This window comes from Mycobacterium sp. NGS39, from assembly GCF_059812765.1.
Genome location: NZ_JCALDH010000006.1, coordinates 1 through 54,960 on the forward strand (window position 1 = coordinate 1; position 54,960 = coordinate 54,960).

The window sequence follows — 54,960 nt, forward strand, 5'->3', positions numbered from 1 at the left end:
GAGCGTGTAAAGAGCACCCTTGTCGCGGGGGTCCGTGGTGCAGCGCGCTGCGCCCGGTAATCCGTCGATGACGACTGCCTGTCCATAAGCGGCTCGCATGTTGAACGCCGTTGCTGCGTCTATTGGGAAGCTGGCGGGAAGGTTCAGCTGGGATGTGACGAAATGAGGGCCGGTGTCGTACGTACAGAAAGGTGCGGTGGCGCCCGGCTCATCTCCTGCGGGCATGAGTGTTGCTGAGGTGTCACCGAGGAATCTCTCGGCCTCTTCCTTGGTAACCCAATCGCATGGGTGGTACGCCGGAGGGGTTGCTTGGAGATCAACGGGCACAACTCGAATCGTCAGCCAGTCGTTGCGGCTAGTCGGTGTGCCTTGTGGCGGGGAAATTTCGGCTATGCGGTATTCGGTGTTCTTGTCATTATCGGCGGGTTCATTGTTTATGTCGTGTCCGTCAGGCGCTATCGCTTTGATGTTGTCCCAGCATGCAAGCGAGCCACCGACCGCGTCAGCGGCGATCAGACCAACAACTTCGGGGACGGGCCGTGGCCACTTCTGCATCTCGCACGCCTGCCGAACGGTCGACGGTGCGAGCACTGACTGAGGTGGCGACTTGATCGCATTTGACGATTCATCCAGCCTTCTCGAAGTCGTACTGCTGCAAGCGGCGAGTATCACTGCGACGATTACCGGCAGTACCAGCAAGAACCCTCGTGACATAGACAGAACTATGCCAGCGGGTATCCCTCGATCGGTACACCGCAGTTGGCGTCGACGAGATTGGCGCGGCGATGATCGCCGCTAGCAAAGCTTGATAATGATGAGCGGAGCTCGCACGACCGATCGATCGGTACGTTTCGTGCAGCGTGCTAGTCGAGTGCAAACAGAGCGAAACACCTTATTGCGAAATACGTCGAGGCATGCTCGATATCTTGACTCAATGCGCTGTGCTTCGCCGATATTTCTGAGACGAGCGACAAATATGCAGGTTAGTAACTGCTCGTAGTGTCGCTCAGTCCAGGTAGTCGCGCAATACCTGAGAACGGCTGGGATGGCGCAACTTTGACATCGTCTTCGACTCGATCTGGCGTATGCGCTCGCGCGTAACGCCGTAGACCTGACCGATCTCGTCGAGCGTGCGCGGCTGTCCGTCGGTGAGTCCGAACCGCAGCCGCACCACGCCGGCCTCGCGCTCCGACAGCGTCTCCAGCACCGACTGGAGCTGATCCTGCAACAGCGTGAAGCTCACCGCGTCGACGGCCACCACGGCCTCGGAGTCTTCGATGAAATCGCCCAGCTGCGAGTCGCCTTCGTCGCCGATGGTCTGATCCAGGCTGATCGGTTCACGCGCGTACTGCTGAATCTCCAGCACCTTCTCGGGCGTGATGTCCATTTCCTTGGCCAGCTCTTCGGGCGTCGGCTCGCGGCCCAAGTCCTGCAACAGTTCGCGCTGAATGCGGCCGAGCTTGTTGATCACCTCGACCATGTGCACCGGAATACGGATCGTGCGCGCCTGATCGGCCATCGCGCGGGTGATCGCTTGGCGAATCCACCAGGTGGCGTAGGTCGAGAACTTGTAACCCTTTGTGTAGTCGAACTTCTCGACTGCGCGGATCAAACCGAGGTTGCCCTCTTGGATGAGGTCCAAGAACGCCATGCCGCGGCCGGTGTAACGCTTGGCCAGCGACACCACGAGTCGCAGATTCGCTTCGAGGAGATGGTTTTTCGCGCGGTCGCCGTCACGGCAGATCCACATCATGTCGCGACGTTGAGCGGGGGGCAGCTTCTCGCCGCGCTCGGCCATCTCGGCCATCAGCTGCGTGGCGTACAGGCCGGCCTCGATCCGCTTCGCCAGCTCCACTTCCTCCTCGGCGTTGAGCAGCGCTACCTTGCCGATCTGCTTGAGGTAGGCACGTACCGAGTCGGCCGATGCGGTAAGTTCGGCGTCCTTGCGTGCCTGGCGCAGAGCTTCGGATTCCTCTTCGTCCCAGACGAAGTCGCCCGACGCCTTGTCCTTCTCGCTCGGTTCGGCGATCTCGTCGTCTTCGGCCGCCGGCAGCTCCTCGCTCGCCTCGGCGGTCTCGCTCTCGCCCTCGGCCACCTCGACCGCGTCCTCGACGTCCTCGTCCGCTTCCTCTTCGAGGTCGTCGAGTTCCAGATCCGCATCGTCGACGACGATGTCGTCGACCGGCTCCTCGAGTTCGAGATCGGTGTCGAGTTCTTCGGCGGCTTCTTCGACGCCGGCGCCCTTGGTGTCGACGGACTCCGGCGACGTCGCCTTCTTCGACCGGCTGCGCGACGGAGCTTTGGCCGCTTGGGCCTCAACCGCCTCTTCGCGGGCAGTCCGCGGCTTGGTGGTTGTCTTCGCGGCTGCCTTGTCGGGCGCCTTGGCCGTCGTCGACTTCGATTGAGCCGTCTTCGTCGCCTTCGTCGCGCGCTTGGCCGGCGCGGACGCCTTGGCCGCTGTCCGCTTGGCGGGGGTCTTGGTAGCGGTGCGCTTCGCCGGCTCTTCGGTGGCCTGGCTTGCCTTCGTCGCTGCCACGTACTCCCTTTCGCGTCTGCCGACATCGCCAGCGTTGCGCAGGGGCCTCACCTGGAGCGGCCCAGTTGCGGCTGCCTTGCGCTGTGTCGAATGTCGGCGTGTTGTTTCAGTCTTGGATTTTCGCCGCTGTCTTCGATTTGCGGCCGCCGACGACCATTGTAACGACAGCGCCCGCTCAAACCCCGCTGAGCGGGCTGATTGTGCTGGTCACATCGACCTCTGCGGCCATTGCCGCGCCGACGATTCCCGCGGTGTTCTGCAGCGCTGCTGCAACCACCGGGGTGCGGCACTTGAGCAACGGGACCCATTTGTCGGCTTTGCGGCTGATACCGCCGCCGGCGATGAACAGATCCGGCCATATCGCGTTCTCGATCGCCACCAGCACCTTGGTCACTTCGGGCGCCCAGCGCTTGTAGCTCCAGCCGTGCTTTTCCTTCACCGACGACGCAGCCCGGTGCTCGGCTTCCATTCCGCCCACTTCGATGTGGCCGAATTCGGTGTTGGGCAGCAGCACGCCGTTGTGGATCACCGCCGAGCCGATACCGGTACCGAACGTCAGCAGCACGATGACGCCGGTCTGATCCTTGCCCGCCCCGAACCTTTCTTCGGCCAGGCCCGCCGCGTCGGCGTCGTTGAGCACGGTCACCGGCTGCCCGTCTAGCGCCGCGCCGATCACTTTGGTGGCCTCGGTGCCGATCCACGCCTTGTCGACATTGGCAGCCGTGCGGATCACCCCGTTGGTGACCACGCCGGGATACGTCACACCCAGCGGCTCGGTCCAGCCGAACTCCCTGACGACGGCCGCGATCGTCTTGGCCACCGCCTCGGGGGTGGCCGGCTGCGGTGTCGGCAGCTTGAACCGGTCGCCGATCAACTGGCCGGTCTGCAGGTCCACGATTCCGCCTTTGATGCCGCTTCCGCCGACGTCCACGCCGAATCCGCGACGACGCACGCCGGCGCGGCTTGCGTTTTCGGTGATCGGGGTGTCGGTGGCGGTCATGGGCACTCCTGGGCGAGGCGGCGGCAGTCGACGCGACCCCAACCCTACTGGCTGCCGCTGGCGCGAGTCGGGATTCGCGTGCTGCGATGTTGCGGTGACCGTACGCGACGACGACGCGGCCGAACTGCGCTCGGTGGCTGAGAAACTGGCGGCGGAGGCGGCCGAGTACGTGCGCGCTCGTCGCGCCGACGTCTTCGGCGGCGGCCGGGAAGATTGCGACGACGTGGTGCAGTCGAAGAGCACGCGCACCGATCCGGTGACCGTGGTGGACACCGAGACTGAACGGCGGCTACGCGACCGGTTGGCCCGGCTGCGTCCCGGCGAACCGGTGCTCGGGGAAGAAGGCGGCGGATCGGGCGTCGACGCCGACGGCGACGCGGTCACCTGGGTGCTCGACCCGATCGACGGCACGGTCAACTTCGTGTACGGGATACCCGCCTATGCGGTGTCTGTGGCGGCCCAGCGCGGCGGGGTGTCGGTGGCAGGCGCGGTTGCCGACGTGACGCGCTACCAGCTGTACTCCGCGGCCAAGGGGCTGGGGGCTCGCATGGTCGACGGACGCGGACAGTCAAAGGCTCTGCACTGCAACGATATTCACGACTTGTCGATGGCACTGGTCGGCACCGGCTTCGGGTATTCACCGCATCGGCGCGCCGCTCAGGCCCAGGTGCTGACCGGCGTGCTGCCCCGCGTACGCGACATTCGCCGGGCAGGCTCGGCCGCGTTGGATCTGTGCATGGTGGCCAGCGGTCTGCTGGACGGCCACTACGAGCATGGGCTCAACCGCTGGGATTGGGCAGCCGCTGCACTGATCGCCGCCGAAGCCGGCGCTCACGTTCAGCTACCGCAAGCCGACGGGCCCGACCTGACGCTGGTGGCGGCACCCGGTATCGCTGCCGAACTTCACGAACTGCTCGAGCGCCTAGGCGCTCACGATCGGCTGCCCGACGGCTAGCACGAGTTGTCGTGAATCTTCGGCAACAGCGAAAGATCCGGCGGTGCGGCGGCTTCAGGTCGCAGGCTGGCCAGCATCGCGTCGATGTCGTCGCTGTGGCTCAGCGCCTTGAATTCCGTGCCCAGCGCCAAATCAACCGTGTCGTCGGGCCGTTGGTCCTGATACAGCTCGACGCACGGCGCGACCAGCCAGACCGCCGCCGCGGCCGCCTGACCGGCCTTGCCGAATCTGATCTGGCCTTGACACACCAGCCTGGTGTTGGCGTAGACGGCGTCGTTGTCGGCGCTGGGCTGACCGAACCCCAGATCGCGAAGGCCGTCGGCCACCGTAGCGGCCTGTCCGCCCTGCCCGCTGGCGTTAAGCACCCTGACTTTCACGTCGGCCAGCTTGGCCGGCGCCACGTCGGTCATATTGGCGCGCGAGACTTCCTCGCCCAGCGTCGGCTGCGACGGGTCGCTCGGGCCCGGTGGGGGATTGCAGGCGGTGGCCTGATGCACATCGGAGGGACGGGTCAGGGCGATCGCCCAGATGACGGTGGTGGCGATCAGCAGTACCACCCCGACGATGATGGCCGGCGTGTAGTTTCGTCGCCGAAACGGCCGTCCGTGCCGGTCGTACGCGGTTCCTTCGGTGATGAGCGCGACCACCCCTGCACTGTAGAGGCAGGCGTCGACGTGATCCGCAACACTCCCGCGAAGAGTGTGATGTAAATCACAGTTGAACAGTTCGGAATCCGGGCACGAATCGTTTGGCGGATGCGTTCGAGGCTGGTACAAAGCTCTGCTGCAATAAGTAGATAAGGGGGCAAGGGGATGGCCACGGACTACGACGCCCCGCGGCGTACCGAGACCGACGACGTGTCGGAGGACTCACTCGAGGAGCTCAAGGCGCGCCGCAACGAGGCGCAGTCGGCGGTGGTTGACGTCGACGAGTCGGAGTCGGCCGAGTCCTTCGAGCTGCCCGGTGCGGATCTGTCGGGGGAAGAGCTGTCGGTACGCGTCATTCCGAAGCAAGCCGACGAGTTCACGTGTTCCAGTTGTTTTTTGGTGCACCATCGCAGCCGGCTGGCCAGTGAGAAGGACGGCCGGATGATCTGTACCGACTGCGCGGCCTAGAGCGCTCAAGGCGCAGGCGACTTCTGTAGCGCAGTCAACACGCGCTCCGGGCGGCGACTGCTCACCAGCCAGTAGGGCGTCGGGTCATCGGGATCGTCGAGAACGAGCAACACCATGGGTCCGACCCACGGTCGATGCAGGACGTAGGCCGCAGGATCGAGTTGGCGACCCAGCGCCGCCGATTTCGCCGATTTCGGAACCTCTGCGAAGCGGCTGACCACTGCGGCCGGCAGATGTGCCGGACCGGCCCACAGCTCGGGGCCCTCGGCTCCGTCGACCACGCGAATCTCCACGCGGCCGAACCAGATCAACACGCCCGCGGCGACGGCGCCGAGAAATGCGAACGACACCCAGCCGGGAAGCTGGCGCGCCGCCTGGTTGACTTCCAACGCCACCAGCGCAGCCAGCCCGAACGCCGGCGGCCACCACCACCACGGCACCGTCAACCGCTCGCGATAGCGCACCGATTGCGACGTTGCGGGGCTTGCCGACACGCGGCCAAGGGTAGTCTTTGGGGTCGTGTCCACCCGTCTGGCGGTCGTGCGCTTGGACCGCGACTTGCCGATGCCCAACCGAGCCCACGACGGCGACGCCGGTGTCGACCTCTACAGCGCACAAGACGTCGAGCTCGGTCCCGGCGAGCGGGCGCTGGTGTCCACCGGCATCGCGGTGGCCATCCCGTACGGGATGGTGGGGCTGGTGCATCCCCGCTCGGGATTGGCTGCCCGCGTTGGACTTTCGATTGTCAACAGTCCCGGCACCATCGACGCCGGCTATCGCGGCGAGATCAAGGTGGCGCTGATCAACCTCGATCCCCACACGCCGATCGTCGTGCACCGCGGTGACCGGATCGCCCAGCTGCTGGTGCAGCGGGTCGAACTGCCGGAATTGATCGAGGTGTCGTCGTTCGACGAAGCCGGCCTGGCGCAGACGACGCGCGGTGAAGGCGGACACGGCTCCTCCGGAGGACATGCGAGTTTGTGATGGCAGAAGGCAACCAATCCATCGACCCTGACGTCGACGGGCCGTTCGACATCGAAGACTTCGACGACCCCGCGCAGGCCGAAGTCGCCCGGCTGGACCTGGGCTCGGTTCTGATACCGGTGCCTGAAACGGGCCAGCTTCAAGTCGACGTCACCGAAATGGGCGTGCCGAGCGCGGTGTGGGTGGTCACGCCCAACGGGCGGTTCACGATCGCGGCCTACGCCGCGCCGAAGAGCACCGGGTTGTGGCGTGAGGTCGCCAGGGAGCTGGCTGAGGCGCTGCGCAAAGACGGCGCGAAAGTGTCGATCGAGTCCGGCCCGTGGGGCCGCGAAGTGGTAGGCGTCGGAAACGGCACCGTGCGGTTCATCGGGGTGGACGGCTACCGGTGGATGGTCCGCTGCGTGGTCAACGGACCGGACCAGACCATCGACGCGCTTGCGGCCGAGGCCCGCAATGCCTTGGCCGACACGGTGGTTCGCCGAGGCGACACTCCGCTGCCGGTGCGCACGCCGCTGCCGGTGCAGTTGCCCGAGGCGATGGCAGCTCAATTGCGTGCCGCGGCCGAGCAACAGGCCGCCGCCCAGCATGCTCAGCAGCAACCTCAGCATCAGCAAGGCGAACCGCCGCAGCCCACGGCGCGCCGCACCGCGCCCGGCTCGGCGATGCAGCAGCTGCGTACCTCGATGGGCGGCGCTTAGCGCGCTGAGGCCTCGTCGAGCGCGGCCACGCAGGCCGCGCCGAGGGCTGAGGGGTCGGCACCGAATTGGTCCAGGGTCACTGTGCGCAGGGCTCCCCGCGGCGCCGCAGTCGCCCACTCGACAGCCACGTCCACCGGATGCACCGGGTCGTCGACGGCGCCGACGACACCCAACGGGACAGTCAGCGCTTCGAGCTGCGCGCGGGTGGGTGCCACGTAGCCGGCCGCCTCCTCCATCGCGTCGGGCAGTGCCGGCCACTGCGCTGCCCAGGAGCGGGCGAGTTCGTCGGCAAGCCATCGTGGGCTCGACGCGCGCATCTGAGCTGTCGCGGCGGCCAGGCCTTCACGTCGCAGCACCAGTGCGGATTGACGGGCGGCCAGGGCGGCGGGCGCGGTCGCCGGCGAGCCGGTCCACGCCGGTAAGGCAGCCATCACGGCCACCGCGCGCTGCGGGTGGGCAAGCGCCCACGCCACCGCGACCGCTGCGCCGATCGACACGCCGCCCACGGCTATCGGACCGTCGCCCGCCGCGTCATCGAGTGCGGCGAGGTAGCCGGCGACCAGGCCGCCCGGCCGCGGTGCCACCGGCACGACCCGTGCGCCGGCCTGGTGCAACGACGGGGAAAAGGCCCGGTAGACGTAGTCGTCGTCGGAACCAGTGCCGGGCAGTAACACCGTGCTCACTCCGCGCAGGTCGACCGCCACCGTTCGATCCTGCCTGCCTTGCTGCGCGACACGCACAGCAACTCCTGGGTCACATGGCAGATCGACTCCAAGAGGTCTACCGTTGCGGGGGCAGGATGCAAACACACAGACGTGTCAGGAGCGGGTCATGGCTGTGGCCGATGGCAGGGCCGACGGGTTACTGCGGCGGCTCACTCGTCGGCTGACCGAAGACCCCGAGCAACTCGACGCCGAAGAGCTCACCGACGAAGCGGCGAGTACCGGCGCCCAGCGGGCGATCGACTGTCAGCGCGGTCAGGAAGTCACCATGGTCGGCACGCTGCGCAGCGTGGAAACCAATGCGAAGGGCTGCGCCAGCGGGGTCAAAGCCGAGCTGTTCGACGGCACCGACGTGGTGACGCTGGTGTGGCTGGGTCAGCGGCGGATCGCGGGCATCGAACCCGGGCGCACTCTGCGAGTGCACGGTCGGCTGGGCAAGCTCGAGAACGGATCCAAGGCCATTTACAACCCGCACTACGAAATCCAGCGTTGAGCGACCTCGACCGCGAAAGCCGCGTGGAAGAAAAGCGCGACGTTCCGCGGCAGCTGCTCGCCCAGATGGGCGGCGTCAGCGGGCTCGTCTACTCCTCGCTGCCGGTGGTGGTTTTCGTCCCGGTGTCAACGGCGTTCGGCCTGATGCCGGCGATCATCTCCGCGCTTGCGGTTGCGGCGTTGATCCTGGTGTGGAGGCTGTACCGGCGGGAAAGCGTGCAGCCCGCGGTGCAAGGGTTCCTCGGCGTAGCCATCTGCGCGGTGATCGCCTATGTGATGGGGGAGAGCAAAAGCTATTTCCTGCTGGGCATTTGGAGCTCGTTGTTCTGGGCGGCGGTGTTCGCGGTTTCGGTCGTGGTGCGCCGGCCGATCGTGGGTTACATCTGGAGCGTCATCAAGGAGCATGACTCCAGCTGGCGCCAGGTGCGAAAAGCGGTGTGGGCCTACGACATTGCGACACTGATCTGGGTGGGCGTGTTCTTGTCGCGGTTCCTGGTGCAGCATTACCTGTACGACTTGGGCCAGACCAACTGGCTCGGCGTAGCGCGGATCGCGATGGGGTGGCCGCTGACGATCCTCGCCGCGCTGTCGATGTACTTCCCGATCCGGATCGCCCAGCGCGCGGTGCACGACGCCGAGTTGCGCGAGAGTGACGTTGTGCAGGAAAAGGTCGAGTAGCAACAAGCAAAACGTCGCTCTCGACGACTACACCTCTGGCAGCAGCAGCTTGCGCAGTTCGTCTTCGACCTCTGTCGTCGCCACGAACAGCAGCTCGTCACCGCCTTCCAGCGGCTCGTCGGCCTCGGGCACGATCACCCGCGGACCGCGCAGGATGGTCACCAGCGCGGCGTCGCGAGGCAGCTCCAGCTTGCGCACCGGCCTGCCGCCCCACGGGGTGTTGTCGGGCAGTGTGATCTCCACCAGGTTGGCTTGGCCCTGCCGGAACTCCATGAGCCGCACCAGATCTCCGACCGCAACCGCTTCCTCGACGAGGGAGGCCAGCATTCGCGGCGTGGACACCGCGACGTCGACGCCCCACGCGTCGTCGAACAGCCACTCGTTGCGGGGATCGTTGACCCGCGCGACAACTCGCGGCACCGCGAACTCGGTCTTGGCCAGCAGGCTCACCACCACGTTGGCCTTGTCGTCACCGGTCGCAGCGACGACGACGTCGTACTCCTCCAAGTGCACCGACTCCAGCAGCGACAATTCGCAGGCGTCTCCGAGATGCCAGCGGGCCGCCGGGATTGCGTCGACGTCGATGTGCTCGGGATTGCGCTCCAGCAGCATGATCTCGTGGTCGTTTTCGATGAGCTCGCGAGCGATCGAGCGCCCGACCGCGCCGGCCCCGGCGATGGCGACTTTCATGGGACTCTAATCCCTTCCACCCCTTCTCACCCGCGCACATCCTCACTGGGAGGAAGCGCCGCGATGGCCATCGCCTCGGCGATGCGTCCTGCGATCGCCGCGATGTACACCTGATCGCCGGCCTGGATCACGGTTTTCGGCTCGGGCAGCAGACCGCCGCCGAACCGGATCATGAACGCCACCCGCGCGCCCGTCGCCGCCTCCAGGTCGGTGACGCGGTGGCCCACCCAGTCCTCGTGCAGCGCAATCTCGGCCACGCCGACGTTGCCCGACGGGTCGCGCCACTTGGTGGTTTCGGTCTCGCGGGTGAGCACATTCAGCAGCCGGTCGGTGGTCCACGGCACCGTCGCCACCGTGGGAATGCCCAGCCGCTCGTACACCGCGGCACGCTTGGCGTCGTAGATGCGGGCGACCACCCGCTGCACGCCGAAGGTTTCGCGCGCCACCCGTGCCGAGATGATGTTCGAGTTGTCGCCGGAGGACACCGCCGCAAACGCGCCGGCCTCTTCGATGCCGGACCGCAGCAACACGTCGCGGTCGAACCCCATGCCCAGTACCCGCTCGCCGGGGAATTCCGGCGACAGCCGGTGGAACGCCGTGCTGTCGCGGTCGATGATCGCGACGTCGTGGCCGATCCTGGCCAACCCGTCGGCCAGCGAGGCGCCGACGCGGCCGCATCCCATCACCACGACGCGCAACTTCCGTCCTTTCCGGTGGCTGGGAGCCCCTCCCGCGGCGCGCACAACTGTGGGCACAACGCTACAGCCACCTGCCCGGTGCGAATAGTGTTGGTCCTCGTGTCCAAGCTTTCGACCGCGGCCCGGCGGCTGGTTCTGGGACGGCCGTTCCGCAGTGACAAACTGGCGCACACGCTGCTGCCCAAGCGGATCGCGCTGCCGGTGTTCGCTTCCGACGCGTTGTCGTCGGTGGCGTACGCGCCGGAGGAAATCTTTTTGGTGCTGTCGGTGGCCGGGCTGGCCGCCTACTCGATGGCTCCGTGGATCGGTGTGGCCGTCGCCGCGGTGATGCTCGTGGTGATCGCCAGCTACCGCCAGAATGTGCACGCCTACCCGTCCGGCGGCGGTGACTACGAGGTGGTGACCACCAACCTCGGGCGCACCGCGGGCTTGACCGTCGCGAGTGCACTGCTAGTCGACTACGTGCTGACCGTCGCGGTGTCGATGTCGTCGGCGATGAGCAACATCGGCTCGGCGCTGCCGTTCGTCGCGCAGCACAAGACAGCGTTCGCCGTGGCCGCGATCCTGATCCTGGCCTCGGCGAACCTCCGCGGAATACGGGAATCCGGCACGGCGTTCGCGATCCCCACCTACGCGTTCATGATCGGCATGTACCTGATGCTGGGCTGGGGCTTCTTCCAGCTGTACGTCTTGCAGACGCCGCTGCGTGCCGAGTCGGCCGGCTTCGAGCTGCACGCCGAACACACCGACATCATGGGCTTTGCATTGACGTTCCTTGTGGCAAGGGCGTTTTCGTCCGGCTGCGCCGCGCTGACCGGTGTGGAGGCGATCAGCAACGGCGTGCCGGCGTTCCGAAAACCCAAGTCCCGCAACGCCGCAACTACGCTACTGATGCTCGGGCTGATCGCGGTCACTTTGTTCTTGGGGATCATCCTGCTGGCCAAGGCCACCGGCGCCAAGATCGCCGAGCGGCCGCACGAACAGCTGATCGGCGCGCCGGCCGACTACCACCAAAAGACACTGATCGCCCAGCTCGCGGAGTCGGTGTTCCGCGACTTCCCGCCAGGACTGTTCTTGATCGCCGGCGTCACCGCACTGATTTTGGTCCTGGCCGCCAACACCGCGTTCAACGGTTTCCCGGTGCTGGGTTCGATTCTGGCGCAGGACCGCTTCCTTCCGCGCCAACTGCACACCCGCGGCGACCGCCTGGCGTTCTCCAACGGCATCCTGTTTCTGGCGTTCGCCGCGATCGCGTTCGTCGTCGCGTTCCGCGCCGAGGTGACCGCGCTGATCCAGCTCTACATCGTCGGGGTGTTCGTTTCGTTCACGCTGAGCCAGATCGGGATGGTGTTGCATTGGACCCGCCTGTTGCGCGCGGAAGAGGACGCCGCCGAGCGCCGGCGGATGCAGCGCTCCCGGGTGATCAACACCATCGGGTTCTTGTGCACGGGCACGGTTTTGATCATCGTGGTGCTGACGAAGTTCGTGGCGGGCGCGTGGATCGCGATCCTTGCGATGTCGGGACTGTTCGTACTGATGAAGATGATTCACCGCCATTACGACTCGGTGAGTCGCGAACTGGCCGATCAGTTGGAGCAGCAGGGCGACGTGGTGCTGCCCAGCCGCAACCATGCGGTGGTGCTGGTGTCGAATCTGCACTTGCCGACGCTGCGTGCGCTGGCCTACGCGCGGGCCACCCGGCCCGACACGCTGGAGGCCATCACGGTCAACGTCGACGACGACGAGACCCGCGACCTGGTGCACAAGTGGGAAGAAAGCGATATCACGGTGCCGCTCAAGGTGATTGCGTCGCCGTACCGCGAGATCACCCGGCCGGTGATCGAATACGTCAAGCGGCTCAGGCAGGAGTCGCCGCGCACGGTGGTGACCGTGTTCATTCCCGAGTACGTCGTGGGCCACTGGTGGGAACACGTGCTGCACAACCAGAGCGCGCTGCGGCTGAAAGGCCGGTTGCTGTTCGAACCGGGCGTCATGGTGACATCGGTGCCGTGGCAGCTCAGCTCCTCCGAGCGCCTCAAGACGCTGCAGCCGCACAGCGCGCCCGGTGACGCCCGCCGCGGAATCCTCGATTGACCGAACTCACGCTCACTGTCGGCGCGCCCGCCAACGGCGGCAGCTGCGTGGCCCGCCACGAGGGCCGCGTGGTGTTCGTCCGCTACGCGCTGCCCGGCGAGACCGTGCGGGTGCGGGTCACCGCCGACAAGGACGCGTACTGGCACGCCGAGGCCGTCGAGATCGTGGACCCGTCGCCGCACCGGATCGAGTCGCTGTGCCCGGTTGCCGGGCCGCAGGGTGCCGGGTGCTGCGACCTGGCGTTCGCCGATCCCGACGCTGCCCGCGTCCTCAAGGGTCAGGTGGTGGCGAACCAGCTCGAGCACCTCGCCGGCTTCGACCCCGGCCAGCTCGTCGCCGAGCGCGTGGGGATCGGCGAGGCGACGGGCTGGCGCACCCGCGCGCGGCTGGCCGTCGGCATGCACGGCCGGGTCGGCTATCACCGCTACCACTCCAATGACCTGGTGACCGCGCCCGATTGCGGACAATTGCCGCCGGGCATGCTCGACGGCGTCGTCGACCGCACGTTCGAGCCGCGCGCCGAGGTGCACGTGGTGCTCGACGACGACGGGCAGCGGCACGTGGTCAGCGCAGGTCCGTGGAAAGGGCGGGGGCCGCGCGGCCGGGGGTCTCCGCGACCCGACTTCCGCGTGGTGCAGGGCAGCCGCGAATCGGTGCAGCGGGTGGGCGAACGGACCTGGCTTGTTCCGGTGACCGGCTTTTGGCAGGCCCACCGCGACGCGGCGCGGGTGTACAGCGAACTGCTCGCCGACTGGGCCGACCTGGCTGCGGGGATGACGGCATGGGATCTGTACGGCGGCGTCGGGCTGTTCGCGGCGGTGCTTGCCGACGGTGTCGGCGAGATCGGCCAGGTGCTGTCCGTCGACATGTCGCGCTCGGCGTCGTCGGCAGCTGCCCGGGCGCTGGCCGACCTGCCGCAGGTGCAGGTGGTCAACGGGTCGGTGCGCAAGGTGCTGTCCGGACTGCGTGAGCGGCCCGACGTCGCAGTGCTCGACCCACCGCGCGCCGGGGCCGCCAAGGAGGTGATCAAGCTGCTGGCCGACGCCGGGGTGCCGCGGGTGATTCACTTCGGCTGTGAGGTCGCCTCGTTCGCCCGCGACGTCGGCCTTTACCGTCAGCACGGGTTTGCTGTGGAGCAGCTGCGGGTGTTCGACTCGTTCCCGCTGACCCACCATGTGGAATGCGTCGCAATCCTTACGGCCGCCTCGTCATAGCAGACTTGCGGCCAGCGTCCGTGCGTACACTGGCGGAATGCTGGAACAGATCCGCGGTCCTGCAGATCTGCAACGTCTCTCGCAAAAGCAGCTCACCGACCTTGCCGACGAAATCCGGCAGTTTTTGATCCACAAAGTCGCTGCCACCGGCGGGCACCTGGGGCCGAACCTCGGGGTGGTGGAGCTGACGCTGGCCCTGCACCGCGTCTTCGATTCGCCGCACGACCCGATCATCTTCGACACCGGCCACCAGGCGTACGTCCACAAGATGCTGACCGGTCGCGCACACCGGTTCGACACCCTGCGCAAGAAGGACGGCCTGTCGGGCTATCCGAGCCGGGCCGAAAGCGACCACGACTGGGTGGAATCCAGCCACGCGTCGGCGGCGCTGTCGTACGCCGACGGGCTGGCCAAGGCCTTTCAGCTGACCGGCCACCGCAACCGCCATGTGGTCGCCGTGGTCGGGGATGGCGCACTGACCGGCGGCATGTGCTGGGAGGCGTTGAACAACATTGCGGCGGGCGGGCGCCCGATCGTGATCGTGGTCAACGACAACGGGCGCAGCTACGCCCCGACGATCGGCGGGTTCGCCGAGCACCTGGCGCGGCTGCGACTGCAACCCGGCTACGAGCGGATGCTCGAAGGCGGCCGGCGCGCTGTGCGCGGCATGCCGGTGATCGGCGAACTTTGCTACCAGGCGCTGCACAGCATGAAGGTGGGCATCAAGGACGCGCTGGCTCCGCAAGTGATGTTCACCGACCTCGGGCTGAAGTACGTCGGGCCGGTCGACGGGCACGACGAACACGCCGTCGAGACCGCGTTGCGCAGCGCCCGCGGCTACGGCGGGCCGGTGATCGTGCACGTGGTCACCCGCAAGGGCATGGGATACGCGCCGGCCGAGAATGACGAAGCCGAGCAAATGCACTCCTGCGGGGTCATCGACGTGCACACGGGACTGTCCACCGCGGTGGCCGCGCCGGGCTGGACGTCGACGTTCGCCGACGCGCTGGTGGCCTACGGCGCCCAGCGCCGCGACATCGTCGCGATCACCGCCGCGATGCCCGGACCCACCGGATTGTCCAAGTTCGGCGAGCGCTTCCCGGACCGGCTGTTCGACGTCGGGATCGCCGAGCAACACGCCCTGACCTCCGCCGCGGGGCTGGCGATGGGCGGCCTGCATCCCGTGGTGGCCGTTTACTCCACATTCCTCAACCGGGCGTTCGACCAGATCATGATGGACGTCGCGCTGCACAAGCTGCCTGTGACCATGGTGCTCGACCGGGCCGGCATCACCGGCAACGACGGCGCCAGCCACAACGGCACCTGGGATCTGTCGATTCTGGGCATTGTCCCCGGCATGCGTGTGGCCGCGCCCCGTGACGCCGCGCGGCTGCGCGAGGAGCTCGGTGAGGCGTTGGACGTCGACGACGGTCCCACCGCACTGCGCTTCCCCAAAGGCGATGTGGGAGAGGACATTCCAGCGCTACGTCGGGTCGGCGGCGTCGATGTGCTCGCCGAGCCCGCGGCTGGGTTGTCCGCGGACGTGCTGCTGGTGGCGGTCGGCGCGTTCGCCCCGACGGCGCTGTCGGTGGCCGAGCGGCTGCGCAACCAGGGCATCGGCGTCACGGTGGTGGACCCGCGATGGGTCCTGCCGGTACCCGACGCGATCCGCGAGCTGGCGGTCGGTCACAAGCTCGTGGTCACGATCGAAGACCACGGCGTGTCCGGTGGTGTCGGCTCCGCGGTGTCGGCGGCGCTGCGGCGCGCCGAGGTCGACGTGCCGTGCCGCGATGTCGGTGTGCCGCAACAGTTCCTGGCGCACGCCTCGCGCAAGGAGGTGCTCGCCGAGGTGGGGCTCACCGATCAGGACATCGCCCGGCAGATCACCGGCTGGGTGGCCGCGCTGGGGGCGAGCGACGTCGAGCGCGCCGAAAACCGCAGTGGTGCAGACAAGTTCGAGTAGGGATCTCGCCACGGTCAGGTGATGTCCAGCGGTCAGTGCGGCAAGAGGTCCTGCCACGTCTTCGGCGGCGGGGCAGTCGTCAAGTGGGCTTGCCTGAGTGGCATTACCATTTCAACGATGTCTGGGGCCGAGGGAAAAGCTGTCGAGCGCTCAGGCGCCGTGCAAAACTCCCGCGACCGCATCGCCGGTCAAGTCAGGTCGATGCTGGACGCGGCGCGCCGCCTCATCGCGGCCAAGGGTGACGAGTTCACCACCCAGGACCTGGTGAAAGAAGCCGGCGTCGCCCTGCAAACCTTTTACCGCTATTTCGCCAGCAAGGATGAATTGCTGCTGGCGGTGGTCGCAGGTGCGGTGCGAGAGGCATGTGCCCGCTGGGCTGGGGCGGCCGCGGAGATGCCCGGCCCGTTGGATCGCCTGCACTTTTACATCACGACGGTTCTATCGCTGCTTGCGGAGGACGGTCACGAAAACACCACCGCACGGTTCATCGTCGCCACGCGCTGGCGGCTACATCGAATTTTCCCGAAAGAGCTTGCGCAGGCGGAGAAGCCATTCGTCGACCTGTTGCTGACAGAGGTGAACGCGGCGGCGAAGGCCGGACTCATCCGGCCACCTGACCTTGAACGGGACACGTGGTTTATCGCCGCACTGATCGGATCGGTGTTCTACCACTACGCATACGTCGGCAAGATGGAAGGAGATGTGGTTGAACAATTTTGGCGCTTCTGCCTGACCGCGTTGGGTGGTGAACCGCGTAGGCAATAGCGGGCCGCCAGCCATACCGGCTCACGATTCCTCCGGAGCTGAAGGGCCGAAATTGAAGAAGCCCAGCGCTGCGATTACCGCGGTTGGCACAACGTAGGTATCTATTTCGTTGAGGTCAGGTCAACGCGGCCGCGAGCACCGGGCCGACGAGCTCTCGCTGCCATGGCCGCGCACCGCCGTCGCGCAAAAACGTGTCGATATCGGCCGCGGTGCCGCCGGGCCAGTCCCAGCACAGCCGCTTCAGCAGATCAGGCGACAGCAGGTTCTCGGTCGGCACACCGACCCGCTCGGACAGGGCGGTCAGGCCTTCGCGTGCCGCCTGCAGCCGGGCCGCCGCTTCCGGCTTGCGGCGATGCCAGCGAGATACCGGGGGAGGGCCGTTCGGCGGTTCGGAATTCGTCAGCTGCTCTGGGTTTTCGCGGGCCCGGGCCAGCGCCGCGAGCCACACCGATGCGTTGCGCCGTTGACGCGGGCCGCGGAAGACCGGCAGCGAAGTCAGCTCCGCGACGGTCTTCGGGTCGGCGACCGCGGCCTCGATGATCGCCGAGTCGGGCAGGATCCGGCCGGGGGCGATGTCTCGGCGACGGGCGATCTCGTCGCGCACGGTCCACAGCTCTCGAACCGCCGTCAGCGCCCTCGCATCCCGCACCTTGTGGATGCCCGATGTCCGGCGCCACCGGTCCCGCCGCGGCGGGGCAGGCTCCATCGTCAGCAGGTACTCGAATTCCTGCTGCGCCCACTGCGTCTTGTCTTGCTCGGCCAGCACCTGCTCGACGGCGTTCTTCAGGTCCAGCAGCACCTCGACGTCCAGGGCCGCGTAGTTCAGCAGCGCCGGCGGGAGCGGCCGTTTGGACCAGTCGGCGGCGCCGTGGCCTTTCGCCAGCCCGAGCCCCAGCAGTCGGCTCACCATGGCGGCAAGGTTCACCCGGTCGTATCCGGCGAGCCGGCCCGCCAGCTCGGTGTCGTAGAGGGCGGGGGGCCGCATGCCCAGCTCGGCCAGACAGGGCAGGTCCTGATCTGCGGCGTGCAGGACCCAGGTGTCGGTGCTCAGCACCTCCGCGATTGGGCGCAGATTTTCGGTGGGGTCGCCGTCGGCTGCGACCGGATCCAAAAGCACTGTGCCCGCACCAGCGCGCCGAATCTGGATCAGATAGGCGCGGTTGCTGTAGCGGAATCCCGACGCACGTTCTGCGTCGACGGCGAATGGGCCATGCCCAGACGCCAAAAGCTCGGCGGCAGAGGCGATTTCGTCGGCAGACGCGGACAGCGTCGGCACGCCGTCCGATGGGTGAAGCAATGGCGTCGGTTCGGGCTCTTCGATGTCCGAGCCCACCCGCTCGGGTTCCGCGACACTCACGCCCGCGAACGCGACCCCAGGTCGGTGACGCCCACCGGCGGCAGCCCCGCCGCATGCTCGAGCACCTCACAGAACGCCTGCACATGCACGTCGAGCTCCGGCGTGATGGCCGTCCACGAGGCTCGCAGCTCCAGCTGGTGTGCCCGCGGAGGACCCGAGATGTCGCCGTAGCGCACCGACGTCGTGGCGGTGACCGTGCCGCCCAGCGCGGTGGAGGCTCCGGCCCGCGCCTCCAGCGCATCCACCAGCCAACTCCATGCGACCTCTGGTAACAGGGGGTCGACGGCTTCGCTGGAGTCCAAATCGGCCTGGATGTAGGCCACTAGGCGCATGGTGCCGTCCCACGCTTCCGCGCCCTCGGGGTCGTAGAGCAGGATCAGCCGCCCGAACGCGTCACCTTCGGACCGCTCCGGCACGATGTCGGTCTCCGGATGCCGGACCTCCGCGCCCAGGGCGTAGCTGAACGGTGCGAGCCGCTGCGGCGGCCGGATGGGGCCGAGCTCGATCTCCCGGCGCACCTGGGCGGCGTTCATCGCCGCGACCGCCGCCTGGAACGGAGCCGGTTCGGCAGAGCTCATGACCCTCGACGCTAGTCCATCGCAGGCCGCGGGGTGGCAGGCGCGCCGGATTGCCCATGGCAGCATGGGTGGTGATGAGTACCCGCCGTGACCTGCCCAAGGCGCCGTACCTGGCGGCCGCGACCGGCCGCAAGCCGAGCCGCATCCCGGTGTGGTTCATGCGCCAGGCGGGCCGGTCGCTGCCGGAGTACCGTGCAGTGCGGGCCAAGCGCAGCATGCTGGAGGCCTGCTTCGACGCCGAACTGGTCTGCGAGATCACGCTGCAGCCCGTGCGCCGGCACGGGGTGGATGCCGCGATTCTGTTCTCCGACATCGTGGTGCCGCTGCGTGCGGCGGGTATCGCATTGGACATCGTGCCCGACGTCGGGCCGGTGATCGAACATCCCGTTCGGACCGCTGCTGATGTCAAGGCACTGAAACCGCTTGAGCCAGAACGTGTTTTGTCTGTCTCGCGAGCGGTGGGGCTGTTGGTCGACGCGCTGGGTGACGTCCCGCTGATCGGCTTCGCCGGCGCCCCGTTCACGCTGGCCTCCTATCTCGTGGAGGGCGGCCCGAGCCGGCACCACGAGCGCACCAAGGCGATGATGCTCGGCGATCCGCAGAGCTGGCATGCGCTGATGGCGGCATTGACCGACCTGACCATCGCGTTCCTGCGCGTCCAGGTCGACGCGGGCGTCGACGCGATCCAGGTGTTCGACTCCTGGGTCGGGGCGCTGTCGCTGGCCGACTACACCGAGTATGTATTACCGCACAGCACAAGGGTTTTCAGCGCACTGGCCGCCGCGGGGATTCCGATGACGCACTTCGGCGTGGGCACCGCCGAGCTGCTCGGTGCGATGTCGGCGGCGGGCGCGTCGGTAATCGGGGTGGACTGGCGCACGTCGCTCACCGACGCCGCGTCCCGTGTGCAACCCGGGACCGCACTGCAGGGCAACCTCGACCCGGTGGTGCTGCTGGCCGGCTGGCCGGTGGTCGAGGCGCAGGCTCGCCGCGTGGTCGACGACGGGCGCCGCGCGGTGGACGCCGGGGCGGCGGGGCACATCTTCAACCTCGGCCACGGGGTGCTGCCGGGTACCGATCCGGGTGTCGTCACCGAACTGGTCACGCTGGTGCACTCTCTGTGACCGTCTCGTATTGCGTTGTGGGAGGCGGTATTTCGGGCCTGTCCGCGGCGTGGACGCTGCGGCGCCTGCTCGGTGAGGACGCCGAGATCACGCTGTTCGAGCCGGCCGACGCGCTGGGCGGAACGCTGCGCACGGTGCCGTTCGCGGGCCACGCGCTCGACGTGGGGGCCGAGGCGTTCGTCGCGCGGCGTCCGGAAGTGCCCGCGCTGCTGGCCGAGCTGGGGATGGCCGACGCACAGGTCGACACCACAGGGGTTCGCCCGCTGATCTACGCCGGCGGCGGCCTGCACCCGCTACCGGAACGCACCGTCAACGGCATCCCCACGTCGGCGGAGTCAATGGCCGGCCTCGTCGATGACGCCACCGTCGCGCAGATCAGGGCCGAGGCGTCGCGGCCATGGCGGTGGACAGCCGGCGCCGACGTCTCCGTCGCCGACGTGGTGGCCGATCGGTTCGGCCCGCAGGTGGTGGCCAGGTCGGTCGACCCGCTGCTCGCCGGCGTCTATGCCGGCTCGGCGGCGAGCATCGGTCTGCGGTCGGCCGCGCCTGGGGTGGCGTCGGCGCTGGACAACGGCGCAGCCAGCCTCACGGCAGCCGCGCGCGCGGCGCTGCCCCCGCCGTCGGGGAGCCCCGTCTTCCGCGCCGTCGAGGGGGGATATCGGCGGCTCGTCGACGAGCTGCGCCGCCGAAGCGGCGCACGGGTGGTCCAGAGCGCCGTGACGTCGCTGCGCTGGGACGCCGACGGCTGGCACGTCGGCGGCGCGCATGCGGACGCGGTGGTACTGGCGGCGCCCGCGCCGCAGGCGGCGGCCCTGCTCGCCGACGTCGCCCCCGACTCCGCGTCGACCGCTGCCCGCATCCCGGTCGCGTCATCGGTCGTGCTCGCGTTGGCCCTGCCCGCCGGCACGGACCTCCCGCAGCGCTCCGGAGTGCTCGTGGCCAGTGGAGAACCGTTGCACGCCAAGGCCATAACGCTGTCGAGCCGAAAGTGGGGGAGACCCGGCGACGTCGAGCTGCTGCGGCTGAGCTTCGGGCGCTTCGGCGACGACGTCGCCCGCACGGCCAGCGACGATCAACTGGTGTCGTGGGCGCTCGACGACCTGTCGGCGTTGTTCGGGATCGAGGTCGACCCCGTCGACGCGCACGTGGCGCGCTGGCTGGACGCGATGCCGCAGTACGGACCCGGCCACCGCGGTCTGGTCGAGCGGATACGGGCCGGCTTGCCCGACACGCTGGCGGTGGCGGGCAACTATCTCGACGGCATCGGAGTCCCCGCATGCATCGCCTCGGGCGCCGCGGCGGCCAACCGGCTCGTCAGGGCGTCCGTGGCACGATAGAGCCATGGCCCGGCTCGACTACGACGAACTCAACAGCACCATCCGCTACCTGATGTTCTCCGCGTTCGCGGTGCGCCCGGGCGCCTTGGGTGACGACCGCACGTCCGTCGTCGACGAAACCGCCACGTTCCTCAAGCAGCAGGAGGACAACGGCGTCGTGGTCCGTGGGATCTACGACGTCGCGGGCATGCGGGCCGATGCGGACTTCATGTTCTGGATCCACGCCGACCGGGTCGAGGCGTTGCAGGCGACCTATTCCGACTTCCGGCGCACCACGGCGCTGGGCCGGGCCAGCAGCCCGGTGTGGAGCAGCGTGGCGCTGCACCGGCCGGCCGAGTTCAACAAGAGCCACATCCCGGCGTTCCTGGCCGGCGAGGAACCCGGGGCGTACGTGTGCGTGTACCCGTTCGTGCGCTCGCTCGAGTGGTATCTGCTGCCCGACGAGGAACGCCGCCGCATGCTCGCCGAGCACGGCATGGCGGCGCGGGCCTACAAAGACGTGCGCGCCAACACTGTTCCGGCGTTCGCGCTGGGCGACTACGAGTGGATTCTCGCGTTCGAGGCGCCGGAGTTGCACCGCATCGTCGACCTGATGCGCGAACTGCGGGCTACCGACGCGCGTCGGCATACGCGTCTGGAGACGCCGTTCTTCACCGGCCCACGGGTCTCGGTGGAACAGCTCGTCGAGCGCCTGCCTTAGGCGATTTCGGTGCGCTAACCGGCGCTGACCGCCCGTTAGCGCACCGAAATCACGAAGCGGGCTTGAGGCGCAGCGCGATCGAGTTGATGCAGTAGCGCTGATCGGTCGGGGTGGGGTAGCCCTCACCGGCGAACACGTGACCTAGATGGCTGTGGCAGTTGGCGCACAGCACCTCGGTGCGCGTCATGCCCAGTGAGGTGTCCGGCCGCAGCACCACCGCGTCGGATCGGGCTGGGTCGAAGAACGACGGCCAGCCGCAATGGGATTCGAACTTCTCGGTGCTGCGGAACAACTCGGCTCCGCAGGCCCGGCATTCGTAGACACCCTCGGTTTTGGTGTCGGTGTACTCGCCGGTGAACGGCGGCTCGGTGCCTGCTCGCCGCAGCACCTCAAACTCCTCGGGCGTGAGCCGCTCACGCCATTCCGCGTCTGACAGTTCGAGTTTCGGGCGAGACGTCATGCGTTCACGCTAGCGCGCCGCTCGTCGGCCGTCATCCAAGGCGGGTCGATTCCGAACTGCAGCCGGTTTTCCGCCTTGGCGTCCAGATAGCGGAAGTACAGCACGCTGAACACCACCACCAGCATCAGCGACCAGCCCCAGGTGACGCGCAGATACTCCAGCGCCCGGCCGGTGCTGGGCCAGTACTGAAGCAGCCACCTGTCGGCGGACAAGAAGCCGTAGACCGCAAGCCATGCCGGCCAATTGCGGATCACCGAGTTGCGCAACACCACCGTCATCAAGAACGGGAACAGCGTCATCGAGTAGTAGGCCTGACCAAGCGAACCCAGCAGCCATGACGCGATCAGCAGCACACCCGACGAAGTGCAGAACCAGAACAACGGATCGCGGGTGCGGTAGTACTTGTACAGCAGCCACAGCGAAACAACCACCAAGACGCCGAAGATCAACCGCAGCAACAGAATCAGCCATGACGGCAAGCCGTAGTAGATGCCGTTGCCCGCAATCGAGCTGTTGAAGTAGTCCCGAGTGGTGAACAGGATGTACGGCAGGGTGCGGCGGTAGAAGTTCATCGGGTCGGCGACCAACGGGAAGGCCGCGACGTTGAACACCAGCGGCACGGCGATCCCGGTCACCAATGCGCGCCACTGGCGGTTGAGCAGTGGCAACAGCAGCAGCGGCGCCAGCAGCGGCTTGACCACCAGCGACAGCCCGACCGCCACACCGGCCCACCACTGGTGGCTCACTTTTCCGTCCAGCAGCCATCGGAAGAACAGCACCTCGAGCAGCAGGATGATTCCGTTGATATTCGCGAAAACCAGTGTGTTGATGACGGCTTCGCTGCAGAACATCGCCGCCAGCAACGCCGGGAACGCGACCGAGGTGACGGAAAACTTGAACAGCCGTACCAGTAGGTATGCCGCCAGCACCATCGCGACGGTGTTGAAGAAGATGAACCAGTAGCGCGAGGCGTCCACCGGCAGAAAACCGAACGGCGCCATCAGCAGTGTGCCGCCGGGCGGATACAGATAGTGCGGGTCGACGTAGTCGAAATGCTCGTTGTAGATGTCGAGTCCGCGCCGAAAGTTCGATACGGCGCGATAGACCGGCCCGTAGTCGTCGGTGATGTAGCCGTTGGTGGCCAGCACGTAGCTGCGGTGGATCACGAACAGAATTGCCAGCGGCCACAAGATCGTGCGCAACACCGCGGAGGCAGGAGGCGGGGTGGTGCGGGGCCGGAAGACAGCTAGTACAGAGTCTGGAAGCGCCACGAGCGCACCGTACCCGACGCCGATGTCGAGATCAGGCGGGGCAATACGTGTCGGTGGCGGGAAGGTTTCCGCTGTCGAGGTAGCCGACCAGCGGGGGCGCGGCGCACGGCGAATAGATGCTCACGCCGTGGCCGATGCCCTGCCACATCACCCGCTTGCTGGCCACCCCGGCGTTGAGCACGGTCGCCGACACCGACGCCACTCCGTCACTGCCCGCGACCGCGTCGTTCAGGCCGCCCATCAGCAGGACGTTCACCTTGAGGTTCTTCGGGTCCGGCGGCGCGGTGCCGCTGGGCCAGTTGAGGCACTTGACCAGATCGAGCGCCCCGACGGCGCCGAACTGCGGGTACTCCTTACCCCACTCGACGACGAGTTCGCGGACCCGGTCGGGCGTGGGCCGGTTCAGGGAGTCGCTGCACTGGTTGACGAACTGCCCGTCGGTCTGCCGCGTCGACTGCGCCTGGTTGATGAGGTTGTTGAGCTGGTTCACGTCGCCGGAGCGTGCCGACGCCAGCGCGGTCGCCAGCGCGTTCGTCGACGACGCCCGGTCGCCGCGCGGGAAGGCCAACGCTGTGCTGATCGCCGACGTGACCGCTGCCGTCGAGGCGCCTCCCGGGCCGCGGCCGGCGCGAGTGGCCGCGATCAGCGCGTCGACCGCGCCCTTCGGATCCGGCCCCAGCGGGCAGTTCGCGGCGGCACACTGGGCGGCGAACGCGTCCAGCGCGGCCTGCTCGCCTTTGACCTGCTGCTCTTCGGCGCCTTCGGCGTTGATCGCGGGCGGGATCGGCGAGTCCAGGACCAGCCGGGCCACCTTGTCGGGATGCCGGCCGGCGTAGGCCAGCGCCACCTGCGCGCCGTTTCCGATGCCCAGCAGTGCCAGCGTCGGTACGTCCCACGTCGTGCGCAGTCGCTCGATGTCTTCGGCGGCGTGCGAGTTGTCGTAGGCGGAGTCGCCGGGGGAGATGGTGTCGGTGCAGTTGGTGGTGGCGGTCACGACGATCTCGCCGAGCTTGGCGACGGGATCGTCGCCGGATTCGAACTGAGCTTGGTCGTGCATCTCCTGCCGGTCGAACGAGTCGCGGCAGTCCAGCGCACCGGACAGGCCGATCCCGCGACGGTCGATCGCCACGACCGGCCGGCTCTTGAGCACGTCGGTGCCTGCGCGCGTCAGCCACGCCGGCAGCTGCACCGACGACGGCAGATCCGATCCGGTGGTGATCACCAGCGGCCCGGCGTCGGGCGGGGTCTGCGCCGAGCGGGCGCGGACCACGCCGATGGTCACGGTTCCGCTGGCGTTGTTGATGGGGTCGAGGTCGGCGTCGAACGTGGCGCAGTCCAGCGTCACGCCGACCGGCGGGGCGACGGCCAGCTCGGAGAACAACCGCGAGCTGCAGTCTTTCCACGCGAGGTCGTTCTTCGGTGCCTCGACCGGCGGCGGGCCCTGCGGGGCGGGCGCGGACGTCGGGCCGGCGTGCGACCCGTGACCCGAGTCGGTGGCGTACCGCGGGTTGGCAGCCAGGCCAGGGGCGCATCCGGCGAGCACGCCGGCGGTCGCGACGATTGCCGCGGCGCGCCCCGGCCCGGAAAACGGCATGCTGACCAGACTAGCGAGCAGACCTACCCCGCCCGGTTGTAGCGCAAGTACAGGTAGCCGTCGGCGTCGCTGAGGATCTGCGCGGTGCGCAGTTGGGTGTCGACGGGACCCGGCGCGGTCACCACGCGTGGTGCGCCGCCGGCCACCAGCATCGGCGCGATGGTCAGCGCCAGCTCGTCGAGCAGGTCCAGCGCCACGATGTCGCCCAGCAGCATCGGGCCGCCCTCGCACAGCACGCGACGAAGCCCCCGCTCGGCGAGCATGCCCAGGACCGCGGCCGGGTCGACGGTGATCGGGTCGCGGGTCGACGCGTCGAGCACCTCGGCCTTGCCCTGCAGCCGGTCGCGGGTGGCCTCGGCCGATGCGGCGGTGGTGACGATCAGCGGCGGGGTCTCGGTGAGCGTGAACAGGCGGCTGGCCGGATCGAGGGCGCCCGAGGCGGTGACCACAGCGATCGGTGGGATCTCGGACTGCCCGCGCGCTTGGCGGGCCTGACGGGCGGCCACGCTCAACTGGGCGCCCGAGTAGTTCTCCGCGCGCACAGTGCCGGCGCCCACGAGGATCACGTCGGCGAGCTCGCGCATGACCTTGAACAGCACCCGGTCACCCGCAGCGGCGAGCCCGCCGGCGCGCCCGTCGACGGTGGCGCCGCCGTCCACGCTGGCGATCATGTTGGCCCGCACCCAACACGAGCTCAGCTCGTCGGGGTACGCATAGAGGGCGGGCAGCTCGGCTGCGTCGACGGATGTCAGTGAGTCCAGCCGGGTGAACTGCGCGGCGGCGTCGTCGTCGGTCATTGGACCGATTGCAGCACATCTGGCGCGGGGCGGACCCGTCGCACCATCACGTAGTCGCGTTCGACAGCACTGCCCAGCTGAAATGTCTTGGTGCCGTTCACCTTGAAGCCGTGTTTTGCGTAAAAGCGTTGTGCCCGTTGGTTTTCCTGGTTGACGCCCAGCCAGATGCTTTCGGCGCCCATCGCCGTGGCTGTCTTCAGGGCTGCGGTCATCAACGCGGCCGAGACGCCGACGCCGTGGCTGTCAGGCAGCACATACATCTTCGACAGCTCGACGGCGGGCCGGGCGGTCACCGAGCGCTGCACGTCCGGGTCGTCCGGCACGCCGCGAATCAACATGCAGTAGCCCAGAATTCGGCTGCCGGCGCGGGCGACGAGAACGGCCCGATCGGGATCGGTGAGGTACTCCGCGAATCGCTCGGCGGACAACTGGTTCTCGATGAAAGCCGTGATGTTTTGAGCCGTCGCGCCGGGCGGGCACGCCAGCGGGAATGTGCAGGAGGCGACGGCGGCCAGTTCGTCGATGTCAGCGCGGCAGGCGGTGGTGATCTCTAGATGTTCCACTGCGCCAAGTGAACACCGGTCTTCGGGTCGATCAGTACCACATTGGTCACCAGGTCGCGGTAACAGTCCCAATACACACCGCCGCTGACCGTCGAGCCTTGCGGTGCGTTGAGGAGTGCGTATTGCAGCGCGTCGGGCGCGTCGGTGCTGCGAGGGAGGTAGGCGTCGCCGGTGGGGGTGACGCCCTGAAACGAAAACTTCGGCGCCATCGCGGACTTCGAGGGCACCTCGACCGCGGTGACCGCGACCTGTGCGCGCCAGACCTCCGAGCGGGGCCACCGCGGCGGATAGCCCCATCCGGGCGGAATGTCGGACGGCAGCACGCTGCTCACCGTGACGTCGGCGGTGATGGTGCCGTCCGTGACGCGCAGGGTATCGCCGAGGCGACCGATCGGGGCCACGCCCGCAGAGGTTTCAGGTGCGACGGACACGCCGGCCATCAGCATCGCAGCGAACAGTCCGAGGAACCAGCGGCGCATCATGTCCTCCTTAGCTGCCTCGCATGATGTCACACGAAGGCGCCGGAAAACATGAGTTACTCAGCCCAGGGGCCGACGCCACCGGTCTTGGCGATCGCGATGTGAGTGACGAAGCCGGGCGGCGGGTCGTCCATCGGAGGGAACTTCGCGTCCGGGCCGATCATGGTCTTGGCGAGCTCGCGCAACAGTTCGGGCGCCCCGCCTTCCTCGACGCGTGCCGTGCCCGTGATCGACAGGTAGGGCGTCATGGGTCCGCTGCGGTCCTCGGAGAGGACGGTGAGCGCAACACGATTGTCCCGCCTGATGTTTCGCACCTTCTGGTACTCGCCGAGATGGGCGGTCACCAACTCGTCGTCGCCCTCGGGCGTGGTGCGCAACGCAACCCAGACCACGCTGACGTGCGGGCTGCCGTCGGGGTTGAGGGTGACCAGGGTGGCGTCGGCGCCGTATCCGATCAGCGCCCGCGCGTGCTCGTCGAGCTTCATCAGCCGGACATTACGCGGGATCGCCACCCGGCGAGGCTCCCTCGGCGTCGACGAACGCCTGCAGTGCGGCGACCACGTCGGCCTCCACGTCGGCTTTGGCTACGCCGAGGCGGTGCAACGGCCCGTCGCCGTCCTCTGTCTCCAGCAGCGCCAGCAGGATGTGTTCGGTACCGATGTAGTAGTGGCCGAGCCGCAGCGCCTCGCGGAGCGTGAGCTCGAGGACCTTGCGTGATGCGCTGCTGAAGGGCACCAGGGCCGGGATGTCGTCTTGTCGCGGCGGCAGCGGTGCCGCGCTGCGAAGCGCTGCGGCGTCGACGCCCCGCTCAGCGAGGACGCGCATCGCCAGCGAGTTCTCGTCGGCGGCCAGCGCATGGAGGAGGTGAGCGGGCGTCATCTCGGCGTTGCTTGCCTCGCGCGCCAGGTTCTGCGCCGCCACGACCACCGCGCGGGCGCGCGGGGTGAAGCGACTGAAGCCCTGTGCCGGGTCCAGCGTCGTCTCAGGTTTGGGCACGAACCTTTTCTGCGCGGCCTGCTTGGACACGCCCATGCTCTTGCCGATCTCGGTCCATGACGCGCCGGACCTGCGGGCTTGGTCGACGAAGTGGCCGATCAGATGGTCGGCGAGCTCGCCTAGATGCTCAGCGACCAGCACCGCGTCGGTCAGCTGGTCGAGGGCGTCGGGGTGCACTTTTTTGATGGCGTCGATGAGGTCGTCGAGGCGGACGTTGACCAGCGGCGTAGCAGGCATGGCGTCAACTTTAGGTTGACCATGCCGCAGCGTCAACTTTCGGTTGACGGTCGGCGCCACGCAAAAAGTGACTGGTGATTGAGGTCACGCCGGGCGGGTAGTAAGTTCCGGCGAGAGTGGCACTCGGCATTGGAGGTCTGGTATGGGTGAACGCGAGCTGCGGCCGGTTCGCCGGGCGCGTCGACTGTTGATCGCTGCGGTGGTCGCGGTCCTACTGCCCGGCTTGGCAAGCGTGTTGAGCGCACCGGACGCCAAAGCATTCTCCCGGCCCGGCCTTCCGGTCGAATATCTGCAGGTTCCGTCGCCGTCGATGGGCCGTGACATCAAGGTCGAGTTCCAGCCCGGTGGCTCACACGCGATCTATCTGCTCGACGGCTTGCGAGCCCGCGACGATTGGAACGGCTGGGACATCGAGCTTCCCTCGTTCGAGTGGACGCTGAACTCGGGCCTGGCCACTGTGATGCCCGTCGGCGGCATGTCGAGCTTCTACACCGACTGGTACCAGCCGGCGGTGGGCAACGGCGGGACGTGGACGTACAAGTGGGAGACGTTCCTGACGTCCGAGCTGCCATCGTGGCTGGCCGCCAACAAGAACATCAGCCCCACCGGCAATGCGGTTGTGGGTATTTCGATGTCCGGTTCGTCGGCGCTGATTCTCGCGGCGTATCACCCGGACAGGTTCATCTATGCCGGATCGCTGTCGGCTCTGCTGGACCCGTCGCAGGCCATGGGGCCGTTTTTGATCGGCATCTCGATGCGCGACTCCGGTGGCTTCAGTTCGGACGCGATGTGGGGTCCGTCCAGCGATCCGGCCTGGGCCCGCAACGACCCGACGCTGCAGATCCCGCGGCTGGTCGACAACAACACGCGGCTGTGGGTGTACGCCGGGAACGGCACGCCGACCGAACTCGGCGGCGCAGACGTGCCGGCCAAGGTGCTCGAGAGCATCATCCGGGACAGCAATATCAAGTTCCAGGACAAGTACACCGCCGCCGGTGGGCACAATGCGACGTTCAACTTCCCGCCGAACGGGACGCACAACTGGGCCTACTGGGGAGCGCAGCTGCAGGCGATGATCCCCGATATCAAGGCCACGCTGGGGTAGCCGTAGCGGCGACGTAGGAGCGGTGCTGGCTTCTTAACATCCGCGGTTGCATCCAGGTCGCCTGACGGGGGACCAGACGCAACCAACCTTGTCCGACGTCACATCGACCCTACGGCGCGAAGCTCGCGCTGCACCAAGGCGATTGGTCACCGGGCGAAGGGACTAATGTCTCTAAGCCCACAGCAAATTTTCGCAATCGCAAAGAGCGTTAGAGCGTAAATTTGAGTAACCGAGGTCGGGGACGTCAAGGAGGCTTCGGATGAATGAAAAGTTGCGCCGAGTCGCGGTGTGGATGGTGTCGCTGGCCGCGTTGGTGTTGGGTCCTCTTGCCGCCACGACGGTCATCAGTCCGGCAGTCAGCTGGGCCTGCGACGGAGGGACGGTTTGGGATCCCGGAGCCAACGCATGCGTGGTACCGGCGCCGCCGCCACCTGCGCCGCCGCCGGTTCCGGTGACCATGTGCATCGGTGCGCCCGTGCCGTTCGTTCCGATGAGTTGGTGCTTCCCCGTCGGAGGCTGAACCCGCGGTTGTAATCAGGTTCACGCGTCGGCTGCGCGTGGGCCGGGTACCAGTCGGCCGGAAATCAGCATCTGCGGCGGAAGGATTTGTGCATGACCGTCACGCGTGACATCGACGCGCCACGCCACCGGGTGTGGGACGTGCTGGCCGACGGGTGGACTTACTCGCAGTGGGTGGTCGGCAACAGTCGCATGCGCGCCGTCGACAAGAACTGGCCCGCGCCGGGTTCCACGATCCAGCACTCGATCGGTGTGTGGCCTTTGGTGATCGACGACGAGACCGTCGCCGAAAAGTGCGAGCCCGAACGCGAACTCGTGTTGCTGGCCAAGATGGGGCCAGTCGGTGCGGCGAAGGTGACGCTGCGGCTTTCGGACATTCCGAACGGGTGTCGGGTGGAGATGTCAGAGACCCCCGCGCGAGGCGCTTTGAATTTGGTGCCAGATCAGCTCGCGCAGATTGCGATGGACGTGCGGAATCGGGAGTGCCTGTTGCGGCTCGAGAATTTGGCCAAGCACCGCGACCCGAGCGAACTGACGTAGGCCCATCGGGTGGGGCGGCCCGTCGGGTTAAACCGAAGGGCCGTAATAGATCTTGTTGAAGTCCTGCACCCAGCCGTGGCCGTTGCAGCTCAGCGGCAGGCCGTCGGGGCTTTGGGCTGTGCCCTTCTCGCCTTGGCAGGGCGCACCCAGTGGGCGTACGCCGATGAGAGGCTCTGTTGACACCCAGCGGTTGGTGGCGGAGCAGATCAGGGTGCCGGTAGGTGACGAGCCGAGGCCGAAGGCGTAGCGGTCAGAGGCGATGCAGTGCTGGCCCTCGACGGCGTTGTGTGCCACGCCGGGAACACAATCCACGCCGTCGCAATACGACGGCCAGGCGGACGCGGTGCCTGCGCTCACCAACGGCACCGCGACGAATCCCGCAGCCAGCGCAAGTACCGTCGTGAATCTCATGGCCGCCCCTTTGCGTGAATCTGGTTGCTCGCTTTGCGCTTAGCCTAGATTCCGCGGCGTGTCCGCGTACAGGCGTTAGCGGTCTTCGCGGTCGCGAGGCGGTCAGAGCCGTCCCACGGCGAACGCTGCGCCTTCGTTCACCATCCCGTTCACCGCGTACAGGGCATGCGCGATGGAGGGTTGACCACCCGGAGTGCCGTTGCAGATGGTGTCGTCGGGATTGCAGAGTTCGAGGGTCTTGGGCTTGTACAAGGGGCCGATGACGATCGGCGGTGCGCCGTATTGCTGCAACCACGCGTCCGACGGCTTGCCGAAGAGCACGACGGCGGCGACGTGATCAGCGATCTGGGGCGGCATCGGCTGGGGGATGTACGACAGGAACTCCGGGGGGATGCTCGCCGGGACGGAGGCTGAAGTGACGAAGCCCGCGACCGCCGCACCTTGCGAGTAGCCGCCGAGCACGATCCTGGTGTTCGGGCAGTTGGCGGCCGTGGCTTCGATGTGGGAGCCGGCGTCGCGGATGCCGTCGACGACGGTTCGTGCGAACTGGATGCCCGCACCGAAGTCGCCGCTGGCTTCGTAGTTGACCGGATACACGGCGACGGACCGACCGCCGGCTTGCTCGGTCACGGAGTTGACGAACGCTTGGCCGACGCCGCCGACGCCGGGAGGCTCGCCGGTGCCGCGGGCGAACACGACCTCGACGTCGGGACAGGGCTGGGCGGAGGCGAGGGGGAGGGGCGCCGTGACGAGAGCTGCGAAGCACAGCACCATGACCGCGAGAAGATGCGGCCAGCTCTTGATTGTTGTGTGCCTGCGCCCGTTCACCTGCGCCATTGTTGATCCCCTCTCACCGTGGCGAGCAACCGCGCGGACTCAACCGCTTTGTCGGTCGTTCGAAGTGAGTGAGCAGTTCCCGTTGATTGGCGATTCCAAAACCTGCCGGTTTTGCGCGCCTAAGCGCCGCCGCTCGTGCCGGAATGGCGCCTTCGTGCGGTCGGCGGGCTCGACTCGGATCATCCACCTGCGGCCAGGACCGAACAGATCCCGGCTTCATGATCGGGGCGCTTGTCACCCGAGGTCGTAGTTGTCGCGGGAGATCCGGAAAAAGCGCCCCGTACTCGTGTCGGTGCATGTCATGGCAGGCGGCTCGCTGGCACAGGTGATGGCGCCGAGTGACATGGTTTCGCCGTAGTTCAGTGTCGGCAAGGGCGGGTCGACGAGCACACCGCCGACACAGTCGAGGTGCGGCGGCCTGCCCTCATACATCGAGATCTGACTGCCCCAGCCGCCTAGGAAGCAGGTGCTCGGCCGTCCGTCGGGCCCGACATATTGGCGCGGCGGCATGGCGTAGGTGGGGTCTTGAACCTGGCACGTGGCTTCTCCCTTGCCGTAGTCGGCCGGATCGAAGTTGCTGTGGTTGCGTTGCATGACACACCAGACGTCGCCCGACGGTGACTGGAACTTGAGGTCGTTGGAGAAGTCGTCGTCGGCGCCGGCGGTTGCAGACAGGGTGGTGGCGGCGAGTGTCCCGGACGCGAGCAAGGCCAGGGCGAGCTTGGTTCTTTGCTTCAGCGAGATCCGCTGATGCGCGAGCCGCGCTGCCGTTAGTTGTTGGAGACCCGACCACTTCTTCATGTCGGCGTCCTTTCCATGGACCATGCTGCGGCGAAGCTACCGAAGTTGTACCGCGTCAGCCGGCCGTACGTCCTGGTTCTGAGCGCAGAGGGTGAGGCCGTGGCGGGGACGGCGAGATCTGCCAATACCTCGGCGTGACTCCAGGCGAGGCAGGGGAATTCCTCGAGTTGGAGGTGCCGTATTAATCCGGCAGCCGGCATATCGGACGTAAACGCGATTGTGGCGGCTGTGCGATCGGAGGGAGGGTGAGCACACAGCCGTCGTCGACCGCTCGTGCATCCGCCGCTGAGCGTCTGGGCATCGGTAGCGGATGTTGGTGTGCGGCCCTGAATATTGACTGCTTCCAATGTCGTCGACGCTGCTGACGAGCACCATGAAGGTGTTCGGGGTGATCGTTGCCGGGGCTGGGCGCTTAATTTCAGGTCGCCAAAACGTGCCGAAAGCGAAAGTGGTCCCGCCTTCGAAGCTTCCGGTACGCGCGGCATAGGACCGTTGGCAATAGTGTCGATGGCGACCTAATGCCTGCCGCGGAAAATGCCACAGCTCCCCTCGCCGTCTAATAGATCGACATCGGACATTGTGGTGGGTCGTGTTCGTCTCCGATCAGCTCCCGGCGGTGGTCACCGTACAGGGGAGTGATGAATTGAGGGGCACCGAATGCCGACTCGATAGATGCATCGATGCGCCACACGTGCGAGGTCGAGCATTCTGGCTTGTGCATCCCGCGGTGGAAGTGTTATTCACCATCGTGGGGTAAGAAGTTGGATGCTCCTTCGAGGGCCGAAAGGGCAATCGCTGAGGCCTGGATGCCGCGAGTCACGGTATTTGGTCGAGCACGTCGACTCATCCTGCCGGCCGACACTTCAACTTTCTTTACATCTTGTCTGGCGATGGCGGCTTTCGTTCGCGTCTCTCTGATTTCCCCACAGGCCGAGGTTTTGGTGGCAAGTTCGACCCAGCCGAAGGGGGCGCCGATTGCTCAGGTCCCGCTGCGGGTGGTCGAGCAGAAGGGGCGAACCGGTACCCGCAGTGCCTGCACACCTTAGCGTCGGCGAGAACGGTCTCCGCGCAGTCGGGGCACTTCTTCTCTCCCGCTTCCTCTAAAGCCCATTCCTCTGGAATGTCGTCGCTCGGGTCTGGCCGAAGTAGCAGCGAGCCGATGAAGGCTGCGGCGACGCCAGCCCCCGCAACATAGATTGCGATCCCTAAGGGTGCGACCGTGCCAGGAGCGCTGGTATCAGGAGTTCCATTGCGGCCGACCGGATAAAGGGTCCGCAAACCTTCGTTGGTGGCTACGAAGATGGCTGCTATCGCGGCGATGCCGGAGAGAATGATGGGCACCACCCACCTTTTCCGCTTGTGCTGGCTGCCACCATAACCACTTACGGCAATTGCTACAGCGAGCGCGAGGAACCACCAGCCGCCGTGCTGGATAAGCGTGTTGCTCCTAACAACGGCGAACGGGCTCGTCGGCTCGGCGAAGGGCAAGAACGTCGCAATAGCCATAGCGGCGGCGCCGACGATCACCAGCGCCGACGGAATAGGATTGCCAGACCCCGCCCTATTCATCACATCCCACGCTATACGCGCCCGAGCCGCGTTAGGAATTGTTCTGGGTGTTGATTGCGCACGGTCAGCGCTACCGGTTCAAAACGCCGAAACCGTTAGCCCGCGGGTGGCCCGCACCTCGAGAGAAGTTGGCTCAAACCGCTCTCTCCTGCGAAAACTCTGGTGCGCGGTACTGGGATTGAACTAGCTCAGCGCGTTTGCTGGTCGACGCCGTGTGACGTCGCATTTCTTGCTTCTACCTGCGATGTTCTGACACAGTGTAGCGGGAATGACGCGGAAGCACACGGAAGCCAAGTATGCTCTCGTCAGGTCATGTTGAGGTCATGACCTGAGAACTGGGAAGGTGAACAGTGGCGCGTGGGGCAGGACGAAGGGACCGGGCACCGGGGACGTTCGGCAGTGTCGACAAGCTGGCTACCGGCTACCGCGCGCGGTACTTCGGGCCCGACGGCCGGCGCCACAAAGCGCCGGTGCTGTTCCTCACGAAGAAGGACGCCCGCGGCTGGTTGGCGCAGCGCCATTCCGAGATCGTCGCGCAGCAGTGGACGCCGCCGCAGGCCGTCCAGGCGCCGAAGCTGACGTTCGCCGAGTACGCCAAGACATGGCTTGCCACCCGCCAGGTGGCCGGCCGGCCGTTGAAGGACCGCACCCGCGAGCACTACCAGAAGCTTCTCGACGACCACCTCGCCGGCACGTTCGGCGCACTGCCGATTGCGTCGATCACAGCCGACGACGTTCGCGACTGGTACGCCGCCACGCTGGCCGACAAGCCGACGATGCGAGCGCACGCCTACAGCCTGCTTCGCACGATCATGGCGTCGGCGGCCAGCGACGGAAAGATCGCCGCCAACCCATGCGTGATCCGCGGCGCCGGCACGGCCAAGCGGGTGCACAAGGTGCGGCCGGCGACCGTGAGCGAGATCGGCACAATCGCCGACGCGATGCCGGACCGCTGGTCGCTCATGGTGCTGCTGGCCGCGTGGCTGGCGATGCGCTTCGGCGAGTTGACCGAGCTACGCCGCAAGGACATCGACCTCGACGACGAAGTGGTCCGGGTGCGCCGCGCCGTGGTCCGCACCGACGACGGATTCACGGTCACCACCCCGAAATCCGACGCCGGCGTCCGGGACATCGCAATCCCGCCGCACCTGCTCCCGGCGATCGAAGACCACCTGTCAGAACATGTGGGAAGCAAGGCCGACTCGCTGCTGTTCCCGGCGGTCGGCGGCGGACACCTGGCGCCGGCCACCCTGTACCGGCGGTTCTACACAGCGCGCGAGAAAGCCAATCGCGGCGATCTGCGCTGGCACGATCTTCGGCACTCCGGTGCAGTCCTCGCCGCCGCGACCGGCGCCACCCTGGCGGAACTGATGGCGCGTCTCGGGCACTCCACACCGCAGGCCGCGATGCGCTACCAGCACGCCGCCCAGGGGCGTGACCGCGAAATCGCCGCACTGCTGTCGAAGATTGCAGCCAACGGGGGAGTCTGATGACCGCCGGCCTGGCTTACGTGATCGTCTGCTCCTGCACAGGCAGTATCGAACCCCTTGCGTTCTTCGACGACACGCGGCCCAGCACGGTCGGGGTCGTCGTGCGGCCGGTCAGCGGTCACGATCGCGTGACGTGGATTCCGCCGAAACGTCGGGGCGAACTGACGCGCGCCGACTACGCGGACCTGTCAGGTTCTGCGGTCGGATTCGCCGGCGACCTGCACACCGTGCGGTGCGCGGAATGCCGTGACCAGGCCCAGATGTCTACTTCTTCCCTTGCCGGAATCGCCGATACCCTTGCGGCACAAGCCAATGCAGGACGCCTCGCCTCCATCGAAGTGCCCGCCGTCGATAGCCGGCCGCAGCTTGTTGGTGCGCTCATGTACACGCCCCCGGCGGGACCGACGAACAGGTACGTAGTTCCGTTGGCTGTGTTGTGCGGCCTGCTGGGTTCGCGAAAGTGGTAGCGTTTCCCTTGCGCTCCTAAAAGCGCGTCGTCTCCGACACTTCGGGCTGGGCGGCATCCTCAGTGATGCCCGAAAGGCCCCGTCATGGCAGACACATCTGCCGGCCCTCGCCGCCGGTACGCCAAAATCGCCGAAGCCGCCGAGTATCTCGGCGTCACCACCCGCACCATCCGCCAGATGATCGCCGACGGCCGCCTCACCGGCTACCGCAACGGCCCGCGCGTCATCCGCGTCGACCTGAACGAGGTTGACGCCGCGATGGAGCCGTTCGGCGGTGCGGCCTGATGATCTACGAACGAAGAAGCCGCCGACCTGGGCAGGATTCGGCGGCCTCAAAGTCCCTGGTGATGGACTCCGACCAGCATAGCGGCTTGGCCGGCTGGAAGCGGCGACAGCACGCCGGCCGACGTCTTCCTCCGCTGGACTGCGCCTGCGGGCCGGACCCTTGGCTGCACCGCTGCGCCGAACACGCGCCGTCCGACAAGCTGGTCGACGCCGGCCGCGACGCCGCGCTCCACGTCCTCGCGCACGGCCGTACACCGATCCTCAAACCACAAGAGCTACAAGCACTCTGGCGACGCGGCGGCGAGGACCGGGCGCTCGCCGCGCAGTTGCACAAGATGACCGTCGGTGCCGTCACATGACAGACATTGACCGATCCGACGAACTGCGCGAGTGGATCGCCGACGACGAACGCCGTGAGGCAGCCCAGCGCAACGGGCACCACGCCGACGACCCCGGCCCACCTGAGCCGAGCGACGACCATCCGGCCGGCGGTGAACAACACACCGGCCAGGTCCGCATGGCCTACCGGCTGCGCGCCGCCTACCGAGACCGGCTGCTACACGTCCACGGCATCGGCTGGCACTACTGGGACGGCACCCGCTGGGCCGCCGACGACACCGGCACCGCCAAGCGCGCCGTCCTCGACGTGCTCCGCTCCGCTCTCGCGGACTCCCTCGGCGACAAGCAACTACAGCAGGACGTGCGGCGCTGCGAATCCGACAGCGGCATCAACGGAGTGCTCGGCATCGCCGCGGCGCTGATACCGTTCGCCGCCGCCGCGCGTGACCTCGACGCGGACCCCTACCTGCTCAACACGGCAACCGGAACCCTCGACCTACGCACGCTCACCGTATCGCCGCACCGGCCGACCGACCGGATCACCAAGATATGCAACGGCGCATACGACCCCGACGCCCAGGCACCGCACTGGACAGCGTTCCTGGCGCGCGTCCTCCCTGACGACGACGTGCGCGGGTTCCTGCAACGACTGATCGGCGTCGGCCTGCTCGGGGCAGTCCGCGAACATGTTCTGCCGATCCTGACCGGTACGGGCGCGAACGGCAAAGGCACCTTCTACGAAGCCGTGCTGCACGCGCTCGGCGACTACGCCAGCACCGCCGAACCCGACCTGTTCATGCACAGAGACGGGGCGCACCCGACCGGCGAAATGGACCTGATGGGCCGGCGCCTGATCGTCGTGTCCGAATCCGAACGCAACCGCCGGCTGGCAGAAGCCACCATGAAACGCCTCACCGGCGGCGACCCGATCCGCGCCCGCCGGATGCGCCAGGACTTCGTGCAGTTCGATCCGAGCCACCTGCCGATGCTCATCACCAACCACCTGCCCAAGGTGTCGGCTGATGACGCCGCGGTATGGCGTCGCCTGCGCGTCGTCCCGTTCGACGTGGTGATCCCCCAAGACGAGCGCGACGGCGAGCTGGGCGAGCGCCTGAAACTGGAAGCTGACGGCATCCTCGCGTGGGCCGTCGCTGGGTGGCGCGACTACAGCGACCGCGGCTCACTCGACGAGCCGGCCGCGGTCCTGGCCGCCACCGACGCCTACCAGAGCGCCAGCGACGCCGTGCGCCGCTTCATCGACGAGGAATGCCTCGTATCAAGCCCGGTACTCAAAGCCACGACCTCACAGCTATTCGAGGCGTTCGAGAAATGGCGGGTGCGCGACGGCGCCGAAGCACTGTCGCAGAAGGCCTTCGGGCAGGCCATCGACCGCCACGGTTACCCAGCCGACAAGCCGGTCCGCGGCAAGCGTTGGCGAACAGGAATCGCGCTCAGAGCAACCGAAGAAAAGGAGTGATGTCTACGCATGGCACGCATTTACAGGTTCCCCTACGCGCGGGCGCGCATTGGCGTCATACCGGAGATGCGTGCCATGCGTAGACACGCAGGTCACAGCGTCGACACCAGAACAGGAACCCGCCCATGACCAATGACTTCCACCACTGCATCGACGACGACCGGGCGACGTGCCCTCGTGGCGTCGGGCAAACACAACCGAAGGGAAAACCACATGAGTCTCGGTATTGACGTGAACGCTGTCACCGCCGTCCTACTGGCAGACGGGTGGCACAACATCACCGCGTTCTACCTCGACGCCTACGAATACGTCGAAGAACGTCCTGAACCCAACCGCGACCCGTTCGTCTATCTCGCCGGCGGTCAATGCCCGCACATCACTTCGACCGGCTTCACGTTCACCGACGACATCGGCGCAACGGTGTCCGGTCCACTGACGTCGATCCTGGCGGTACGGACAACTGAACCGGGCGCTGCCGGCCAAGATCCACCAACCCAACGACACCGAGGACTGAACTGCAATGCCTGATTGGGCCACCATGCGCGCGGTACTCGCCGGCATCCCCGTCCTGGACGGCGCCCGCTGCAAGGGCAGAGCCGACCTGTACGAGCGGACCGACAGCGAGCACCGCGCCGCCGGCCGAACCACAGCCGAAGACCTCGACGAAGCCCGCCGCGAGGCGCTACGGCTCTGCGGCGCCTGCGAGGCCCAGACGCGCTGCCGCGCGTGGCTCGACGCCCTGCCGGCAGCGCACCGGCCGCGCGGCGTCGTCGCCGGCCAGGTCGTCAACGCTGCCGGCGTGGTGCGGTCATGAGCACAGCCCACGAAGACCGCGAAGCGTTCGCACTGCTCGACGACGCGATCCACGCGCTATCCGCGATCGCACGCGGCAGCGACACCGACCAGATCACCGTGCCAGTAGAAGCTGTGCTCATCGTCCGCGTGCAGCGTGACGACGACCACGGCGCCCGCGTCGAACACGTCGAGGTCTACCCGCGCGGCGGCGCCCAACCCGCGTCAACCCGCACGCTCATCAGCGAAGCCGGCACGCTGCTCGACCAGGCCACCGCGGACGGCCACGCCGGCGACGACAGCCGCCACCACCAACCCCTGGGCGGGTGACCCCCAGGGGCACCCCCGCGCCGCCACCCCTGGCGTAGGCAGTGCGTATTTCCCGAACCGTTTTTCTTTTTGAAAACAACAGGAAGGCAGGAACGAGATGGCGGAGCCAAGGAGGCCGGCGCTGCGGGCCGTGAAGGACGGCGATGGCGTGAAACCAGCCAAGAAAGCCGCGGCCAGGCAGGCGCCGGCGAAGCGTGCGCCTCGGAAGGTGACGCCGGTATCGGTGACGGCGGCGGCGCGGTCGGGTGACCGCCGTCAGTTGCTCGTCGCGTTGCAGAACCGGATCGCGAAGGCGATCGACGACCCGAAGACGACCGGGCCGGCGTTCGCTGCGCTGGTCAAGCAGGCTCGCGAGCTGTCGGAGGCGATCGCCGAGATTGACCGGCCACCTGCCGAGAGGGACACGTCGGGTGACTGGTTGGAGGCGATCAAGAACATGCCCGCAGAACCTTGGGACGAGAGCTGTATCTAGCTCTGACCAGCAAAGAAAGGGAATGGAAGTGACTGACAGAGAAGACCTTCGGGCCGCGGCTCGGGAGTTGTTCGCCGATGTGGGCGAGCGCCCGTCAGGCCCGCGGCACCAGATGACGCTGGCGGACGTCGAGGACTACTCGCGCCGCTGGGCGCAGAACCGGGAGGCTGGCCGGTTCACGACCACCGACGCCGACATAGTGGTCGACGCCGACGGCCGGCCGTTGGCGGTGAGCCGATCGGTTCACCTGTTCCGGTTCAACTGGCTGGTGGTCGACCAGGCGACCGCGGACCGGCTCGGCATCACGGAGGCGGTCGAGGCCGGCGAGTATCCGGGTGTGCGCCTGATGCGGAGCGAGTCGTGAAGACGTGCACCAAGTGCGGCGAATCGAAGCCGCTCGACGAGTTCAACCGCGACAAGCGGCGCGGCGACGGTCGGAAGTCGCGGTGCAAGGCCTGCTGTCGCGCCTACCGGGCCGCGTACTACGCGGAGAACCGCGAAGCTGTCGCCGAGCGTGTTCGCACCTACCGGCAGGCCAACGCCGAGCGTGTTCGCGCCTACAGGCAGGCCAACGCCGAAGCGATCGCCGAGTACCAGCGCGGCTACCGCGCCGCCAACCGTGAGGCCATCGCCGAGCAAGAACGTGCGTACATCGCTGCGAATCGGGAAGCCGTCGCGGCGCGGCACCGCGCCTACCGGCAGGCCAATCCACATGTGAAGTGGGAAGCCAGCTACCGCAAGCGCGCCCGCCGGTTCGGTTTCGATCCGGTGGTCGAGTCGTTCACCCGCGCCGATCTGGTCGCCCGCTACGGCGACGCCTGCTTTCACTGCGGCGGCGAGTTCGAGGAACTCGACCACTATCCGGTGCCGGTAATCGCCGGCGGGGCGCACACGCTCGACAACTGCCGCCCGTCCTGTACTGCATGCAACCGCGGCCGGAACCAGGCCGTCGCATGACCAGCGATCAACCACACGAAGGAGAACAGCCGATGAGTACCGACGCCAGCACGACCGATACCGGCACGACGGCAGTCGAGCCCAGCACCGCGGAGACGCCCGGAACCGCGGCCGTCGACACGGAAACGCCGGAAGCCGGCTCTGAGGCCGGTACGGACGCCGCCGAAGACCAGGGCGACGCCGAGGTCGACGAGAACCAGGACGACGAGGACGGCGGCAAGGGCAACAAGGAAGCTGCCCGCTACCGGCGCCGGCTGCGCGCTGCTGAGCAGGAACGCGACACCCTCAGGGGGACCGTCGAATCCCTACAGCGCGCCGAGGTGGACCGCCTGGTCGCCGCCGAGTCGATGCAGCCGGCCGCTCTCTGGGCATCGGGCGCCGAGCTGACGAACCTTCTGGGCGATGACGGCACAGTCGACGCGGCGCGGGTGGGCGCGGCGATCAGCGCGGCCCGCGAGCAGTTGGGCATCCCGACCCCGCCGCCGCGGCGCAACTACGTCAAGGGTGAGGGCCATACCGTCGGGCGCCCCGGCAGCAAGCCATCGGGGAAAGACGCAATGGTGGCCGTGGTCCAGGGTCGCGGTGTCGCCGGCGACGACTAGCATGGGGTGCTGTGGCCGGGTGTGATCCCTGCGGGACGATCCGGCCACAGCGCAGCCCCCGGAGGGCAACCGCGAAAAGCCTTGCAGGCCAGCGGAAGTCGATAGAACTCGTCCTCCTGGAAGGCTCATCATGGCAACCAAGACCACCCCCACATCGCCGAAGGCGTGGGCACCGGACGTCACCGCGTTCGTGCCCGCTGACGTCGTTCCCGACGCGCTGATCCTCAACACGGCGACCGTCGTCGGCGCCATAGAAGGCGACGAGCCGGCCATCCGCGTCCCGTTCGTCGCCGACGATGGCGTTGTCGGTTTCGTCGCAGAAGGCGCCGAGATTCCCGACGCGAACCAGCAGTTCGATGAGGTCGTAGTGCTGACGGGCAAGGTCGCGGCGCTGGGCCGGTACAGCTACGAGACGTTGCAGCAGCCGGAGGCCGCGCGGATGGTCGTCGATTCGCTGTCGCGCTCGGTCGTGACGAAGGCGAACGCCGCGTACCTGGGCAACGCGGTCGACGGACCAGGCCCGGTCGGGCTGCTCAACGCGGCCGGCATCGTCGATGGCGGCGCGGTCGCTGGCGACCTGGACGCGGTGGTCGACGCCGTGGCCGGCATCGAAGCCGACGGCGGCGCGGCTACCCACATCATCGCGGCGCCGGATGCGTGGGCGTCGCTGTCGAAGCTCAAGCGTGCGGCCGACTCGAATGAGTCGCTGGTCGGGGCTGGCACTGTGGCCGCTACTCGGGCGCTGCTCGGGCTGCCGGTGCTGGTGACGCCGGCCATGCCTGCCGGCTCGCTGCTGGTCGCCGACCAGGCGGCAATCATCGGGGCTCAGAGCCAGGTTCGGCTGGCACGCTCCGACGACGCCTACTTCTCGTCGGATTCGGTCGGCGTGCGTGTGACGTGGCGCCTGGGCTGGAAGGTCATGCACGCGGCGCGCGTCGCGAAGCTGACCATCGCCGCGGCGCCGTAGCCACCAGAACCGTCTCCCGGTGAGCGTTGAGGGTTCCACGTAGTCCCGCGCCGGCGCTCACCGGGAGGCATCACAACGGTGACGACGGCCGGGATTGCCGTAGCCAGCGATCCTGGCCGTCGTCACCCATGAGCGGGAGGCCGCGACCATGACCGATCCGACACCGGACACAGGGCCGCTGCTGACGCCGGCGGACCTGGCGAACTTCGCGACCATCCCGACGGCGAAGGCCGCGGCGATGATCGAAGACGCGTTGGCCATGGCTGCGGTCGTCGCGCCGTGCATCACGGCCGACGGGTTCGCGCACCGGGCGGCGGCGAAGGCCATCGTCCGGGGCGCGGTACTCCGCTGGCATGAGGCCGGCAACGGCGCGGCCGTCTCTCAGTCGTCGCAGTCGTACAGCCAGACGATCGACACCAGGCAGCCCCGGAAGGGCATGTTCTTTCCGTCGGAGATCGCCCAGTTGCAGAAGCTCTGTCGGGCCGGCCGACGACACCGGCGGCGCGTTCGCGATCGACCTGTTCCCGCCGGCCGCGCCGCGGCTGTCGGCGCGTCAGCAGTTCGAGCGCGACGTTGACACCATCTGGTGATCCCCGCGCGCCGGCCGGGGGCTGGCCGGCGGTCGGTGTCGTGGTCCTGGTCCACGTCGTCGGCGTGGGTTCGACTGCCGCGTTCTCTCGGTTCGACGACGGGACGAACGGCGCAGAAGTTTCGACCGCAGACGCGGCTGAGCAGTTCGTCGCGCGGCTCGGGGAACGCGCCGACCAGTTGCGCGTTGCGGTGTCCGGGCTGGTGAAGACCGCCAACGAACGCGTCACGCCCGCGGAGTCTCGTCGGAGCCGGCGCCGTCGTCGGACCGCGCAACGTCAGCTTGCCGAGCACTTACGCGATGGTGGCGATCAGACGCCAGAGCAGCGACCAGACGCGTAGCGCACGCGCGGAGATGGCGCATTAGACGGCTCTCGCGCCGACTCAGGTCATATCTAGGTCACGCGGACCCATTCTGCGGGTGAAACCGCAGGTAGAACGTGGTGCGCGGTACTGGGATTGAACCAGCGACCTCTTCCGTGTCAGGGAAGCGCTCTCCCGCTGAGCTAACCGCGCCTGGGTAGAGGTGGAGACGGGAATCGAACCCGTGTGCACGGCTTTGCAGGCCGTTGCCTCACCACTCGGCCACTCCACCGCTGGGTTTGATGCGACTGCACCTTCGAGCGGATGACGGGATTCGAACCCGCGACCCTCACCTTGGCAAGGTGATGCGCTACCAACTGCGCTACATCCGCGCGCCACGGACGAGAACGTCGCCACGTGCGAACCGAAACGATAGTCCACCCCAGTATGGCCGCACAAATTCCTCGGCCGCTCTCCAGACCAGCCCTCTGCTCGGCGTATTCTGGCCGAAACTGCCGCCCGTGCTAGTGTTCGACGTCGTTCGCCGGGTCATGGTCCGGGTGCGCGGTCTCGTAGCTCAGCGGGAGAGCGTCCGCCTCACACGCGGAAGGTCACTGGTTCGATCCCAGTCGGGACCACCGAGTCATCCATCTTCACCGCGTCAAACCCTGAGCGCCGGCAGTCGACGAAAAGCCCTTAGCTGCAACCACTTTCACCAGTCGCAGCAAGACGCCACCCTGCTTGGTGCACCATAGGACCGATGACTGCACCACTGTGGCAACCCAGTGGCGTTCCGCGAGCGGCCCTGGCCGTGCCGCAACCCAAGGACGATCCGTTCTACTCCTACACGGGCGACAAGCCGCTCGAGGACATCGCCCCCGGCACGGTATTGAAAACCCGCAGCTTCCCGTACCACATCTTCGGCTTCCCGACGCTGCTGGAAACCACGCAGCTGCTCTACCGCTCTACCAGCCAGGCCCGCACTGCCACCGTCAACGTCACATCGGTCATCCGCCCGCTGATCCAGCTCGGCGACACGCGGGTGATCTCTTACCAGTCCGCCTACGACTCGCTCAACCAGAACGACGAGCCGTCATACGCCATCTCGGGCGGCTTCACCCTCGGCGGAATCGTGCCCGGCGTCGAGGCCGCCGTGTTCGGCCCGCTCCTTGCCGAGGGCTACACCGTCGTCGTCCCCGACACCGAGGGTCAGCGCGCCGACTTCGCCGCCGGCCCCGAGTACGGCATGAACACCCTGGATTCCCTGCGCGCCGCGTTCAACTCACCGGCCGTCGGCCTGCCCGCCGACGCGCGCGTCGGGATGATCGGCTACTCCGGCGGAGCCATCGCAACCGAGTGGGCCGCCGAGCTGGCCCCGACGTACGCGCCCGACGTCAACGCCCGCCTGGTCGGCGCCGCCATCGGCGGCGTCCTCGTCCACCCGGCCCACAATCTTCACTACGTCGAAGGCACCGGCTTTTGGGCCGGCGTCATGCCGATGGCGCTCGTCGGCATCGCCCGTGCCTTCGGCATCGATTTCACGCCGTACCTCACACCGTTCGGCGTCAAGGTGTTCCACGAGATGAAGTCCGCGTCGATCGTCAACGTCCTGCGCCACTATCCGGGCCTCACCTGGGCGGACCTTGTCAGCAACGAGTTCCCGACCCCGGAAACCATGGCGCTCTACGTCGAGCACGCCAACAAACTGATCATGGGCACCGGCGGCACGCCGACCATTCCGCTGTTCATCGGTCAGGGCGCCAACGGCGATCTCGAGGGCACACCGGGCGACAAAACCGGCATCGGCCCTGGTGACGGTGTGATGATCGCCGGCGACGTGCGCACACTGGCGTCGCACTACTGCGCAGCCGGCACTCCCGTGCACTACGAGCAGTACGACGCGCTCAGTCACATCTGGAGCGTTCCGGTGTGGCTGCCACGAGCGATCGGCTGGCTCAAGCAGCGCTTCGCCGGCGTGGCCGCGCCGCAGAACTGTTCGTCGATCGCGCCGGGAAATCCGCTCGACCCGATTCCGATGCCGTAGCAACCGATGAAGAAGGGGCACGACGTGCGCGTGGTTGATCTGGCCCGAGGGATGCGCGAGCTGGTGCTTTCCGAGGCCGCCGAATCCGAGCGATTGCGCACGCTGTCCCCGGCGATCGTCGACGCGATGTGGTCCAGTGGGCTGCTGACTGCCTTCAACCCCGCGCCGGCCGGCGGTGTCGAGCCTTCCTTCGCCGAGATGATCGAGACGTGGATCGAAATGGCTTGGCAGGACGGCTCATTCGGCTGGATCGGCATTGCGAACCTGCCGCTTTCGCCGCCGCCACCTACCTTCCCGACGCCGGTTTCGCGGAGGTGTTCACCGCCAACGACAACCGCGTCGCGCTGGGAGGCCAGTTCTTTCCCAACGGGCAAGGCACCGTCGTCGACGGCGGCTACCGGGTGAGCGGAGCATGGAACTTCGGCTCTGGCACCGGGCACTCGGCGTACATCGCCGCCGGTTTCATCCCGATGGACGACGGCCAGCCCCGCTGGATCAGCGACGGCGTTCCAGAGCTCCTGGTCGCGTACGTGCCCCGCGACGAAATCACCTTCACCGACGGCTGGCACGTCCAAGGCCTCAAAGGCACCGGCTCCTACGACTACAACGCCCACGACGTGTTCGTTCCCGAGCACAGGACGATGCCGTTGTTCACGCGCGAGCCGTGCCGCGGCTCTTCGCCGGCCAGCCGAATGGGGCTGATGGCCGTTACCGCAGCCGGCCATGCGTCCTGGGCGCTGGGCGTGGCCAAAAGCATGCTCGACGACGTCGAGGAACTCGCGGCCACCAAGGTGCGGATGAGCGACATGGCCACCTTGGCCAGTCGCCCGACGTTCCAGAAAGGGCTCGCGCACCACGTCGCGGCGTGGCGAGCCGCACGTCTGCTGGTTCTGGACGCGTTCACTGCGGCCGAGGCGGCGGTTGCCGCCGGTGGCCAGCTCACGCCTCGGATGCGGGCCGACATGCGGGTCGCCGCCGTGTACGCGACCGACACCGCGCGGGCCTGTGCCGAATGGGCTCATCTGGCCGCGGGCACCACCGCGATCCGCGAGGGCAGCCGCCTCGAACGCGCCTTCCGCGACATGTACACCGGCACGCAACATGCGTTCATCAGTGAAAAGGTCGCAATCGACGCCGCGCAGATCTGGCTGGGGATCACCGAAGACCAGTACGGGTTGTGACCCGAAGGCCCAGCGCGCTGAAAACCGTTGTGCAACAAGCATTTCTGACACGGTGCACGCCGACGGAGTCGCTGACGCTGACGGCCCGACGCTAGCTGGCCGCCGCGCGACCGACACGTGCGGTCACCGTTGCGCCTCTCCTTCGTATCGTTTCCATAAAACCAATTGTCGCTCCGGCTAATTGGGCAGCGCCGCGTTACGTTCGGCCGCGAACAAAGACGGCGACAAGGGAATCTGGGGAGACATGTCACGGACCACAAATCGCATGGCGATGATCGCCTGTGCGACGACGGGAGCTTATTGGGCAATCCTGGCCCTGTGCCCTCAGTCGACGGCGAGCCCGATGACGTTTACGACTCCGGGCGTGCCGTGCGTCGCACTGCTGCAAGACCTTGCTGCCTCGCCTGCCAACCTGCCGCAGGCGGTCAAGAATGGGCCGCCGGCCATACCGGGCGTGTTCAGCCCGGCGCCCGCGCCGGGGGCTGCGGGGCTACCAGCCGCCGCGCCTGCGACCGCGCCTCTTGCGGCGAGCACCGCCGACGTCCTGCCGCCGGCCGCAGCACCTTTGTCGCCGGTCCCGGCGGCCGTGCCGCTGTCGCCGGCTGCGGCCGCCGTGCCGCCAGCGGGCCTCGTCGAAGGCGTGCCACCGGGCCAAGCCGCGGTGGCAACGCCACCAGCCGCCGCTGTTACGCCCCCGGCCGCAGCGGCGGTGCCCGGTGCGCCGGCCGAAGCTGCCGCCGCGACACCGCCGGCCGCGGTGGTCAACAACGTCCCGCCGACGGCGGCCACCGCTCCGGCACCGCCGGCGGCGGCCACCGTCCCGGCGCCGCCGGCAGCTGCCGCGACTCCGCCGGCCGAGGCCGCGGTCAGCACCCCGCCCGCGGCCGTCGTCGACAGTGCACCTGCCGCTGCCGCTGCCGTGCCGGGTCCGCCCGCCGCAGCGGTAGCCCCACCCGCCGAAGCTGCGGTCACCGCACCGCCCGCGGCAGCTGTCGGGGCCGCACCACCGGCCGCCGCGGCCGTTCCGGGAGCGCCGGCAGCAGCCGCTGCTCCCGGCGTCCCAGGCGTCGGGGCCGTCCCGCCCGCAGGTGTCGTGGGCGCCATTCCGCCGATGGAAATCCCTATTCCGGGCGCTCCTGCGGCCGCCGCCGCGCCGATGGTTCCAGCCGCTGCGGCGGTTCCGCCCGCCGAGGCCGCTGCCGCCGTGCCTCCGGCAGCGGCGGCCGTGCCGGCGCCGCCGGCTGCTGCTGCCGCGCCCGTGACCCCGGCCGCCGTGGCAGTTCCGCCCGGTGAGGCCGCTGCCGCCACGCCACCCGCGGCCGCCGGCGAGAGCGCACCGCCGGCTGCCGCCGGGGTCCCGGCTCCTCCCGCCGCCGCTGCGATTCCACCGGGTGAAGCCGCCGCGGCTACTCCGCCCGCCGTGGCGGCTGTCCCGGCACCACCGGCCGAGGCCGCTGTCCCGGCGCCACCGGCTGCGGCCGCCGTGCCGGCCCCGCCGGCCGGAGAAGCTGCGCCACTGGCACCCACCGCGGCGGCGGCTCCGCCTGCCGAAGCCGCCGCGGCGACACCGCCAGCCGATGCCGCCGCGGTGTCGCCGCAGTCTGACGTGGTTTCTGCGCCAACCGAAGGGCCGTCGGCAGGTGGCCCGGGTGTCGGCGCGGCGCCGGGTGCTGCCGGTCAAGGTGCGCCCGCAGCGGGTGAAGAGGTGTCACGAGCAGCAGCCGCCGCCACTCCGCCCGCCGAGGGGGCCGCTGCAACCCCGCCCGCGGGAATCGTCGACGCTGGTCCGCCCGCGCCGGCCGCCGCCCCGCTGACCCCGGCCGCCGCGGCCGTTCCACCGGCTCCGGCAGGGTTGCCGGCACCGCCAGGAGCTGCGGCATTGCCGGCACCACCGGGTGCTGCCGCCGTGCCTGCCTCTCCGGATGCTGCTGCGGTTCCGGCGCCGCCGGTGCCGGTGGCCGCTCCGCCGGCGGCGGCAGCGGTACCCGTACCTTCCGCCGAGGCTGCGGTTCCCGTACCTCCGGCCGCCGCGGCTGTTCCGGCGCCGCCGGCGACCGCCGCCGCTCCGGGCGCACCGGCCGCGGCCGCGACACCTCCCGTCCCGGCGGTCGCCGCCACTCCGCCGGCAGCCGTCGTCGCACCCGCTCCTCCTGCGGCTGCCGCTGCACCGGGTCTGCCCGCGTCGATAACCACCCCGCCGATCCCGATCGTGGCCGGCACTCCGCCCGTCCCGATCGTCGCCGGGACGCCGCCCGTGTCGGCCGCCGCACCAGGGGCTCCCGCGGCCGTCGCCGCCCCGATGGTTCCGGCCGCTGCGGCGGTGCCGCCAGCCAGTGCGGTCGCCGCCACGCCGCCTGCGGCGGCGGCTGTCCCGCCCGTGCCCGCGGCTGCGGCCACTCCGCCGGTTCCCGCCGCCGCAGCGGTTCCGCCCGCGCCGGCTGCGGTGAACGTTCCGCCAGCGGCCGCAGGTATTCCGGCGGCACCGATCCCGAGCGTGATGGACGCCCTTCCACCGCAGGTCAACGCGGTGCCGGTGGCGCCGCCGGCCAGCGTGGCAGAGACCCTTCTCCAGACGCTGCACGACTCGGGGCCCCAACTCGCCAGCATCCCGGGGACCGCCGTCAGCTCCGTCGCGACCGCCGCGCAGGAGCTCGGGCCCGGCGCCCCCGCGGCTGCGATCACCCCGGAAGCTGGCGTGGTGGAGGGGGCGCCGCCCGCGGCGGCCGCTGCCCCGTTGTTCCCGGCCGCTGCTCCGCTGTTCCCGGCCGCGGCGGCGGCGCCACCGGCCAACGGCGTGGCAGGCCTGCTGCTGCCGACGGCAGCCACCGCACCCTCCGCCATCCCGGGCACGGCCGGTGCCATGCCGTCGCCGCAGCTCAACTGGTCGACGTTGTCGAACCTGCCGACCTTCCCGCAGCTGTTGCCTCAGCAGCTGGCGATGCCGCACGACCTCGTCTGTGAAGGCACCGCCTGGCCGGCAACCGTCAACTCGGCGCTGCCCATCGGGGCGGGCCTGCCGCTGCTCACGCCAGGACGCCCGGCGCACTGAGCGGCTAACCCAGACTGTCCAGCCACGACGAATCGGAGGTGTCCAGGCGCGTCGTACCGTCGAAGACCTGCGGCGTACCCGGCTCTGACATCAGCCCCTGAAGGGTGTCGTAAGCGTTGTCCGCCTTGGCTTTTGCCGCACCGAGGTTCTGGCCGGAGGTGATGCAATCGCTGACATTCCCAGACGCGCCCAGCGATTGGGCCAGCTGCGCGAGCTTCGAGTCGGACGGATCGGTGGATCCGTTCTCCTTCGGCTGGAAGTCGCTGGCGAACAGCCCGACGTAGAAGTCGGTGTAGAGCTTCGGGTCGTTCGCCGATGCGACGCACAGCGACGCCGCCAACGCCCGGGTGGAGTAGTCACGACTCGGCGACGCGTCGTCGAGAAAGTTCAGCAGGTGGTAGTGCACAGTGACCTTTTTGTCGTCGATCGCGGTCCGCAGGTCGTTCGCATACGACCTGACGAACTCGCCGCAGGCGGGGCAGATCGGTTCGTTGAAGACGTCGAGCGTCTTGGGCGTGTTGGGCGCGCCGACGGACACGCTGTCGTCGAGCACTTGCAGCTTGACGGTATTGGCCGGCGGGTTGGGCGATCGCGTCAGCCACAGCACCAGGCCGGCGACCAGTATCACGACACCGATCACTGCCGCCGCGCCTGCCAGCACCCACTTGGTGTGGTTGCGACTCGGCGGCGGGGTTGGGGGCTGGCTCCAAAACTGTTGCGGCACAGCTGAATTCGGCCCGGCCCACATCGTCGGTGGCTGGGCCGGCCACTGCGGTGCGCCCGGATACGGCGGGGGAGGCGTGGCGAACTGCGGTGGCGGCGTGGCGAACTGCGGTGGCGGCGTGGCGAACTGCGGGGGAGGTGTCGACGCGCGCGGCGGAGGTGTCAGCCTGTCGGTGCCTTGGAGGGTCTGCGGCAGGGTGGTGATTTGGCTGCGCTGCAAGATGTCGGACGCGCGTTCTTGATCGGGTGCACTCAGAGCGTGATGCGCGGCCAACGCAAGGTCGCTTGCGGCGGGGTAGCGATCGGCAGGATTCTTGGCCATGCCGCGGGCGATCACGTCGTCAAGGCCCGCTGGGATCCCCGGACGAGCGGCGGTTGGGCGGGGGATGGGCGCGGTGAGGTGTGCCGACATCAGCGCAGGACCCGTGCCGGGATACGGCGGCGACCCGACCAGCGACTCGTACAGCAGGCACGCCAGGGCGTAGATGTCGGCGCGCGGCGTCACGTCGGCCGCGGTGAACCTTTCGGGTGCCATGTACAGCCACGTGCCGATCGTGGCGCCCAGCTGGGTGAGCTTCTCGTCCGTGGTTGCACTGGCAATGCCGAAGTCCACCAGGTACGCGAAATCGTCGCCGGTCAACAGGATGTTGGCCGGCTTGACGTCACGATGCATCACCCCGGCGGAGTGTGCGGCGTCCAGCGCTGAGGCGACCTGGCGGATGATCGCCACCGCACGCGGCGGCGCCAGCGGCCCGAACCGGCTCAGCACCGAGCCCAGATCTGTGCCCTCGATCAGGCGCATGTCGACGAACAGCTGCCCGTCGATCTCGCCGAAGTCGTGGATCGGCACCACATGCGGCTCCTGCAGCCGGCCCGCGATGCGGGCTTCGCGCTGCATCCGCTTGCGGAACACCGGATCAGCGGAGAACGCCGTCGACATCAGCTTCAACGCCACCCGGCGTTCGCGAACGGTGTCCTCGGCCTCGTACACCTCACCCATGCCGCCGCGGCCCAGCAGCCTGATCAGCCGGTACGGGCCGAATTGCGTGCCGGCGCGCGACTCCTCGGTGCCGCTCACCTGCAAATGATGGCAGATCGCTACCGCGACGCGGGGCGCGACGACGAGCCCGCCCGATGCGTCAGCTCGGCCTCCAGCTGCTCTTCGTAAGCACCTTCGTCGCGGCCCAGCGCGATCGTCGCCGCCGCCATCGCGCCGACCGCGATCGGCAGCGCCACGGTTTCATACCCCGAGACGCTCAGGTGCTCGTTGAGCACCAACGCGCCCAGCAGCACGGCGACCACCGGCTCCAGCACCAGCATCGTCGGCACCGACAGCTGCAGCGCACCGGCGTGAAACGCCGACTGCTGCAGCAGCATGGCCGTAACACCAAGGGTCAAAAGCAAATACAACGACGGCAATCTCAGCAGGGCCTGTGCGCCGTCTTCGGCCAGCTCGAACATCACCAGCTTGGTCAGCACCGCGATCACGCCGAACAGCGCACCTACCGCGACCCCCAGCAGCACGGCGCGTCGCCGCCCGGCCGAGCGCGCTCCCACCACCACACACAGCACGACGATCGGCGCGATCACCGCGGTGGCCACCGACCACGCCAACTCCTGACCGCGGTAAAGACCCGGTCGCGGACGGGCCATCACCACGAACAGCGCCAGCGCCACCGTCAGCACCACGGCCCACGCCCATTCGGTCCGGGTGACGCGGCGATCGGCGAGCCGAGCCGATAGCGGCAGCGCGAACAACAGCGACGACACCAACAGCGGCTGAACCACCAGAAGCGAACCGTGAGCCAGTGCCGCCGCCTGGCACAGATAGCCGGCCACCGCCACCGCGGTGCCGATCCACCACAAGCGCTTGCGCAGCAGCGTCTTGACCATGGTGGTGCTGATTCCCTGGTCGTCGGGCACCTCCAACGTGGCGCGCTGCCGGACCACGATCCCGATCGCCATGCAGATAGCGGCCAGCAGCGCGAACAGCACCACCAGCCCCTGTGCCATCAAAGCCTTTCCCCGTATGAAACCGCCCGAGGGTATCCACGCTAACTTGCCGTCGGACGTGACTTCTCGACGAGTTCGACGGCGATGCGGGCCAGCGGCACATTGGAGTCCTGCGACAGCTTGCGCAACATCTCGAACGCCTGGACCGGTCCGATCCCATAGCGCTCCATGATCATGCCCTTGGCCTGCCCGATGATGTCTCGGCTGGCCAAGGCCTGGCGGAATTGCTCGTCGCGGCGGGCCGAGTTCCACGCCACCGCCGAATGTGTGGCGAAGATCAGGCCCACCTCTTCACTTTCGTCGTTGAACGCGTGAGGCTCCTCCGCGTAGACGTTCAGGGCGCCCATCGACTGGTCGGCGATGAACAGCTGAAACGCCATGATCGACCGGATCGGGGTCTCGGCCAGCGCGTCCCTGCGGTAGCGCGGCCAGCGGAAGTCCTCATGCAGATCGGCGATGTGGAACGTCTGCTTCTCCCAGGCCGAGGCCAGACACGGCCCCTCTTGGTGACGCTGCTGGATCTGGTCGAGCACAACGGCATAGCGGTGGGTGGCCGCCGGAGTGTCCACCCGCTTGCGGTTGGTGGTGACGGTGACACCGGCGTACTTCGCGCCGGGAATCTCTGCCGCCGCGTGCTCGGCCAGCTCGGCGATCACGGTGTCAGAGTCGGCTTCCGGCCGGTCGTGGAGCGCACGGACGATCTCCGCGATGCGGCGGTACGCGCTGTGGGCCTCGAGCGGCTCGCTCACGGCGTCAACCGTACGCGGCGGGATGCAGCACCGGAGGCCATTGCGTCACACTGCCGAGAGGTAGCGCTTGGTGACGATGCGCTGGACAAGTGACGTGACCGGTCCGGCCGCCTTGCTCCACCACGTCGCGTGCCGGGAGAACGCTACGACCTCGGCGTATACGGCACCGTCGGTCGGGTCGAAGCGCACCGCGAACAGCTCCTCGCCGGACTCGGGGTGCCCGGCCAGCGTCCCGTAGGCGAACCCGCGGCGGTTCTCGTCGTCAAGCACGTACACCACCCGGCACGGTGCTCGCACTGGTCCGAGCCGGACCATCACCACCGAACCGACGTCGGCGACCTCGGTGCTGGGCGTCACGCGCGCCCCGGCGCCGCGCAGCATGCCCCACCGCATCACCTTGGCCGCCGCCTCCTCGAACCGCTGCCGACCGGTGCCTATCCGCGCGGACTCGCTGACGTGCCGATAGCCGTCGGGCATCCGGCCGCGGGTGGCGCCGACATCGGGGTAGGTGAACGGCAGCGCGCGCAGCCGGGCCAGGTCCATTCACGGAACTTTAGGCTTGATCTCCTCGATCACCCATTGGGCGTAGTCGAGGTAGGCGTCGACGTCGCGCACCGGGGGGATGGGCACGCTCGTCATCGTGACGCCCAAACTCGCGAACCAGCCGAGCCGGTCGATGATCTCGGGTGCGGTCATGCCGGGTTGCTGGGTCGGGTCGTCGACGACGACGTGGCCCTCGCCGACCAGAGACGTGCCCAGCCCGTACACCACCTCGAACGGTCCGCCGGAAAAGGTCGGCTGCGACTTGAGGTAGTGCAGCTTCGCGGGTATCTGCGCGGGTGGGGTGAGAAAGGGAAACCAGCCGGTGGCGAAGCGGGCTGCCCGGCGCAGTGCGGCCGGTGCATCACCGCCGATCCAGACAGGAATGTGCGGCTGCTGCAACGGTTTTGGGGCAAACGCGACATCATCGAATGAGACGTACTCGCCCTCGAAGCTCGGCGAATCGCTGGTCCACAACTCGATGATCGCGGCGAGGTACTCGTCTGCCATGCGTCCTCGTTCGTGGAACGCCACCCCGAGCATCCGGAACTCCTCGGCGTCCCAGCCCACACCGAACGCGACGCTGATCCGGCCGCCGCTGAGCCAGTCGGCAGTCGCCAGCGCTTTGGCCATGACGATCGGATGTTGCAGTGGCAGCAGCGTGACGGCGGAACCGATCTGTATGCGGCTCGTGACACCGGCGAAGAATGCCTGGGCGACCGTCGAGTGGAAGTAGTGCGGCCCCGACAGTTCGACATGGGCATGCGGTACCACGAAATGCTCTGGGACGACGATCATCTCGTAGCCGAGTTCTTCGGCCCGCCTGGCAACGGCGGCCTGGTCCGCGCCCGTCACGCTGTATTCCCACGGCTGTGTCAGCGCTTTGAGCTCGATCGTGTGGGGCAGCGGCAGCGCGAACTTCATGGCTACCATCATCGGTTTCGCTGGCGTTTCGCGAGGGGCGTACGGTCGAGAAAGTGACCACAGACACTGTCGCTCAAGCATCTGGAACGTTCACTCTCGGCGGCGACCTGACCGTCAACCGCCTCGGCTTCGGCGCCATGCGCCTGACCGGCAAAGGCGTGTGGGGGCCGCCCGATGACCGCGACGAGTGCATCCGGGTGCTGCGCCGAGCGGTCGAGCTCGGCGTCAACTTCATCGACACCGCCGACTCGTACGGTCCCTACGTCTCCGAGGAGCTGATCCGCGAGGCGTTGCACCCGTATCCCGACGATTTGGTAATCGCCACCAAAGCGGGTCTGGTACGCCCCGGGCCTGACGACTGGCGTCCGCTCGGCTTCCCCGCGTATCTGCGCCAGGAGTGCGAGACGAGCCTGCGCCGGCTGGGCGTCGAGACCATCGACCTGTTCCAGCTGCATCGCATCGATCCGAAGTTCCCGCTCGAAGAGCAACTCGGCGAACTGGCCGCCCTGCAGCAGGAAGGGAAAGTCCGCCACATCGGCCTCTCCGAGGTCGATGTCGAGCAGCTCGACGCGGCGCGGCGAGTGGCGACGGTGGTGTCGGTGCAGAACATGTACAACCTGACCGCCCGCACCGCCGAACCCGTACTGGAAGTGTGCGAGGCCGCGGGCATGGGCTTCATCCCGTGGTTTCCGCTGGCCGCTGGTCCGCTGGCCGCCACCGACGGGCCGCTGCAGCGCATCGCCGCCGACCATCACGCCACCCCCTCACAGCTGGCGCTGGCATGGCTGC

61 protein-coding genes, 4 tRNA genes and 1 pseudogene (1 of these 66 only partly in view) are annotated in these 54,960 nt (G+C 67.9%); 36 read left to right on the forward strand and 30 right to left on the reverse strand.

What is annotated here, in order from left to right:
• From AC5Y39_RS09910 to ppgK, 3 genes are all read right to left on the reverse strand, one after another.
• The coding region (locus AC5Y39_RS09910) for a hypothetical protein (protein ID WP_500017487.1) at positions 1-714 on the reverse strand (714 nt) is incomplete at its 3' end.
• Between the two features lie 292 nt (positions 715-1,006).
• The gene (locus AC5Y39_RS09915) at positions 1,007-2,536 is read right to left on the reverse strand and encodes an RNA polymerase sigma factor (protein WP_500017486.1); all 1,530 of its coding nucleotides are present in this window, start codon (positions 2,534-2,536) and stop codon (positions 1,007-1,009) included.
• A gap of 175 nt (positions 2,537-2,711) precedes the next feature.
• Positions 2,712-3,536, reverse strand: a complete 825-nt coding sequence (gene ppgK, locus AC5Y39_RS09920; RefSeq protein WP_500017484.1) for a polyphosphate--glucose phosphotransferase — start codon at positions 3,534-3,536, stop codon at positions 2,712-2,714.
• A 94-nt stretch (positions 3,537-3,630) separates the two neighbouring features.
• On the opposite strand from ppgK, the gene AC5Y39_RS09925 reads away from it, so the two are divergent.
• Entirely contained in the window at positions 3,631-4,491 is an 861-nt protein-coding gene (locus AC5Y39_RS09925; RefSeq protein ID WP_500017482.1) for an inositol monophosphatase family protein, read from the forward strand.
• On the opposite strand, the gene cei is transcribed toward AC5Y39_RS09925, so the two are convergent.
• Positions 4,488-5,138: an envelope integrity protein Cei gene (gene cei, locus AC5Y39_RS09930; RefSeq protein WP_500017480.1), complete on the reverse strand. Its 651-nt coding sequence runs from the start codon at positions 5,136-5,138 to the stop codon at positions 4,488-4,490. The two genes, AC5Y39_RS09925 and cei, sit on opposite strands and share 4 nt — an antisense overlap.
• Before the next feature lie 165 nt (positions 5,139-5,303).
• On the opposite strand from cei, the gene AC5Y39_RS09935 reads away from it, so the two are divergent.
• Positions 5,304-5,606, forward strand: a complete 303-nt coding sequence (locus AC5Y39_RS09935; RefSeq protein WP_499910525.1) for a DUF4193 domain-containing protein — start codon at positions 5,304-5,306, stop codon at positions 5,604-5,606.
• A gap of 5 nt (positions 5,607-5,611) precedes the next feature.
• On the opposite strand, the gene AC5Y39_RS09940 is transcribed toward AC5Y39_RS09935, so the two are convergent.
• Positions 5,612-6,100, reverse strand: a complete 489-nt coding sequence (locus AC5Y39_RS09940; RefSeq protein ID WP_500017478.1) for a DUF3093 domain-containing protein — start codon at positions 6,098-6,100, stop codon at positions 5,612-5,614.
• A 25-nt stretch (positions 6,101-6,125) separates the two neighbouring features.
• On the opposite strand from AC5Y39_RS09940, the gene dut reads away from it, so the two are divergent.
• Both dut and AC5Y39_RS09950 read left to right on the forward strand, forming a co-directional pair.
• Positions 6,126-6,590: a dUTP diphosphatase gene (gene dut / locus AC5Y39_RS09945; RefSeq protein ID WP_500017477.1), complete on the forward strand. Its 465-nt coding sequence runs from the start codon at positions 6,126-6,128 to the stop codon at positions 6,588-6,590.
• Entirely contained in the window at positions 6,590-7,288 is a 699-nt protein-coding gene (locus AC5Y39_RS09950; protein ID WP_500017475.1) for a DUF3710 domain-containing protein, read from the forward strand. The genes dut and AC5Y39_RS09950 overlap by 1 nt, the downstream gene beginning before the upstream one ends.
• Here AC5Y39_RS09950 and AC5Y39_RS09955 read toward each other — a convergent pair.
• Positions 7,285-7,992 carry a serine aminopeptidase domain-containing protein gene (locus AC5Y39_RS09955; protein WP_500017473.1) on the reverse strand — a complete coding sequence of 236 codons (708 nt, stop codon included), beginning with the start codon at positions 7,990-7,992 and terminating at the stop codon, positions 7,285-7,287. The two genes, AC5Y39_RS09950 and AC5Y39_RS09955, sit on opposite strands and share 4 nt — an antisense overlap.
• A gap of 127 nt (positions 7,993-8,119) precedes the next feature.
• Here AC5Y39_RS09955 and AC5Y39_RS09960 point away from each other — a divergent pair, with 127 nt between their 5' ends.
• Together AC5Y39_RS09960 and AC5Y39_RS09965 are read left to right on the forward strand one after the other, a co-directional pair.
• Entirely contained in the window at positions 8,120-8,503 is a 384-nt protein-coding gene (locus AC5Y39_RS09960) for an OB-fold nucleic acid binding domain-containing protein (protein WP_500017471.1), read from the forward strand.
• Positions 8,504-8,568: 65 nt separating this feature from the next.
• A complete protein-coding gene (locus AC5Y39_RS09965; protein ID WP_500017539.1) occupies positions 8,569-9,180 on the forward strand; it encodes a DUF3159 domain-containing protein in 612 nt (203 codons plus the stop codon).
• Between the two features lie 27 nt (positions 9,181-9,207).
• Here the strand turns inward: AC5Y39_RS09965 and AC5Y39_RS09970 are convergent, their stop codons facing one another.
• A complete protein-coding gene (locus AC5Y39_RS09970) occupies positions 9,208-9,870 on the reverse strand; it encodes a potassium channel family protein (RefSeq protein ID WP_499910538.1) in 663 nt (220 codons plus the stop codon).
• 26 nt (positions 9,871-9,896) lie between these two features.
• On the reverse strand, positions 9,897-10,568 hold the full coding sequence (locus AC5Y39_RS09975; protein ID WP_500017469.1) for a potassium channel family protein: 672 nt from the start codon (positions 10,566-10,568) through the stop codon (positions 9,897-9,899).
• A 99-nt stretch (positions 10,569-10,667) separates the two neighbouring features.
• On the opposite strand from AC5Y39_RS09975, the gene AC5Y39_RS09980 reads away from it, so the two are divergent.
• The 4 genes from AC5Y39_RS09980 (at position 10,668) to AC5Y39_RS09995 (ending at position 16,604) form a co-directional block, all read left to right on the forward strand.
• Positions 10,668-12,662, forward strand: coding sequence for an APC family permease (locus AC5Y39_RS09980; protein WP_500017467.1), 1,995 nt, complete (start codon positions 10,668-10,670; stop codon positions 12,660-12,662).
• On the forward strand, positions 12,659-13,876 hold the full coding sequence (locus AC5Y39_RS09985; protein WP_500017465.1) for a class I SAM-dependent RNA methyltransferase: 1,218 nt from the start codon (positions 12,659-12,661) through the stop codon (positions 13,874-13,876). Before AC5Y39_RS09980 ends, AC5Y39_RS09985 begins: the two co-directional genes overlap by 4 nt.
• Positions 13,877-13,913: 37 nt before the next feature.
• Positions 13,914-15,839: a 1-deoxy-D-xylulose-5-phosphate synthase gene (gene dxs / locus AC5Y39_RS09990; protein ID WP_500017463.1), complete on the forward strand. Its 1,926-nt coding sequence runs from the start codon at positions 13,914-13,916 to the stop codon at positions 15,837-15,839.
• A 159-nt stretch (positions 15,840-15,998) separates the two neighbouring features.
• On the forward strand, positions 15,999-16,604 hold the full coding sequence (locus tag AC5Y39_RS09995; RefSeq protein ID WP_500017537.1) for a TetR/AcrR family transcriptional regulator: 606 nt from the start codon (positions 15,999-16,001) through the stop codon (positions 16,602-16,604).
• Positions 16,605-16,719: 115 nt separating this feature from the next.
• Here AC5Y39_RS09995 and AC5Y39_RS10000 read toward each other — a convergent pair whose 3' ends face one another.
• Positions 16,720-17,961, reverse strand: coding sequence for an HRDC domain-containing protein (locus AC5Y39_RS10000; RefSeq protein ID WP_500017461.1), 1,242 nt, complete (start codon positions 17,959-17,961; stop codon positions 16,720-16,722).
• The gene (locus AC5Y39_RS10005) at positions 17,958-18,539 is read right to left on the reverse strand and encodes a DUF3000 domain-containing protein (RefSeq protein ID WP_500017459.1); all 582 of its coding nucleotides are present in this window, start codon (positions 18,537-18,539) and stop codon (positions 17,958-17,960) included. Before AC5Y39_RS10005 ends, AC5Y39_RS10000 begins: the two co-directional genes overlap by 4 nt.
• Positions 18,540-18,613: 74 nt before the next feature.
• Between AC5Y39_RS10005 and hemE the strand changes: the two genes are divergently transcribed.
• Genes hemE through hemQ form a run of 3 tightly spaced genes read left to right on the forward strand, consistent with a single transcriptional unit; the run spans position 18,614 to position 21,700 of the window.
• The gene (hemE, locus tag AC5Y39_RS10010; RefSeq protein ID WP_500017457.1) at positions 18,614-19,663 is read left to right on the forward strand and encodes a uroporphyrinogen decarboxylase; all 1,050 of its coding nucleotides are present in this window, start codon (positions 18,614-18,616) and stop codon (positions 19,661-19,663) included.
• Positions 19,660-21,000: a protoporphyrinogen oxidase gene (locus tag AC5Y39_RS10015; protein WP_500017455.1), complete on the forward strand. Its 1,341-nt coding sequence runs from the start codon at positions 19,660-19,662 to the stop codon at positions 20,998-21,000. The genes hemE and AC5Y39_RS10015 overlap by 4 nt, the downstream gene beginning before the upstream one ends.
• 4 nt (positions 21,001-21,004) lie before the next feature.
• A complete protein-coding gene (gene hemQ, locus AC5Y39_RS10020; RefSeq protein WP_500017453.1) occupies positions 21,005-21,700 on the forward strand; it encodes a hydrogen peroxide-dependent heme synthase in 696 nt (231 codons plus the stop codon).
• 49 nt (positions 21,701-21,749) lie between these two features.
• On the opposite strand, the gene msrB is transcribed toward hemQ, so the two are convergent.
• Genes msrB through AC5Y39_RS10060 form a run of 8 tightly spaced genes read right to left on the reverse strand, consistent with a single transcriptional unit; the run spans position 21,750 to position 28,097 of the window.
• The gene (gene msrB, locus AC5Y39_RS10025) at positions 21,750-22,160 is read right to left on the reverse strand and encodes a peptide-methionine (R)-S-oxide reductase MsrB (protein ID WP_500017451.1); all 411 of its coding nucleotides are present in this window, start codon (positions 22,158-22,160) and stop codon (positions 21,750-21,752) included.
• Complete coding sequence (gene aftC, locus AC5Y39_RS10030) at positions 22,157-23,431, reverse strand: arabinofuranan 3-O-arabinosyltransferase (RefSeq protein WP_500017449.1); 1,275 nt, start codon at positions 23,429-23,431, stop codon at positions 22,157-22,159. Before aftC ends, msrB begins: the two co-directional genes overlap by 4 nt.
• 31 nt (positions 23,432-23,462) lie before the next feature.
• A complete protein-coding gene (locus AC5Y39_RS10035; protein ID WP_500017447.1) occupies positions 23,463-25,025 on the reverse strand; it encodes an alpha/beta fold hydrolase in 1,563 nt (520 codons plus the stop codon).
• 23 nt (positions 25,026-25,048) lie between these two features.
• On the reverse strand, positions 25,049-25,822 hold the full coding sequence (locus tag AC5Y39_RS10040) for a pyrimidine reductase family protein (RefSeq protein WP_500017445.1): 774 nt from the start codon (positions 25,820-25,822) through the stop codon (positions 25,049-25,051).
• Positions 25,819-26,385 (reverse strand): GNAT family N-acetyltransferase, encoded by a 567-nt coding sequence (locus AC5Y39_RS10045; RefSeq protein WP_500017443.1) that lies wholly within the window; start codon positions 26,383-26,385, stop codon positions 25,819-25,821. The genes AC5Y39_RS10040 and AC5Y39_RS10045 overlap by 4 nt, the downstream gene beginning before the upstream one ends.
• Positions 26,373-26,864, reverse strand: a complete 492-nt coding sequence (locus tag AC5Y39_RS10050; protein WP_500017441.1) for a DUF1942 domain-containing protein — start codon at positions 26,862-26,864, stop codon at positions 26,373-26,375. The genes AC5Y39_RS10045 and AC5Y39_RS10050 overlap by 13 nt, the downstream gene beginning before the upstream one ends.
• Positions 26,865-26,920: 56 nt before the next feature.
• On the reverse strand, positions 26,921-27,349 hold the full coding sequence (locus tag AC5Y39_RS10055) for a TIGR03618 family F420-dependent PPOX class oxidoreductase (protein ID WP_500017535.1): 429 nt from the start codon (positions 27,347-27,349) through the stop codon (positions 26,921-26,923).
• Between the two features lie 10 nt (positions 27,350-27,359).
• A complete protein-coding gene (locus AC5Y39_RS10060) occupies positions 27,360-28,097 on the reverse strand; it encodes a Clp protease N-terminal domain-containing protein (protein ID WP_500048212.1) in 738 nt (245 codons plus the stop codon).
• Between the two features lie 142 nt (positions 28,098-28,239).
• On the opposite strand from AC5Y39_RS10060, the gene AC5Y39_RS10065 reads away from it, so the two are divergent.
• From AC5Y39_RS10065 to AC5Y39_RS10075, 3 genes are all read left to right on the forward strand, one after another.
• Complete coding sequence (locus AC5Y39_RS10065; protein ID WP_500017439.1) at positions 28,240-29,202, forward strand: esterase family protein; 963 nt, start codon at positions 28,240-28,242, stop codon at positions 29,200-29,202.
• A 259-nt stretch (positions 29,203-29,461) separates the two neighbouring features.
• Positions 29,462-29,722 (forward strand): hypothetical protein, encoded by a 261-nt coding sequence (locus AC5Y39_RS10070; RefSeq protein ID WP_500017437.1) that lies wholly within the window; start codon positions 29,462-29,464, stop codon positions 29,720-29,722.
• 92 nt (positions 29,723-29,814) lie between these two features.
• Positions 29,815-30,261, forward strand: coding sequence for an SRPBCC family protein (locus AC5Y39_RS10075; RefSeq protein WP_500017435.1), 447 nt, complete (start codon positions 29,815-29,817; stop codon positions 30,259-30,261).
• 27 nt (positions 30,262-30,288) lie between these two features.
• Here AC5Y39_RS10075 and AC5Y39_RS10080 read toward each other — a convergent pair whose 3' ends face one another.
• From AC5Y39_RS10080 to AC5Y39_RS10095, 4 genes are all read right to left on the reverse strand, one after another.
• A complete protein-coding gene (locus AC5Y39_RS10080) occupies positions 30,289-30,672 on the reverse strand; it encodes a hypothetical protein (protein WP_500017433.1) in 384 nt (127 codons plus the stop codon).
• 102 nt (positions 30,673-30,774) lie between these two features.
• On the reverse strand, positions 30,775-31,446 hold the full coding sequence (locus AC5Y39_RS10085) for a cutinase family protein (protein ID WP_500017531.1): 672 nt from the start codon (positions 31,444-31,446) through the stop codon (positions 30,775-30,777).
• Between the two features lie 297 nt (positions 31,447-31,743).
• Positions 31,744-32,310 (reverse strand): DUF6636 domain-containing protein, encoded by a 567-nt coding sequence (locus AC5Y39_RS10090; RefSeq protein ID WP_500017431.1) that lies wholly within the window; start codon positions 32,308-32,310, stop codon positions 31,744-31,746.
• An 873-nt stretch (positions 32,311-33,183) separates the two neighbouring features.
• The gene (locus tag AC5Y39_RS10095; protein WP_500048213.1) at positions 33,184-33,879 is read right to left on the reverse strand and encodes a zinc ribbon domain-containing protein; all 696 of its coding nucleotides are present in this window, start codon (positions 33,877-33,879) and stop codon (positions 33,184-33,186) included.
• Between the two features lie 350 nt (positions 33,880-34,229).
• Here AC5Y39_RS10095 and AC5Y39_RS10100 point away from each other — a divergent pair, with 350 nt between their 5' ends.
• The 15 genes from AC5Y39_RS10100 to AC5Y39_RS10170 all read left to right on the forward strand — a co-directional run bounded on the left by AC5Y39_RS10100 (position 34,230) and on the right by AC5Y39_RS10170 (position 42,987).
• Positions 34,230-35,369, forward strand: coding sequence for a tyrosine-type recombinase/integrase (locus tag AC5Y39_RS10100; protein WP_500017429.1), 1,140 nt, complete (start codon positions 34,230-34,232; stop codon positions 35,367-35,369).
• The gene (locus AC5Y39_RS10105) at positions 35,369-35,836 is read left to right on the forward strand and encodes a hypothetical protein (RefSeq protein WP_500017427.1); all 468 of its coding nucleotides are present in this window, start codon (positions 35,369-35,371) and stop codon (positions 35,834-35,836) included. The genes AC5Y39_RS10100 and AC5Y39_RS10105 overlap by 1 nt, the downstream gene beginning before the upstream one ends.
• 84 nt (positions 35,837-35,920) lie before the next feature.
• Complete coding sequence (locus tag AC5Y39_RS10110) at positions 35,921-36,121, forward strand: excisionase family DNA-binding protein (protein ID WP_500017425.1); 201 nt, start codon at positions 35,921-35,923, stop codon at positions 36,119-36,121.
• A gap of 62 nt (positions 36,122-36,183) precedes the next feature.
• Complete coding sequence (locus tag AC5Y39_RS10115; protein ID WP_500017424.1) at positions 36,184-36,480, forward strand: hypothetical protein; 297 nt, start codon at positions 36,184-36,186, stop codon at positions 36,478-36,480.
• Positions 36,477-37,937 carry a DNA primase family protein gene (locus AC5Y39_RS10120; RefSeq protein ID WP_500017422.1) on the forward strand — a complete coding sequence of 487 codons (1,461 nt, stop codon included), beginning with the start codon at positions 36,477-36,479 and terminating at the stop codon, positions 37,935-37,937. The genes AC5Y39_RS10115 and AC5Y39_RS10120 overlap by 4 nt, the downstream gene beginning before the upstream one ends.
• A 213-nt stretch (positions 37,938-38,150) precedes the next feature.
• Positions 38,151-38,465, forward strand: coding sequence for a hypothetical protein (locus AC5Y39_RS10125; protein ID WP_500017420.1), 315 nt, complete (start codon positions 38,151-38,153; stop codon positions 38,463-38,465).
• A complete protein-coding gene (locus AC5Y39_RS10130) occupies positions 38,458-38,751 on the forward strand; it encodes a hypothetical protein (protein WP_500017418.1) in 294 nt (97 codons plus the stop codon). Before AC5Y39_RS10125 ends, AC5Y39_RS10130 begins: the two co-directional genes overlap by 8 nt.
• Entirely contained in the window at positions 38,748-39,059 is a 312-nt protein-coding gene (locus tag AC5Y39_RS10135; protein WP_500017416.1) for a DUF7213 family protein, read from the forward strand. Before AC5Y39_RS10130 ends, AC5Y39_RS10135 begins: the two co-directional genes overlap by 4 nt.
• Before the next feature lie 148 nt (positions 39,060-39,207).
• Positions 39,208-39,531 (forward strand): hypothetical protein, encoded by a 324-nt coding sequence (locus AC5Y39_RS10140; RefSeq protein WP_500017414.1) that lies wholly within the window; start codon positions 39,208-39,210, stop codon positions 39,529-39,531.
• 28 nt (positions 39,532-39,559) lie between these two features.
• On the forward strand, positions 39,560-39,895 hold the full coding sequence (locus AC5Y39_RS10145; protein WP_500017412.1) for a hypothetical protein: 336 nt from the start codon (positions 39,560-39,562) through the stop codon (positions 39,893-39,895).
• Positions 39,892-40,488, forward strand: a complete 597-nt coding sequence (locus AC5Y39_RS10150; protein ID WP_500017410.1) for an HNH endonuclease — start codon at positions 39,892-39,894, stop codon at positions 40,486-40,488. Before AC5Y39_RS10145 ends, AC5Y39_RS10150 begins: the two co-directional genes overlap by 4 nt.
• 32 nt (positions 40,489-40,520) lie before the next feature.
• Positions 40,521-41,090 (forward strand): hypothetical protein, encoded by a 570-nt coding sequence (locus AC5Y39_RS10155; protein WP_500017408.1) that lies wholly within the window; start codon positions 40,521-40,523, stop codon positions 41,088-41,090.
• Between the two features lie 130 nt (positions 41,091-41,220).
• Positions 41,221-42,057, forward strand: a complete 837-nt coding sequence (locus AC5Y39_RS10160) for a phage major capsid protein (protein ID WP_500017406.1) — start codon at positions 41,221-41,223, stop codon at positions 42,055-42,057.
• Between the two features lie 148 nt (positions 42,058-42,205).
• Positions 42,206-42,634: a hypothetical protein gene (locus AC5Y39_RS10165; protein ID WP_500017404.1), complete on the forward strand. Its 429-nt coding sequence runs from the start codon at positions 42,206-42,208 to the stop codon at positions 42,632-42,634.
• On the forward strand, positions 42,631-42,987 hold the full coding sequence (locus AC5Y39_RS10170; RefSeq protein ID WP_500017402.1) for a hypothetical protein: 357 nt from the start codon (positions 42,631-42,633) through the stop codon (positions 42,985-42,987). Before AC5Y39_RS10165 ends, AC5Y39_RS10170 begins: the two co-directional genes overlap by 4 nt.
• Before the next feature lie 99 nt (positions 42,988-43,086).
• On the opposite strand, the gene AC5Y39_RS10175 is transcribed toward AC5Y39_RS10170, so the two are convergent.
• The 3 genes from AC5Y39_RS10175 to AC5Y39_RS10185 form a co-directional block, all read right to left on the reverse strand.
• A tRNA-Val gene (locus AC5Y39_RS10175) sits at positions 43,087-43,161 on the reverse strand.
• 8 nt (positions 43,162-43,169) lie between these two features.
• Positions 43,170-43,240, reverse strand: a tRNA-Cys gene (locus AC5Y39_RS10180).
• A 27-nt stretch (positions 43,241-43,267) separates the two neighbouring features.
• Positions 43,268-43,340: transfer RNA gene (locus AC5Y39_RS10185), tRNA-Gly, on the reverse strand.
• A gap of 174 nt (positions 43,341-43,514) precedes the next feature.
• Between AC5Y39_RS10185 and AC5Y39_RS10190 the strand changes: the two genes are divergently transcribed.
• The 4 genes and pseudogenes from AC5Y39_RS10190 (at position 43,515) to AC5Y39_RS10205 (ending at position 49,222) form a co-directional block, all read left to right on the forward strand.
• Positions 43,515-43,586, forward strand: a tRNA-Val gene (locus AC5Y39_RS10190).
• Between the two features lie 122 nt (positions 43,587-43,708).
• The gene (locus tag AC5Y39_RS10195; protein ID WP_500017400.1) at positions 43,709-44,992 is read left to right on the forward strand and encodes a lipase family protein; all 1,284 of its coding nucleotides are present in this window, start codon (positions 43,709-43,711) and stop codon (positions 44,990-44,992) included.
• Positions 44,993-44,998: 6 nt separating this feature from the next.
• Positions 44,999-46,173: pseudogene (locus AC5Y39_RS10200) on the forward strand (acyl-CoA dehydrogenase family protein).
• A gap of 343 nt (positions 46,174-46,516) precedes the next feature.
• Positions 46,517-49,222, forward strand: a complete 2,706-nt coding sequence (locus AC5Y39_RS10205) for a hypothetical protein (protein WP_500017398.1) — start codon at positions 46,517-46,519, stop codon at positions 49,220-49,222.
• Between the two features lie 4 nt (positions 49,223-49,226).
• Here the strand turns inward: AC5Y39_RS10205 and AC5Y39_RS10210 are convergent, their stop codons facing one another.
• The 5 genes from AC5Y39_RS10210 to AC5Y39_RS10230 are packed head-to-tail and all read right to left on the reverse strand — an operon-like array spanning position 49,227 to position 54,171.
• Positions 49,227-51,023 carry a serine/threonine protein kinase PknE gene (locus tag AC5Y39_RS10210; protein ID WP_500017396.1) on the reverse strand — a complete coding sequence of 599 codons (1,797 nt, stop codon included), beginning with the start codon at positions 51,021-51,023 and terminating at the stop codon, positions 49,227-49,229.
• Positions 51,024-51,043: 20 nt separating this feature from the next.
• Positions 51,044-51,961: a DMT family transporter gene (locus AC5Y39_RS10215; RefSeq protein WP_500017394.1), complete on the reverse strand. Its 918-nt coding sequence runs from the start codon at positions 51,959-51,961 to the stop codon at positions 51,044-51,046.
• A 38-nt stretch (positions 51,962-51,999) separates the two neighbouring features.
• On the reverse strand, positions 52,000-52,707 hold the full coding sequence (locus AC5Y39_RS10220) for a GAF and ANTAR domain-containing protein (RefSeq protein ID WP_500017392.1): 708 nt from the start codon (positions 52,705-52,707) through the stop codon (positions 52,000-52,002).
• Positions 52,708-52,752: 45 nt separating this feature from the next.
• On the reverse strand, positions 52,753-53,250 hold the full coding sequence (locus AC5Y39_RS10225; RefSeq protein WP_500017390.1) for a DUF1990 domain-containing protein: 498 nt from the start codon (positions 53,248-53,250) through the stop codon (positions 52,753-52,755).
• Entirely contained in the window at positions 53,251-54,171 is a 921-nt protein-coding gene (locus tag AC5Y39_RS10230; protein WP_500017388.1) for a TIGR03619 family F420-dependent LLM class oxidoreductase, read from the reverse strand. It lies immediately after the preceding gene.
• A gap of 53 nt (positions 54,172-54,224) precedes the next feature.
• Between AC5Y39_RS10230 and AC5Y39_RS10235 the strand changes: the two genes are divergently transcribed.
• Positions 54,225-54,960: the 5' portion of an aldo/keto reductase gene (locus AC5Y39_RS10235; RefSeq protein ID WP_500017386.1), read on the forward strand. 131 nt of this gene lie beyond the right edge of the window; 736 of the gene's 867 nt are visible here — the first part of the coding sequence; it begins with the start codon at positions 54,225-54,227; its stop codon lies off the right edge, out of view.

Bases quoted from the DNA above. Each gene is read 5' to 3' on its own strand.
- AC5Y39_RS10155 (WP_500017408.1), top strand. From the start codon at position 40,521: ATGAGTACCGACGCCAGCACGACCGATACCGGCACGACGGCAGTCGAG.
- hemE (WP_500017457.1), top strand. From the start codon at position 18,614: ATGAGTACCCGCCGTGACCTGCCCAAGGCGCCGTACCTGGCGGCCGCG.
- AC5Y39_RS10165 (WP_500017404.1), top strand. From the start codon at position 42,206: ATGACCGATCCGACACCGGACACAGGGCCGCTGCTGACGCCGGCGGAC.
- AC5Y39_RS10110 (WP_500017425.1), top strand. From the start codon at position 35,921: ATGGCAGACACATCTGCCGGCCCTCGCCGCCGGTACGCCAAAATCGCC.
- AC5Y39_RS10195 (WP_500017400.1), top strand. From the start codon at position 43,709: ATGACTGCACCACTGTGGCAACCCAGTGGCGTTCCGCGAGCGGCCCTG.
- AC5Y39_RS10085 (WP_500017531.1), bottom strand. From the start codon at position 31,446: ATGGTGCTGTGCTTCGCAGCTCTCGTCACGGCGCCCCTCCCCCTCGCC.
- AC5Y39_RS10230 (WP_500017388.1), bottom strand. From the start codon at position 54,171: ATGAAGTTCGCGCTGCCGCTGCCCCACACGATCGAGCTCAAAGCGCTG.
- AC5Y39_RS10225 (WP_500017390.1), bottom strand. From the start codon at position 53,250: ATGGACCTGGCCCGGCTGCGCGCGCTGCCGTTCACCTACCCCGATGTC.
- AC5Y39_RS10050 (WP_500017441.1), bottom strand. From the start codon at position 26,864: ATGCGCCGCTGGTTCCTCGGACTGTTCGCTGCGATGCTGATGGCCGGC.
- AC5Y39_RS10130 (WP_500017418.1), top strand. From the start codon at position 38,458: ATGCCTGATTGGGCCACCATGCGCGCGGTACTCGCCGGCATCCCCGTC.
- AC5Y39_RS10105 (WP_500017427.1), top strand. From the start codon at position 35,369: ATGACCGCCGGCCTGGCTTACGTGATCGTCTGCTCCTGCACAGGCAGT.
- AC5Y39_RS10080 (WP_500017433.1), bottom strand. From the start codon at position 30,672: ATGAGATTCACGACGGTACTTGCGCTGGCTGCGGGATTCGTCGCGGTG.
- AC5Y39_RS10135 (WP_500017416.1), top strand. From the start codon at position 38,748: ATGAGCACAGCCCACGAAGACCGCGAAGCGTTCGCACTGCTCGACGAC.
- AC5Y39_RS10060 (WP_500048212.1), bottom strand. From the start codon at position 28,097: ATGCCTGCTACGCCGCTGGTCAACGTCCGCCTCGACGACCTCATCGAC.
- dxs (WP_500017463.1), top strand. From the start codon at position 13,914: ATGCTGGAACAGATCCGCGGTCCTGCAGATCTGCAACGTCTCTCGCAA.
- AC5Y39_RS10070 (WP_500017437.1), top strand. From the start codon at position 29,462: ATGAATGAAAAGTTGCGCCGAGTCGCGGTGTGGATGGTGTCGCTGGCC.
- AC5Y39_RS09950 (WP_500017475.1), top strand. From the start codon at position 6,590: ATGGCAGAAGGCAACCAATCCATCGACCCTGACGTCGACGGGCCGTTC.
- AC5Y39_RS10005 (WP_500017459.1), bottom strand. From the start codon at position 18,539: ATGAGCTCTGCCGAACCGGCTCCGTTCCAGGCGGCGGTCGCGGCGATG.
- AC5Y39_RS10075 (WP_500017435.1), top strand. From the start codon at position 29,815: ATGACCGTCACGCGTGACATCGACGCGCCACGCCACCGGGTGTGGGAC.
- AC5Y39_RS09965 (WP_500017539.1), top strand. From the start codon at position 8,569: ATGGGCGGCGTCAGCGGGCTCGTCTACTCCTCGCTGCCGGTGGTGGTT.
- AC5Y39_RS10065 (WP_500017439.1), top strand. From the start codon at position 28,240: ATGGGTGAACGCGAGCTGCGGCCGGTTCGCCGGGCGCGTCGACTGTTG.
- AC5Y39_RS10090 (WP_500017431.1), bottom strand. From the start codon at position 32,310: ATGAAGAAGTGGTCGGGTCTCCAACAACTAACGGCAGCGCGGCTCGCG.
- AC5Y39_RS10035 (WP_500017447.1), bottom strand. From the start codon at position 25,025: ATGCCGTTTTCCGGGCCGGGGCGCGCCGCGGCAATCGTCGCGACCGCC.
- AC5Y39_RS09935 (WP_499910525.1), top strand. From the start codon at position 5,304: ATGGCCACGGACTACGACGCCCCGCGGCGTACCGAGACCGACGACGTG.
- AC5Y39_RS10095 (WP_500048213.1), bottom strand. From the start codon at position 33,879: ATGAATAGGGCGGGGTCTGGCAATCCTATTCCGTCGGCGCTGGTGATC.
- AC5Y39_RS10160 (WP_500017406.1), top strand. From the start codon at position 41,221: ATGGCAACCAAGACCACCCCCACATCGCCGAAGGCGTGGGCACCGGAC.
- AC5Y39_RS10120 (WP_500017422.1), top strand. From the start codon at position 36,477: ATGACAGACATTGACCGATCCGACGAACTGCGCGAGTGGATCGCCGAC.
- AC5Y39_RS10115 (WP_500017424.1), top strand. From the start codon at position 36,184: ATGGACTCCGACCAGCATAGCGGCTTGGCCGGCTGGAAGCGGCGACAG.
- AC5Y39_RS09970 (WP_499910538.1), bottom strand. From the start codon at position 9,870: ATGAAAGTCGCCATCGCCGGGGCCGGCGCGGTCGGGCGCTCGATCGCT.
- AC5Y39_RS10040 (WP_500017445.1), bottom strand. From the start codon at position 25,822: ATGACCGACGACGACGCCGCCGCGCAGTTCACCCGGCTGGACTCACTG.
- hemQ (WP_500017453.1), top strand. From the start codon at position 21,005: ATGGCCCGGCTCGACTACGACGAACTCAACAGCACCATCCGCTACCTG.
- ppgK (WP_500017484.1), bottom strand. From the start codon at position 3,536: ATGACCGCCACCGACACCCCGATCACCGAAAACGCAAGCCGCGCCGGC.
- AC5Y39_RS09960 (WP_500017471.1), top strand. From the start codon at position 8,120: ATGGCTGTGGCCGATGGCAGGGCCGACGGGTTACTGCGGCGGCTCACT.
- AC5Y39_RS10125 (WP_500017420.1), top strand. From the start codon at position 38,151: ATGAGTCTCGGTATTGACGTGAACGCTGTCACCGCCGTCCTACTGGCA.
- AC5Y39_RS10055 (WP_500017535.1), bottom strand. From the start codon at position 27,349: ATGAAGCTCGACGAGCACGCGCGGGCGCTGATCGGATACGGCGCCGAC.
- AC5Y39_RS10205 (WP_500017398.1), top strand. From the start codon at position 46,517: ATGACGTTTACGACTCCGGGCGTGCCGTGCGTCGCACTGCTGCAAGAC.
- msrB (WP_500017451.1), bottom strand. From the start codon at position 22,160: ATGACGTCTCGCCCGAAACTCGAACTGTCAGACGCGGAATGGCGTGAG.